This is a genomic window from Herbidospora cretacea (assembly GCF_001570605.1).
Taxonomy (GTDB): Bacteria; Actinomycetota; Actinomycetes; order Streptosporangiales; family Streptosporangiaceae; genus Herbidospora; species Herbidospora cretacea.
Genome location: NZ_BBXG01000029.1, coordinates 1 through 55,748 on the forward strand (window position 1 = coordinate 1; position 55,748 = coordinate 55,748).

Consider the following 55,748-nt stretch of genomic DNA (forward strand, 5'->3'; position numbering starts at 1 on the left):
GATCCGGTCCAGCCAGATGGCCGTGGAGGTGTTGGCCACCGCGGAACCACCAGGCTCGGAGGCCGCGCTGGCCGACCAGTCGGGGTTCACATAGCCGGTGGCACCCGCGTAGGGGTTGTCGACTCGGCCCGGGTTGACGATGTCGTCGTCGCCCTCGGTGGCGGTGACGGTGACGCTGGTCAGGCCGGAGGAGGCGACGGTGATCGGCCGGGTGCCGTTGGTCTGGTCGCTGTCCTGCGCGGCGGCCAGGGTGACGGTCTGCGGGGTCTGCCAGTTCGACGTGGTGAAGGTCAGGCTGGCGCCCGAGGAGACGGTGATGTTGGTGTCACCGGAGCCGGCCGTGTTGGTCACGGTCACGTTGCCGCTGGGCGCGGCCTGGAGGCGCACCGTGTAGGTGGCGGTGCCGCCCTCGGGGACGGTCACGGCGGTCGAGGAGACGACCAGCGCCTGGGTCTGCGTCACGTCGTCGTCGGCCTCGGTCGCGGTGACGTTGACGCTGGTCAGACCGCTGGAGGCGACCGTGAAGGTGCGCGAGCCGTTGGTCGTGTCGCTGTCCTGCGCGGCGGCGAGGGTGACGTTCTGCGGAGTGTTCCAGTTGCTGCTGGTGAAGGTGAGGCTGGTGCCGGACGTCGCGGTCAGGTTGGTGTCACCCGAACCGGCGGTCGTGGTCACGGTCACGTTGGAGCTGGGCTGCGACTGGAGCCGCACCGAGTAGGTGGCGGTGCCGCCCTCGGGGACGCTCACGCTGGTCGGCGAGACCACGAGGGCCTGCTGCGACGGGCTGGGCGAAGGCGACGGGCTCGGGCCGCCGTTGCAGACGGTCCCGTTCAGCGAGAACGAGGTCGGGTTGGTGTTGGTGCCGCTGACCTGGCCGTTGAAGCCGATCTGCACCGACTGGCCGGTGCCCAGGCTGCCCGCCCAGGAGGGCGCGACCACGGTCACGTTCTGGCCCGACTGCGTCCAGGTGCCGTTCCAGCCCTGCTGAACCGTCTGGCTCCCCGGCCACGTGTACGTGAGCCGCCACGGGTTCACCGCGTCGCCGAGGTTGTTGATCGTGATGTTGGCGCCGAAACCGCTGCCGTTGTCCCACTGTTTGGCGTAAGTGACCTGGCAGGCCACGGCGGCGCCGGCAGGCGCCTGCATGACGGCGAGCCCGGTGACGGCGAGCAGCATCGCGGCCGCCACCATCAGCGCTCTGCGCCAGGAACTCAATCGGGGTCCCATAGCTTTCTCTTCTCCTCGGCGTACTCGATTGGGAGCGCTCCCAACATGAGTTCGTTTCGCCGAGGTGTACAGGATGTTTCCGTTTTCAACGAGATGTCGCAGGACGCCTATGAAAGATTCAGAGTGCGTGCGGCCAGCCGGTGGAGGTGCTGCCGGAACCGGGCCAGCACCTCGGGGTTCTCCGGTCCCATCCGGTCGCCGGCCTCGTCGAGCACGCCGCCCTGCACGAACCCGTGCACACACCAGATCAGCGTCCAGACGCAGTACTCCATGTCGGCCGTGTCGTCGATGTACCCGGCGTCCGCGGCCTGTTCCAGGACGGACGTCGTCATGGTGATCAAGGGCTGGGAGTACTGCCGCTCCAGGCCGGTGAGGTCGGCCGCGTCGTACAGCCACCGGTGGATCCACAGCGCCGGGAACTCCGGGTGGGCGACGCAGAAGTCGATATAGCGGTCGACGATCTCGTGCACGGCGTCCGCCACCGAGATCTGGTCGGCCGTCATCATCTCGTTGATGACGCCTTCGAGCTCCTCGGTCTCGATGCGGGCGGCCCGCTCGATGACGGCGAGATAGAGGTCCCGCTTGGACCCCCCGAAACCCTCCTCGGCCGGGTCGATCCCGGTCGAGTCGGCGATCTGCTTCAAGGTCGTGGCGTCGTATCCGAGTGCGGCGAACAGCCGTGTGGCCCCCTGCAGCAGGCTTTCCATCCAGGGCTCCCGATCCCTAGTTCCTTACCTTTTCCAAGTCCAGCACCCAGCCGGTCACGGGAGAGCAAACGGCGCGCTTGACCACGGAATCCCCTTATTTATGGGCGTTTCATGCCTTTCTGAGATGTTTTACTGTCTTAGGTTTGCCATGTCATGGTTTGGTGGCTAGTGTCGGTTTCGTTGCCAAGTGCTGACCATCCCACAACAGAGCGCTTGACCATCACGTCCGGTCGCCGGCCCCCAGGGCCCGCCGGACACCGCCACCCCTGCTGACACGCGTGGCCGTCCTGTCGTCGTACGGAAGATCTCCCTTTTTCATGTTCGCCATCACCGGCATCCTGAAGAAAACGACCGTGACCACCGTCCTCGCCACCGCCGGCATCGCCGTCGCCGGCCTGGGCGCGACCGGCGCCGCCAGCACCCTGGCCGCCCCCCCGCACGCGAACCCCGTCCGCATCCACACCAAGCCGGCCGCCATCGTGAAGCCGCTGGAGAAGCCGCTCGTGAAGGAGCCCTCCTTCGTCAAGCCGGCCGTGTTCACCGGCACGACCACCGCCTCCTACTTCTGGGACGACGCCTCCGGCCGGGCCGGCGACACCGGACTGCCCGCCAGCGGCAAGCCGATGCAGAAGGGCATGGCCGCCTCCCCCAGCTGGCCCCTCGGGACCGAGGGCTACGTGGTCTACAAGGGCCAGAAGAAGCCGTTCTTCGTCGGCGACCGCGGACCGGGCGTACCGTCGTCGAAGGGCGTCATGCTCGACCTCGACGGGCAGACCTTCGCCGAGCTGACCGGCGGCTCCTTCGACATGACCACCCTGGCCGTGAAGGGCAACGGCGGCGCCGGCCACATCCCGATCGAATACCACATCACCAAGTGGGGCGACGGCACGGGCCTCAAGGCCGCGCCGGTTCCGTTCTCCCTCGGCGCGTGGCGGCACTGAGAGGTAACGATGTGCGTTTCGGGCGGGGGAGCTGCTAAAGTTTTCCTCGCGGGCGCCGCTAGCTCAGTTGGTTAGAGCAGCTGACTCTTAATCAGCGGGTCCGGGGTTCGAGTCCCTGGCGGCGCACCAAGCGAAACCCAGATCACTTAGTGGTCTGGGTTTTTCGTTTTTCCTAAAGGCGTTCAAACACCAGACAGACCGCGGTCCGACGGTGCAGAATCCGCCTGTGATCATGTCATTGGGCGACGATCTAGACAGCCGGGTCAGAGGCGCCGCCATGGCATGGCTCCGCCGACGCTCCACGCCGGAGAATCCTGTCGTCAGTCGAGCGGAACTCCTCGGTTTCCAGTTCGAGGGACGCACCTTCCCGCTGGTCGACAACCAACTGGGCATCCGCAAGCCCCAGGGGTTCAGCGCCGCACTCTCGATCCTGACGACCTACCGGTCGGACGGTCGTAGCGCACCCTACGAAGACGCCGTCGGAGACGACGGCTTACTGCGCTACAAGTTCCAGGGGAACCCGAGCCACTACACCAACGAGGGGCTGCGGCAGGCGCATCTTCAGGGCGTGCCACTCATGTGGTTCGTCGGTGTGCAGGCCGGCCTCTATCTGCCGTTCTTTCCGGTATGGATCACCGCGGTCGAAGAAGCGGCGAAGCAGGTAGCGGTGGCGCTGGAGGAAGCCCAGCGGATGATGCCGGTGGAGGGCCCCGTCAGCCCGCTCGAACGCCGCTATGCGGAACGCGTCACCCAGCAGAGGCTGCACCAGCCGGTTTTCCGGCAGCGTGTCATTCAGGCCTATGAGACGAGCTGTGCGATGTGCCGTCTCCGGCACCGATCGCTTCTGGACGCGGCCCATATTCTCCCCGATCGCCACAGCCTTGGCATCGCGGCGGTCTCAAACGGGCTCGCTCTCTGCAAGATCCATCACGCGGCGTTCGATCAGAACATCCTGGGGATCCGGCCTGACTTCGTGATCGAGGTCCGCTCGGACATCCTTGAAGAGATCGATGGGCCGATGCTCAAGCACGGCCTCCAGGACATGCATGATCAGCCCATTTCGCTGCCGCGGCACCGAGCGGATCGGCCTCATCGAAATCTGATCGAAGAGCGGTACGAGATGTTCCGCAGCGCTGGTTGACCGCGGCCGAAGGCGATGGTTCTGCCGTTGCGGACCTTGCCGGCCTTATAGGTCACCGTTTCGACGACCGCGTCCTCCGGGTCGACGAGCGTGATCGTGTCGCCGTCGTCGCCGAGCCACGAGTCGAACTGGTCGAGGTCCGGGAAGCCTGCCGCGAAGTAGGGCGCCAGCCGCCGGAACAGCTTGGGCCAGATCACCGTCGTGTCGAGGGCGCCGGCCGTGATCGTGGCGGGGCGGCCCGGGCGGGCGGAGATGCCTCGGCGGTTCAGGGCGGGGGAGGTCCCCGAGGGCCTGGGGAGCGCTTCGATCAGGGCGGGGGTGTCGGGCAGGAACTTGACGGTGTCACCGTCGGGCTCGGGGACCTGGCGCGGGAGATCGGATAATCACCAAATTGCCGTGCAAAAGTTTGTATGTCATCGCCTGTCACCCCGTGGCGAGAATGGATTCAGATCCAGCCTGCTTCCGTGGCTATGCGTATCGCGTCCACGCGATTCCTCGCGTTGAGTTTGGTGACGATTTTGGTCAGGTAGTTTCGTACCGTCCCGACCGAAACGTGCATTTGCGCGGCGATCTCGGGGGGCTCCGCTCCCCCGGCGGCCAGGCGCAGCACCTGGATCTCCCGGCCGGACAGGGGGATCTCGCCGACGTCCCACGCGGTCAGCGCCAGCTGCGGGTCGATGATCCTGCGGCCGGCCGCCACTTCCCGTACGGCCTGGGCCAGCCGCTCCGACGGGGTGTCCTTCAGCAGGAAGCCCGACACCGACACCGACAGGGCCCGCCGCAACGTGCCGGGGCGGCCCAGGCCCGTCAGGATCAGGGTCCGGCACGACGGGAGTTTGGCGTGGAGCTCCTCGGCGGCCGACAGTCCGTCGATGACGGGGAGGTCGACGTCGATCACGGCGACGTCGGGGCGGTGCTCCAGGGCCGCCGGCACGATGTCCGCGCCGCTGCCGACCTGGGCCACCACGGTGAGGTCGGGTTCGATCTCCAGGAGGGCGGCCAGAGCGCCCCGGACGATGCGAACGTCCTCGGCGAGGAGGATCCGTAACGTGAGCACGCCATTCCCCCGGCCGGTTTCAAGGTCAAAATGAATCTTGTACCGACGTGGCGGAATTAGGCAATGCCGGACATTCTTGACAGAGCGTCATTATGGGATGTCGACCTTTAACAGGAACGTGCCGGAATCTCGTACGCATTTCAACGAACCGCCGATGGAGTTGAGGCGTTCGGCCAGGTCATCCAGGGCGGTGCCGGGCTCTCCGGGGGGCGGCAGCGCGGGGACGCCGTCGTTCCGGACCGTCAAAGTCACGTCGGCGGTCACCACGATCTCGCAGCACGTCGCGGCGCTGTGCCGCAGGACGTTCGTGACGGCCTCGCGGAGCACGACCGCCAGCACGGCGTCGACCTCCTCGGGGACCTCCCCGGCGCTCGCGTGGACGCGGACCCCGGCCGCCGCCAGGGTCGCGCGGGCGGTGTCGAGTTCGGCGGCGAACGACATGTGGCGGTAGCCGCTGGCCACCGACCTGACCTCGCCGACGGCGCGGCGGGCGACGTCCAGGACCTCGGCGAGTTCGGCCCGGGCGCGGTCGGCCGAGCCGGGCAGCAGGCGGTAGGCGCGTTCGCTCTTGACCGTCATGGCGGCCAGGTCCTGGCCGAGCAGGTCCTGGAGTTCGCGGGCCACCCGCAGGCGTTCCCGGGTGACCGCGCCCCGGGCCAGTTCGTCGCGGGCCTGGTCGACCTGGGCGACGAGGCCGCACAGTGAGCTGATGCCGTACACGACCAGGCCGGTCAGCAGGGTCGAGAGGGTGAGGTAGGCGGTCCACTCCCCCGGGTCGCCGTGGAACACCGACAGGGCGGCCACGCTGACGCCGACGGCGGCGTAGCAGCTCCAGCGCCACGCTCCGGACAGGACGATCAACGTGGTGCCGGCCAGGAACCCGCCCATCGAGCCCCACGGAGCGCCGATCCACAGCAGCGGCAGATACGTCGCCACCACCTGGACCGGCAGCGCCGCGCCCCGGAGGAAGCCCAGGATCAGCGCGATCTGCACGCCCACCAGAACGGCCACGCAGAGCGCGAACTCCAGCAGGCCGAGCGAGTCGACGCTCTGGGCCAGCACGTTCACCACCATCAGCAGGCCGTAGCCGAGCAGCACGACGATCGCGATCGTGCGGGCCACCCGCAGGTGCCACGGCTGGCCGGTGATCTGGGCGACCGTCCGCGTCACCGGGTCGTCGACCGGCGGCGGCGCGGGAGGGGCGAGGGGGACCTCGGCGGTGAAGGTGAAGCGGTCGCCGTCCAGGACGGTGGTGCTTGTGCCGCCGGCCGCCTCGACGCGGGCCGACAGGTTGTCCAGGCCCACCCCCGCGTCGGGGACCGGCGCCGGCGCGTCGGCGCCGTCGTTGACCACCCGCAGCACGATGTGCTCGCCCGCCAGGTCGGTCTCGACCCGGCAGTGCCGCGCCTTGCTGTGCCGCAGCACGTTGGTGATCGCCTCGCGCAGCACGATGGCCAGGACCGTGTCGACCTCCTCGGGCAGCGGGCAGGGCGACAGGCTGATCTCGACGGCCATGTCCGCGGCGATCAGCATCGACTCGGCCGACCGCACCTCGGCCGCCAGCGACATCGGCCTGCTGCCGCCCGCGACGACCCGGACGTCGCCGAGCGCCTGGCTCGACAGCGTGAGCACGTCGCGCAGCTCCCGCCGGGCGCGCTCGGCCGAGCCGGGCAGCAGCCGGTAGGCCAGCTCGCTCTTCAGCGTGAGCGCCGAGACGTTGTAGCCGAGCAGGTCGTGGACGTCCCGGGCCACCCGCAGCCGTTCCTGCGCGACCGCGAGGGCGGCCAGTTCGCCCCGGGCGGCGTGCACGGTCAGCGCGAGCGAGGCCAGGGAGCTGAGGCCGTAGACCATCAGGCCGGTCAGGGCGGTGAAGTAGGTGCCGTAGACGACGTCGAGCGGGGCCATCCCCTTCCACGTCAGGGCGATCAGGACGGTGGCGGGGACGGCGGCGTACAGGGCCCAGCGCAGCGGACCCGCGACGGCCAGCAGCATCGAACCGGCCAGGAACCCGGCGGACGACCCGGCCTGCGGCCCGGCCCACAGGAACGGCGCGAACGTGACGACGGCCTGGGCCGACAGGGTGAGCGCCTTCGGCCGCGAGGACCACAGCAGGACGTCCCGGGTCGAGTGGACGAGCTGGAGCCCGAACGCGGTCAGCAGACAGACGACGAACGCGCCGAGCGGCCAGCCGCGCAGCCCCTCGTCCCAGACGAAGATCAGGGCGTTGAAGGTGTACGCGGACAGCACGGCGGCGATGACGGCACGCGCCATCAGCCCGGGTCGCATTCCTAACGACACCACAGGGTCTCCACTTACCGGGAAATTTCGGCTTATGCGAGAAGGGCGGCGGCGAGCATCGGCCAGTCCGCGTCGTTGACGGGATACTCGTCCTCGGCGAAGCCGCTCCCGGCGTGGCCGACGGCGTAGCCGCAGACGCTCGACTCGGTCCGCCAGTCGAGCCCGAACACGTGCGCCGCGGCGTCGATGTCGGGGCCGTCGATCCGGCTGCCGGACAGGCCCATGGCCGTACCGGCCAGCGACAGCGTCTGCACCAGCGCGCCCGCGTCGGTGAGCACGAGGGAGTAGCCGAGGCCGTTGTACTTCCACGACAGCCGCCGGAACCGCGCGGTGATCATCAGCAGCACCGGCGGGCGGGAGGCGAGGTTGGCCGAGACGAGCAGTTCGTCCGGGTCGCCGTCGAGCGGGGTCAGCCGGTGGCCGTAGGGGTCGTAGTGGTAGACCCCCCGCTCCAGGCCGGCGCACCGGTCGACGACGGCGTAGAGCTCCAGTTCGTGGCAGTCGCCGCTGGTCGGCGAGGGGCGGTCGCTCGTGGTGGTGGTCGCCTCCGTCGACGGCGAGCCCCTCAGCGAGCGGACCCGCGCGGTCCGGTAGAGCAGCGTGCCCAGGTCCTCGACCGTGATCGGCCGCGCGGCGAAGGTCTGGGCCGGCCGGTGGGCCTCGACGACGGCCGAGAAGGGCGGGTCGCCGGCCAGGTCGGGCCACGACGGCCGGGGCAGCGGGATGCCGGGGCCGGTCTCCTTCACCACCGGCTCGACGCTGCCGTGCTCGCCGAGCGGATAGGTCACCCCGAAGTCCTGGTCGTGGCGGCCCAGCGTGGAGCGGGTGTGGAACATCAGGTCGATCGGCGTCCACGTCGTCAGCGCGGGGTCGTTGTCCTCGTCGAACTCGATCCGCTGGAACGGGTCGCCGGTCGCGGCCTGCACGACCATCCCGGCCGCCATCAGGAAGGCGATCACCGACCGGGTCTCGTGACCGACCGAGGCCGGGACGGTCGGGCGCATCAGCGTGCCGAGATGGCCGATCGCGTCGGCGCGGTGCAGGATCACCCGATGCTGCGACAGCGGGGACTCCAGCAGGTAGTTGGTGCCGTCGGTGGTGAGGACGGCGAAGCGCGACAGCCGCACCGGATGGACCAGGGGCCCCTCCGGCAGGTGGAAGCCGGCCTGCGGGGTGAGCGGCACGACGGAGACCAGCGGCTGCTCCCGGTCCACGCCGAACGACCGCACGACCAGATGGGCCAGCCGGTCGAGCAGCGCCTTCAGCGCCTGGCGGTCGGCGGACGACCTGATGACGTTGCCGAGCGAGATCGGCCCCAGGCTCATCCGGCGCAGCGCCTCGACGACGGGCGGCGCGGGCATCGGGAAGACGGTGTCCTCCCAGCGGGAGTGCACGACGACCACGCCCTCGTCCGGGTCGGGCTCGACGAAGACGTCCTCACGGAACGACCACAACGGGAACGGGGGGAGCGTGTCGTGCATGTCGGCTCCTCTCACGTGAACTCTCACATGAACAGGGCGACCGGATTCAGGTCGTCGTAAGCGGTCGGCCGGTCGAGCCGCCCCAGCTTCACCGGGACGTCGAACAGCCGGCCCGGCGCGAACCGCGGCCAGAAGTGCCGCAGCCCCGGGACGACGACCTTGACCACGGGCACCCCGATGTCGGGACGGGTCTGGTCGAGGATGAGCGGATCGTGTTTCCGGATGAGGTCGACGTCGGCTTTCAGGTCGTTGTCGCCCGTGTACGAACCGGGCGCGGCCACCCCGTCGGGAAGCAGGCAGGGATGACTCAGGGTGGAGACGCGGCCCCACCATGGGCGCATGTCGATGTCGGTGGCGGCGGGCAGGAGCTGGCCGAGCTCGGTGAGCGCGCGGCGGGCGGCGGTCTCCGGATCGAGGTGGGCGCCGAAGCCGAGCATGACCTCGTGGCCGTCCTTGGTCGACACGGCGGCCATGGCCGGGATGCCCAGGTCGGTCGTCAGGTCGAGGACCCACAGGTCACGGCCGAGCGTCGCGTAGTCGTCGCGCAGCCGGTCGGTCCACGGGTCGTCGAGGACGACCTCGGGCTGACGCGTCCGGTTGTACCACCAGATCCCGACCGCGTCCCGTTCGACCAGCTCGAAGAAGCCCTGGAGGAGGGCGTCCTCGACGGAGCTCCCGGCGGCGTTGCCGTTGGAGTCGGCCTGCCCGCCCTCGGAGAAGTAGAGCAGGTCGGTGGGCAGATAGCGCTTCTCGCCGTCGAGGGTGTAGAGCGGGGTCCATTCGGTGGCGCGGGTCTCGTCGAAGGGCGCGCGCTGGCGCGGGTCGAAGAGCAGCACCGCGTCGGGGTGCACGGCCTGCGCGCCGAGCCCCCGGTAGGAGTCGTGGACGACGGGTTCCTCGCCGAGGCGCGAGCCGCAGTAGCGCTCGACGGCCTCGCACAGCGCGCCCACCCGGGCTTCGAGCGGGGTGCCGCCCTTGCCGCCGCTGTTGGCCCGCAGGCCGCTGACCGGCAGGGCCAGGTTGCGGCCGGACAGATAGGCGTTGAGGAAGGCGGGCGCGCGCGGGTCGCGGCGGATCTCGTCGGTGACGCCGGTGACCGGGTCGGTCAGGTGGACGTACCGATCCCACGTCTCCTGGAGTCCCGCCGACCGGTGGGCCTGCACTTTGGGCCTGGACGTGATCCGCACCGGCCCGCCCCGGACGTCCGGTGTCCCGCACTCCGGGCACTGCGGCCGTCGCGTCACGGGGTGGTGCGCCGCTTCGAGGGTGAGCGGGTCGAACGTCCACAGCGTGTCGAGCGGCCGTCCGGCCAGCCAGCCCGCGATCCTCGTGGCCGCGATCTGGGCCCCGACCGACCGCGTCTGCGGCAGCGAGGCGGGCGGCGCGAGCGTCAGCGGAGCCTGCCGCCGGAGCCTCAGCCGGGTGGCGAGACACTCCCAGCAGGCCGACTCCCCCGGCCGGAACCCCGGCCCGATCCACAGATCGGGCCCGTCGACGGCCACCGGGAGCCAGGGCCGCCCGTCGGCGAGACGGGCGGCGTTCACCGAGGCCAGCGCGGGGTCGAGATAGTCGTCGCAGACGACCACCACGGGCCCGTCACCGCCGGTGCGCAGCCCCAGTTCCTTCAACGCCCGTTCGACCAGGGCGGAGTCGCCGAGCGAGACCACCTCGACCTCGCCGTCGGGCAGACCGAGCCCGGCCAGGTCCCAGTAGGCCCGCACCTCGGGAGCCACGTCGACGTCGGGCTGCGGCGCCACCAGGTCGGCCTCGGACAGTCTCCCGAGCAGCCGGCCGAGGTCGGCCGCGCCGAGCCCGGTCTGTTCGTGCAGGTCGGCCAGGTCGTGGCTGCCGTCGAGGAGAGGGGCGACCGTCTCGATGTGGTCGCCGCGCAGCGCGACCGTGGCCCGCGCCGAGGTCAGGTAGACCCCGTCACCGGGCACGGTCACCGCCCGCCAGTGTCGCTTGAACCCGACTTTCATCCGGACTCCCTGCAAGCCGATATTCCCGATAACCCTGCGCGTTCGAACGACTTCGCGATAAAACGAAGAACATGGCACAGACGGTGAAGCGCGCTTACAAGTACCGCTTCTATCCGACTTCCGAGCAGGCGGAGGAACTCTCCCGTACGTTCGGTTGTGTGCGCCTGGTCTACAACAAAGCACTTGAGGAACGCACCCGCGCCTACGCCGAAGGGCGCAAGATCGGTTACGAGCAGTCGCTGCGGCATCTCCAGACGGCCTATGCGAATTTCTTCGCCGGACGTGCAAGGCATCCCGTGGCCAAATCCAGGAAGCGGTCCCGCCGCTCTGCGGAATACACACGCTCGGCGTTCACGTGGCTGAACGGTGAACTGAAACTCGCCAAGATGCGCAAGCCACTCGCCATTGTCTGGTCGCGACCACTGCCGGAAGGCGCTCAGCCCTCCACCGTTCATGTGTCGCAGGACACGGCGGGCCGCTGGTTCGTGTCGATCCTCGTCGAAGAGCGTATTCGCTCGCTCGATCCGGCCGGAACCGCCGTCGGCGTCGATGTGGGAATCACCGACCTGGTCACGCTCTCGACGGGCGAGAAGATCGCGAACCCTCGACACGCACAGGCCATGCGGCGAAAGCTGACGAGGGCTCATCGGACGCTGACCCGGAAGAAAATTGGATCGCGTAATCGGGCAAAAGCCCGGCTTACGCTCGCCAAGACGTATGCCCGGATGACTGACCGTCGCCGGGATTTCCTGCACAAGCTCTCCACGCGTCTCGTCCGTGAGAACCAAACGGTCGTGATCGAAGACTTGAGTGTTCGGTCCATGCTCAGAAATCGCACACTGTCTCGAGCCATCTCGGATGCCTCTTGGCGCGAACTCCGGGCCATGTTGGAGTACAAGACCCACTGGTACGGGCGCGAACTTCTCGTCGTGAGCCAATGGTTTCCCTCCTCCAAGATGTGTTCGAACTGTGGAGCACTCCGAGAGACCTTGCCGTTGAAGGTCCGTACCTGGGTGTGCGACTGCGGTGTCACCCACGACCGGGACGTCAACGCGGCCCGGAACATCCTCGCCGCCGGGCTGGCGGAGAGGTCAAACGCCCGTGGAGCCGACGTAAGACCTCAGGGCGCAAGCCTCTCGGGCAGCCGGTGATGAAGCAGGAATCTCGTGGTTTCAGCCGTGAGAAAGGTCAACCGCAATACGTCCATTTCGCCGACAGGAGCGACGGCTGGGTCAGGTCGGCGATGCGCAGCGGGTCACCGCCCGCCGACAGCGGGGGCGCGTCGCCGGCGTCGAGGTCGATGCCGAACTGGGCCAGGGTGCCGGCCGGGTCGTCTTCGTAGCGGGCCGCCAGGGCGGGTTCGGTCCACGCCCGCATCACCAGTTCGGCGAACCGCCAGTCTTCGGTGTGAGTGATAGTGGCCATGGCTCGATTCTCCGCGCGACCTCCCCCACGCCGACACTCATCGATTCACGAGACGGGTGTGAGATTTTCACGTCGGGAACGTGAAACGGCGTACAGACGGCCGGATGTAAGCGCTTCTAGGCTGGGCCGCGTGAAAAGCATTCGAATCCGCCGCCCCGTGAGGCCGCGGCCCGGAACGAACCGGGAGATCGACACGCGCACGCCGTCCGGCGTCCATCTGCCTTATTAAGGGAAATGGCATGTATCACGATCTGCAAATCAATCGGCTGAGGGCTTTGGTGACCGTGGTCGAGCTCGGCGGGTTCCGCAAGGCGGCCGAGGCGCTGCATGTGACCCAGCCGGCGGTGAGCCAGCAGATCCGTCAGCTCGGCGGTCTCGTCAAGGGGCCCATTTTCACCTCGACCGGCCGCGTCCTGGAGCTCAGCACCGAGGGTGAGGAACTTCTCGGGTACGCCCGCCGCATCGTCGCCCTCAACGACGAGGCCGTGGGCCGGTTCGTCCCGCCGTCGGGCACCGCCCGCCTGACGATCGGGGTGGTCAACCAGCTCGCCGAGGCGCTCCCGGAGATCCTCCGCCTGCTCAACCGGGGCCTGCCCCACGTGCAGGTCGGCGTGCAGACGGGACTGAGCGAGTCGCTGGAGAACCAGGTGGCCTCGGGCCAGCTCGACCTGGCCCTGCTCCTCCAGTCGGAGCCGGTCACCGCGCCCGCCCACCAGCTGGGCGAGATGCGCATGGACTGGTTCGGCCGCCCCGCCCACGGCGAGGGCGCCGCGCTGCCGCTGACCCTCTTCACCGAGCCGTGCACGCTGCGCCGCCGCATCGTCGACGCGCTCGACGAGTCAGAGGTGCCGTGGCGGGTGGCCTACGAGGGCCCCGAACTCGTCGGGCTGCGCGCCGCCGCGAAGGCCGGTCTGGGGGTCGCCTGCCTGGTGGCCAACGGCGACGAGCTGTGGGGGCTGCCCCGAGCGGCCCGCCTCGCGCTGCCCACCGCCCCCGGCCCGCTCCCGGTGACGGTCGCGCTGTCGGCCAACGCGACGAACTCGGAGTACGTGCCGATCGCGGAGAGGGCCTTCCAGCAGGCGCTGCGCGATTATCCCTTCGCCTGACTCTCACTGATGTGGACGGCGTGACCCCCAGCGCGTTCGCCTAGCTCGTGCACCGGCCGAACATCTGCACGTACGTCGCGGCCGGGGTGGCCGACACCGACGGGTCGGCGCTGCCGAGGGCCGCCTTCGCGTACATCTCGGTGTAGCCGGGCGTGAGGATCGTGTCGCGGTGGCGCTGGCTGCCCATCCACCACGTGACAGCGGCCCGGGGCGTGACCGACGCCCGGCCCCAGCCCTGGTAGGCGTTCTCGCCGACGGCCCAGGAGGAGCCGCGCCGGCAGTACCCGGCCGCCTTGGCCCTGTCAGCCGGGTCGGTCCCGGTCTCCGGGTTGATGTGGACGTCACAGCGCGACGGGTTGTACTTGTCCGGCGTACAGTTCCCGACCTGCGCGACCGTCCCCCACCAGCGGATCCGGACGGCGGCGGCGACCTCCTTCGAGGCGGCGCTGGAGAGCGCGACGGTCGTGCCGCGCAGGGCGATGTAGCGCTTGACCGGCTGCAGTCCCCGGCTGGTCCGCTCGGCGTTGACCAGGCACAGGACCGACTTCTCGATCCGGCTCCCCTGCATGTGGTTGTCGTAGCGCCCCCGGGCCGTGTCAGGGAAGGCGGACGCGGGCTGGAAAACGAAATCGATGTCGGCGCAGGTCGCGGCGCCCGCCAGGGGCGCGGCCGCCAGCGCGGGAGAGGCGGGGACGGTGACGGCGGCGGCCACGAGAGCGGCCGCCCCGAGGAGCGCGAGGTGTCTCATGCGCTCATGGTGCGGCGGGGCGCTTGCCGGGGGCTTGAGTACGCCTTTACTCATTTCGCGAAGTGGCCCGCCGGCGAGTGGCCCGCCGCGTTTCCGCAGTTCACAGCCTTGGCGACGGCACTGCGGGAGACCTGGTCGCCGCGCTTCAAGCCTGGTGCAAGGAGGCGGGCCAATCGTGCCCATGACTCCCATTTTCCCAGGAGGAACCCGGTGTCCCCGTTCAAGAAGGCCGCCCTCATGGCCGCCGTGACCACCTCGGCACTCGCCCTCGCCGCCCCCGCGCACGCCGACGAACCCGGCGAACTGACCGCCCGCCTGACCATCACCGGAAGCGGCAGCGAGTGCCGCGTCCTGACGGTCGGCAAGGTCGGGATGACCAACGCCCAGGCGCAGTACCTCGTCGACAACGGCGCGACCGCCCGCGTCGAGGTCTGGGCCGACGACCCGATCTACGACAACCGCGTCTACAAGGGACCGGCGGCGGCCCTCAGCGCGGTGTCGGACAAGAACGGCGGCGGCCTGTTCATCGTCTCCGACCTGCGCCTGTCCTGCGTCAACTACCTCGACGAGGACGACAAGCCGCCCTTCGACTACGGCGACGAGATCTACACGAAGATCGTCTTCCAGGGCCCGGGCTACCCCCGCATGACGAAGAAGTCCAACGTCATCCACCGCAACTTCGGCTTCGCCGAACCGTGACGGCCGCCTGGTGACCTCGGCGTCAGCCGACGGCTGAGCGCCAGGTCTGGCCCGAAGGCGAGCGCATCCCGCGACCGGGCGGGGTCTTTGGTGTGGCCTGGCGGTCGGACACTGTCGATGGCCGACCTCATCTGACCTGCGCAGCCGCCCGTGCTCCGGTGAGGGGCGATCGTGCTGTCAGGCGGAGATCGGCGGGGTTCTCCGCCTGGCCGGGGCGGCCGTGCTGCTGCGGATCATCAGTTCGGTGCCCAGTTCGACGCGGCGCTGCGGGAGCGTCTCGCCCTCGGCCATGGAGATCAGCATGGTGGCCGCCATGACGCCCATCTCCGTCAGCGGCTGCCGGACCGTGGTCAGCGGCGGCGTGGCCCAGCGCCAGGCGGGCATGTCGTCGAAGCCGATGACGCTGAGGTCGTCGGGGATGCGCAGGCCCCTCGCGTAGGCCGCGTGGTAGACGCCGACCGCCTGGCCGTCGTTGGAGGCGAAGATCGCGGTGGGCGGCTCGGGCAGGTCCATCAGGCGGTGGGTGTGGGTGAGGCCGTCTTCGATCTGGAAGTCGCCGGGGCAGATCAGGTCGGGGTCGACCGGGACGCCCGCGGCGTCGAGGGCGGCGCGGTAGCCGTCCAGGCGGGCGCGGCCGGCCAGCGCCCAGTCGGGGCCGGTGATCATCGCGATGCGGCGGTGGCCGAGTTCCAGCAGGTGGCGGGTGGCTTCGAGGCCGCCGCTCCAGTTGGTGGCGCCGACCGACGGTACGGCCCGGCCGGGGTCGCCCGCCGGGTCGAGGACGACCAGCGGGATCTCCCGGGCGGCGAGCCGGGCGCGCTGCTCCTCCGTGGGGCCCGAGAAGACCGTGATGACTCCGGCCGAACGGCGGCTGAGCACGCTTTCGAGCCAGCCCTGGCCGGGGACGTGCCGCCCGCCGAGCTCGGAGATCACCAGGCCCTGGCGGGCCTCGCGGGTGACCTGCTGAACGCCCCGGATGACCTCTATCGGGTAGTCACCGGCGAGTTCGTGGAAGACGAGCTCGATGAGGCCCGCCGGTTTGATCCGCCGTCGCTGGCGGCGGAAGCCGTGTTCGTGGATGAGACCCTCGACCATGGCGCGGGTCTTCGGGCCGACGTCCGTCTGGCCGTTGACGACCTTGGAGACGGTGGCCATGGAGACCCCGGCCATCTCGGCGAGCTGAGAGAGGGTCAGCGGGGCCGGAGAGGCCGCGCCGGTGGGGGATTCCTCTGTCGGGGTCATATGCGGAGTTTAGCTACGTGGCTTTCGGTCGTATTCGCAGCAGATCACACCGCGCGCTTGCCGGAGCGGCCCGAACCCGCTTCTCGTAAATTAGTGCTCTTTTCCGCGAATTCTACGTGGTGACTTCTCTGAAACTTTCACTTAACGTCACGAGCGCTCCGCGATCTTCTTCTGTGCGAACGTCCAGGCAGGGAAACGTTCAGCGGACACCGGCCGGAGGCGGGCGGGATCCCGCCGCGTTGACGGTGGATCGCGCCGTCGGATGTACTCCCCGGCAGCAACCCACAGGAGCCAACACGACCGTACGGGATCTTGAATGTTAGCGATAACAGACCCCGGCCCGGCCGTCTCAACCTGGTCGAGGAGCACCACCGCAATGACTCCCCACGCGATCCTGACCATCGCGCGACGCACTCTCGTCGCCGGCGCGGCGCTCGTGCTCGCCGTCCCCCTCACCGCGTCCGCCGCGGCCGCCACGCTCGGCGCCGCCGCGGCCCAGACGAACCGCTACTTCGGCGCGGCCATCGCTGCCGGCCGGATGAACGACTCGACGTACATGACCATTCTGAACCGCGAGTTCAACCAGGTCACCGCCGAGAACGAGATGAAGTGGGACGCCACCGAGCCCTCCCGGGGCTCCTTCAACTACAACAACGCCAACCGCATCGTGAACCACGCGATCAGCCGAGGCATGATCATCCGTGGCCACGCCCTGCTCTGGCACCAGCAGATGCCCGGCTGGGCCCAGGGCCTGTCGGGCTCGACGCTGCGCAGCGCGATGATCAACCACGTCACCCAGGTCGCGACCTACTTCCGCGGCAAGATCCACTCTTGGGACGTCGTCAACGAGGCCTTCGCCGACGGCAACGGCGGCGGGCGGCGGCAGTCGAGCCTCCAGGCCACCGGCAACGACTGGATCGAGGCCGCCTTCCGCGCGGCCAGGGCCGCCGACCCCGGGGCCAAGCTCTGCTACAACGACTACAACACCGACGGAATCAACGCCAAGAGCACCGGCATCTACAACATGGTCCGCGACTTCAAGCAGCGCGGCGTGCCGATCGACTGCGTCGGTTTCCAGTCCCACCTGACCAACTCGGCGCCGAGCGACTACCAGGCCAACCTGCAGCGCTTCGCCGACCTCGGGGTGGACGTCCAGATCACCGAACTGGACATCTCCGGCTCCAACCAGGCCAACGCCTATGCCACCGTCACCCGCGCCTGCCTGGCCGTGGCCCGCTGCAACGGCATCACGGTCTGGGGCATCCGCGACAGCGACTCCTGGCGCACCGGCGCGAACCCGCTGCTCTTCGACTCGTCGGGCAACAAGAAGGCCGCGTACACCTCGGTCCTGAACGCCCTCAACGCGGCCACCCCCAGCCCGACCCCGACGCCCACGCCGACCCCGACCCCCACGCCGACTCCCACGCCGACCCCGACCCCGACTCCGACGCCGACCCCGAACCCTGGCGGTCCGTGCCGGGTGGCGTACTCGGTCAACCCGTGGAACACCGGCTACACGGCGGCGATCATCGTCACCAACACCGGGTCGTCGGCGCTCAACGGATGGGCACTCGCCTTCACCCTGCCCTCCGGCCAGACGATCACCGGCGGCTGGAACGCCGCCTACACCGGGTCGAGCGGCCAGATCACCGCCCGCAACCTGAGCTACAACAACGCCATCCCGGCCGGCGGCTCGGTGGAGTTCGGCTTCCAGGCCACCCACACCGGCAACACCGCCGCCCCCACGAGCTTCACCCTCAACGGCAGCACCTGCACCACGGCCTGACCGGCCCCCAGACCGGCCCGCCGCCCGTGATCGGGGCGGGCGGCGGGCCTTCCAGACAGCACGCGCCCCCAGGAGCTCCCTCCCGGGGGCGCGTGCTCCCACTTCACCTCGTAGTCACCCGTTCGGAACGACCACCGACTCCCACCGGCGGACCAGAAGCGCTGTGCGCCACTCCCGGCGGCTGGACCAGCTGACGAAGGCCGCAGCGCCCACAAGTTCGGGGCACCGGAAATCTCCAAGTGACGGACCGGCAGATGGAGACCGGGAAGCTCAGATGTCCAGCGCGCCACCGCTTCTCAGTGAAAGACCGGCAGACCAGAGAAGCAAAGCCTCCATGTAGGGGACCGGCGCCCACTCCCGGAATGAACCGGCTGACAAAGGCCAGGGACGGCCACCCGATCCGGGTGACGGGCCAGCGAGCAAATCCACCGGCTCACACATGTCAGGAGCGGCTACCGACTCCAGCAGCGAACCGGCAGCCGGAAACCACGAAGCCACCATGTGCGGAGCGCCACCCACTCCTGGCTGCGGTCCGGCCGACAAAGGCCACAAGCTCACACCATCAGGGGCACCGGCCCCCAGCAACAGACCGCCATCCAAAGCCCACACGGTCAGGACGCACCCGCTCTTAGTGACGCCCCCCGAGCAAAGGCCGCAGAAGTCACATGTTCGGAGCGGCCACCCACTCCCATCGGAAAGCAGGCAAAGGCCGCAAGCTCACACGTTCGGGAGCACCGACTGACTCCCAGCAACAGACCGCCAGGCAGAAGCCGCGAAGCCCACATCTTCAGCACAGCCACCCACTACCGGTGACTAACCACCAGGCAAAGGCCGCAGAGTTCACACGCGCAGAGCGGCGCCCGACTTTCGGTGGCTGATCCCGGGCGAGGCCGAAGCGCTCACACGCGGAGAGGCGCCCGACTCTCGGTGGCTGATCCCCGGGCGAGACGGCAGAGCTCACACGCGCGGAGCGGCGACCGACTCTCGGTGGCGGACCGGCATCGGGACGCGGTGGATTTCTCCCTGTCCTGTTTCCTCGCCCATCTGGGCGAACAGGACCTCCACCGCCTTGCGGCCCAGTTCGTAGTGGGGCAGGGCCACCGTCGTCAGCTTAGGGCGCATCCACGACGCTATCGGGTGGTCGTCGAAGGAGACCACGGACACGTCGCCCGGCACGTCGAGCCCCGCGTCGCTGAGTGCGTGGTAGGCGCCCAGGGCCAGCCGGTCGTTCAGGCAGATCAGGGCCTTGGGGCGGTGCTGTTCGAGCAGGTCGGCGGTGGCGGCTGAGCCCTCTTCGGGGAGCCAGTCGACGAACATCCGGCCGCCGGCGATCTTCACGCCCGCCTCGCCCAGGATCTCGCGGATGCCCACCAGGCGTTCCCGTGCCGCGACGCTGCGCGGGGGGACGTCGCCCAGTTCGGGGCCCACGCCGATCAGGTAGATGCCGTCGCGGTGGCCGGCGTCGAGGAGCACCCGGGCGGCCGCGCGGCCGGCCTCGACCTCGTCGGGGACGATCGAGGGCAGGTCGGAAGCGGTCTTGGGGAGGGCGTTCAGCAGGACGGCGGGGCCCACATCCTTGGGGACCTTGATCGTGCGGGTGTACATGGAGGCCAAGATCAGGCCGTCGACCTGGCGGTCCTGCATGGCGTGGAGCAGGCCGCGCTCCAGTTCGGGGTCGCCCTCGGTCTCACCGATGAAGAGCATCACGCCGCGTTCGCGGGCGGCTTCCAGGGCGCCTTTGATCATGTCGCCGGCGAGGCGGGAGGTCGCGACGGTGTCGGAGACGAAGCCGATCGTGCGGCTCGTGCCGGTGCGCAGGCCGACGGAGACCGCGTTCGGGCGGTAGCCCAACTCGTCCGCGGCACGCAGTACCCTCTGCTCGACGTCGTGGGATATGCGCAGCTCACGGCCTCTGCCCGTCATGACGAGCGAGGCGGTGGTGCGGGAAACTCCGGCCGCCTGGGCCAGGTCGGCCAAGGTGACCCGACGTCGACTCACGGGGGGAGACCTCCACATTCCAACCGCATTACGGGCCCTTGACACCGTCGGATACGCACGGTGAGACTATCGCATCGCTAATCCGATTTAGCAAAGGGAGACGCACATGTCTCATCGAGTTCACTCCCGCCGGAGCCGCGTGGCGATGGTGGTCATCCTGGGGGGAAGCCTGGCCGCCGCCTGCGCGGCGCCGGGCAGTGGCAACGCCCAGCCGACGGCCGCCGCGTCGTCGGCGCCGGCGCTGGCGTCCGCGCCGACCTGCGGCACCGAGCCCGTCACGATGAAGGGCTACTTCGAAACGGGTTTCCCGATCGCGAAGGCGCTGACCGACGAGTTCACCAAGCAGCACCCGAACGTCACCTTCGACATCCGCGAAGACCAGTTCGCGGTGATCACCCAGAACGCGCCGCGCGTGCTGGCCGACGACCCGCCGGACCTCATGCGCCTCCCGCAGGTCTCCGAGCTGGTCAAGAACAACCTGCTGAAGAACCTCGACGAGTACGCCAAGGTCTTCGGCTGGGACAAGTGGCCGCCCTCTCAGCTCCAGCAGATGCGGATGGCCCCCGGCGGCGCGGTGCGCGGCGAGGGCTCCCTCTACGCCATGGGCCTCAACTTCTCCATGACCGGCGTCTTCTACAACAAGAAGCTCGCCGCCCAGATCGGCATGACCACTCCCCCGGCGACCCTCGCCGACCTCGACGCCGCCATGGCCAAGGCGAAGGAGGCGGGCCTGGCCCCGATCGCGCAGTTCAACGGCGGCGCGACCGGCGGGCTGGCCTTCCCGCTCCAGGACCTGATGGCCTCCTACGGCCCGGCCGCCCCCATCAACGACTGGATCTTCCAGAAGCCCGGCGCGACCATCGACACGCCGTCCAACCTCCAGGCCACCCAGCACCTGGAGAAGTGGATCAAGGCGGGCTACTTCTGGAAGGACGTCAACGCCGTCGACTACGCCACCATGATGAGCCGCTTCATGAAGGGCGACGGCCTTTTCATGTTCAACGGCGACTGGGAGTCGGGCAACCTCGACAAGCAGATGCCCGGCGACGTGGGCTTCTTCCTGATGCCCCCGGCCCAGGCCGGCGGCAAGCAGGCGGCCATGTCGGCCCCGCTGACCTTCGGCGTCGGCGCGAACGCCAAGAACGCCGACTGCGCCGCCACGTTCCTCGACTGGGTCGCCACCGACACCCAGGCGCGCACGATCGGCGTCCAGGTCGGCGGCTCCCACCCGATGGGCCCGGCCGACGCGCCGATGCCGCCGATCGCGGCGGGCACCGTCACCGAGAGCACCCTGGCGGCGGGCGCGAAGATCGCCGAGGACAACGGGTCGATGGACTTCATCGCCAACGCCACCGGCGCGATCTACGCCAAGAGCTGGACCCCCAACCTGCAGAAGCTGGTCGGCGGGGAGCAGACCCCGGAGGGCCTGCTCAAGAGCGTGCAGGCCGACTACGTGTCCCAGGTCAAGGGAGGCTGACGTGAAGGCGGCCGTGAAACGGCGAAGCGGGTCGAGATGGGCCGGCTGGTTGTTCGTGCTGCCCGCGGCCGCGTTCTACGTCGTGTTCGTGATCCAGCCGCTGGCCATGACGGTGCAGTACTCCCTCTACTCGTGGGACGGCATCGGCGTGGCCACCTGGAACGGCGTCCAGAACTACCTGCGGGTCTTCACCGACCCCGACCTGTTCGCCGCGATCCTCAACGCGATCAAGCTGATCGTGTTCTTCAGCGCGGTCCCGGTCGTGCTCGGGCTGGCCATCGCGGCGACGATCCGGCGCATCGCCGCCAGCCGTCTCGCGCTGGTGGCCCGCACGGTCATCTTCCTGCCGCAGGTCATTCCGCTGGTCGCGGCCGGGATCACCTGGAGCTGGCTGCTGTCGTCGACCGGGCTGGTGAACCAGCTCCTGACGTACATAGGACTGGAGAAGATCACCCGCGCCTGGCTGGGCGAGTTCTCGACGGCGCTGCCGGCGGTCGGGGTGATCGGCGCCTGGGTGCTCCTGGGCCTGTGCACCCTCCTGCTGCTGGCCGGGATGAGCAAGATCGATCCGGCTCTGTACGAGGCCGCGCGCCTCGACGGGGCGGGCCCGCTGCGTGAGTTCGTCTCGATCACGCTGCCCAGCCTCCGCCAGGAGATCGGGGTCTGCGTCACCGTCACCGTCGTGGCCGCGCTGGCCAGCTTCGACATCGTCTACATCTCGACCCAGGGCGGCCCCGGCAACGCCAGCATGGTGCCCGGCCTGGAGATCTACTACTTGGCCTTCTCCGAACGCCAGGTCGGCGTCGCCTCGGCCCTCGCGGTGGTCCTCACCGTGCTGGTGATCGCGTGCGCGCTGCCGATCCAGTGGCTGACCAGGGACCGTTCATCATGAAAACCGCTCGTCGTGAGGCCTGGACGGGCCGGGTGCTGCTGATCGTGCTGATGGCGGCCACCCTGATGCCGTTCCTCAGCCTCTTCGTCACCGCGCTCCACCCGTCGGGCAGCTATCCGCTCGGCCTGGAGTGGCCCGACGACCCGCAGTGGGGCAACTTCGCCACCGCGTTCACCGCCGCCCGGATGACGGAGCTGCTGAAGTCGAGCGTGCTGATCGTGCTCGGGGTCGTGCCGATCTCGCTGGTCGTGGCCACCATGGCCGGGTTCGCCATCGGGCACCTGCGCATCCCGGGCCGCCGCGTCATCTTCGTGGCGTTCCTGCTCGGCCTGACGCTGCCGTTCGAGGGCATCATCACCCCGCTCTACTACCTGGTGCGGGACATGGGCGTGCTGAACACCCGGTGGGCGATCATCCTGCCGCTGATCGGGCTGTTCATGCCGTTCTCGGTGTTCTGGATGCGGGCCCACTTCGTGAACATGCCGGAGGAGCTGTCGGAGAGCGCCCGCATCGACGGCGCGGGCACCTGGCAGCTCTTCTGGAAGGTGCACGTGCCGCTGGCCGCCCCGGCGACCTCGTCGCTGGCGATCCTGCTGTTCCTGTGGACGTGGAACCAGTTCCTGCTGGCCATCGTGCTCGTGGACGACCCCCTCCAGCGCACCATGTCCGGAGCGCTGGGCGCCTTCCAGGGGCAGTGGGGCACCGACATCCCGCTGCTGTGCGCGGGTTCGCTGCTCATCCTGACCCCGACGCTCCTCGTCTTCCTGATCTTCCAGCGCCGTTTCGTGACCGCCCTGCTCCAGGGCTCCCTGAAGGGATGACAGTGACCACCACGACGCGGTGGACCCGGCGTCACCTCGATCTGATCACCGACGCCCCCGCGACGACCGCACCGCCCATCCTCGGCCCGGTGCCGCCCGCGCTGCCCGGCTACGACCTGTGGGACATGTGGCCGATCCAGGAGGAGGACGGCGCCACCGCCCTCTTCGACGGCCGCGAACTCTGGATGGGCCTGACCGCCCCCGCTCTCGGCCACCCCGAGGAGCGCCACGACGTCGCCCGCATCCGCCTGCTCGCCCTCGACGAGGGCAAGTGGGTGGACCTGGGCGACCAGTTCCCCGACGGCGCCTCGCCGGGCAGCCGCGAATGGTCCGGCACGGCGCTCCGGCGCGCCGACGGCACGGTCTCGGTCTTCTACACCGCGGCCGGGTTCCGCGGCGAGGAGCGGCCCACCTTCGTCCAGCGGGTGTTCGAGGCCCGGGAGGGGGTGCACCGGGAGATCGTCCGGTCCGGCGGCGAGTTCTTCCTCCCGGCCGACGAGCGCGAGGGAGGGCCGGGGAAGATCCGGGCCTTCCGCGACCCGGCGTGGTTCCGGGGACATCTGCTCGTCGCGGCCTCGGTCCCGTGGGGCGAGCGCCACATGGGCGCCATCGCGCTGACCGGGCCGGAGTCCGAGGGCTACCCGATGTACCCGCCGCTGCTGGTCGCCGACGGGATCAACCGCGAGATCGAGCGCCCGCACGTCGTTGCCCGCGACGGCCTGTTCTACCTGTTCTTCTGCACCCACCGCCAGTCGTTCGAACCGGCCGGCGCCGCCCCGACCGGCCTCTACGGCTTCGTCTCCGACCAGCTCACCGGCCCGTACGAACCCCTCAACGGCTCGGGCCTGGTCATCGGCAACCCGGCCGCCCAGCCCGACCAGGCGTACGCGTGGATGGTGCTCGACGACCTGCGCGCCGTGAGCTTCCTCGACTACCGGGGCCCGGTCGAGCGGGCCCACTTCGGCGGCACCGTGGCGCCGACGCTGCACCTGCGGCTCGACGGCGACCGCTCATGGATCGAGCCGGCCAGCTGAGGAAATCTATAGCGGCGGTGGTAGACATTCGCGTACCCGGGTATTAGCGTTTGTGACATCGCAAGGAACGAATCAGGAAGGGAGTGTTGACGCCATCGGGATCGCCCGTGCCGGCTGAGGATCGCCGCTCGGGTACCGCAGTTCCACAGACAGAAAGGTGGTCTACGGTCAAGCATTCGCGATCCGCGCATGATCGCCACACAGTAGGCGGATGCGCACAACAGTAGATCGGCCTGACGGCCGGTAGATGGTGTTGAACTCTTGAGGGCCCCGGTGCACACGGCACCGGGGCCCATGACGCGTGTTCAGGAAGGAATGTATGGACCAACGTCGCCCGGCTGCCGAAACAGCCGGATCGGCCGAAGACCGGTTCGACGATGACGACTACCCCGCCTACAGCATGGGCGCGGCCGCCGAGATGCTCGGGGTCACCCCGACATTCCTCCGGGCCCTGGGCGAGGCGCGTCTGATCGAACCGCGACGATCGGGCGGCGGCCACCGCCGCTACTCCCGCTACCAGCTGCGGCTGGCGGCGCGCGCCCGGGAACTCGTCGACCAGGGCACCCCCGTGGAAGCCGCCTGCCGGATCATCATCCTGGAGGACCAGCTCGCCGAGGCGCTGCGCGTCAACGCCGAATACGAGCGTCAGAGAGCCGCCGGAGACTGACCCGGAGAACCCCCCCGGTCAGGAGGCGGCGGTATGGGCCATGATCGCGCCGGCGATGTCGGGCAGGGGCAGGACCTGGCTGACGTCCTCCGTCTCGATGGCCGCGCCGGGCATCCCGAAGGATTCGGAACTCACCTCGTCCTGGGCGATGACCGTGCCGCCGCAGTGGACGACGGCGCGCACCCCCGCCTGGCCGTCCCGCCCCATGCCGGTGAGGATCACGGCCAGGGCGCGGGGACCGAAGGTCACCGCCAGGGTGGCCAGTAACAGATCCCCCGAAGGCCGCGCCGGGGGCGCGGCCCCGACGTCGATGAGCCCGACGCGCTCCCGCGAGGTGACGAGCAGATGCCGGCCCGGCGGCACGACGAGGGCGAGGCCGGGCCGCAGCACGCCGGAGTCGGTGGCGACCCGGACCGCCAGGCGGGTCCGCCGGGCCAGGATGTGGGTCAACCGGCCCGGCGCGTCGGGGCTCTGGTGCAGGGCGACGAGCACCGCCGCCGGGAGGTCGGCGGGCAGCGGCGCGAGCACGTGGGAGAGGGCGTCGAGCCCGCCCGCCGAGGCGAGGAGGGCGACCACGGAGAACTCCGGCGGACCCATCGGACGCTGTTCCGGAGAGGGGGTAGGAGCCATGTCCTGCCTGCGATTCCGGGGTCACGTCCCACCGGCCGCCGAGGACGAGACGTCCCGCGAACGCATCCGAAGTGCCTACGGCGGCTTTCCGAGCCTGCCACAGATCCCCCGGCCGCGGCGATCTTCATGGGCCGGATGACCGCGCATAGGCTCGGGACGTGACTCCGGACAAGGAACGCGACTTCGACGATCTCCTGGTGATGCTGAAGGAAATCCGGGGCTTCGACTTCAGCGGATACAAGCGGACCACCCTCGAACGCCGGATCGCCCGGCGGCTGGAGTTCCTCAAACTGCGGGACCACGCCGAATACCGCGACTACCTGGAACTGGAGCCCGAGGAGTTCAACGAGCTCTTCGACAGTCTCCTGATCAACGTCACCGGCTTCTTCCGCGATCCGGCGGCCTGGCAGTCGCTCCGGGCCAACGTGGTGCGCGGCCTCGTCGCCGGCAAGCCCGCCGACCAGGGCATCCGGATCTGGAGCGCGGGCTGCGCCACCGGCGAGGAGGCGTACACCCTCGCGATGATCCTCGCGGCCGAGATGGGCGACGAGGAGTTCACGAGGCGGGTGAAGATCTACGCCACCGACCTCGACGAGCAGGCGCTTCAGGTCGCCCGCGCCGCCGTCTACACCGAACGCCAGGTCGCCGGGGTTCCGGCCGAGTTCCTGGAGACCTGCTTCGAGCGGTCGGAGAGCGGCTACGGCTTCCGGCGCGACCTGCGCAGGCGGGTGATCTTCGGGCGCAACGACCTGACCCGCGACGCCCCGATCAGCCGGGTCGACCTCGTGTCGGCCCGGAACACCCTGATGTACTTCACGACCGAGACGCAGCTCAACGTCGTGCGGCGGTTCCACTTCGCGCTGTCCGACCCCGGTCACCTGTTCCTGGGCAGGGCCGAGATGCTGCTCAACCAGAGCGACACGTTCGAGCCCGTCGACCTGCGCATGCGGATCTTCCGGAAGAAGGGCGGCACGACCTCCTTCGCCGGCCTCGCGTCCCGATCGGCGCAGCCGGTGGCCGGCGGCCCGCGCCCGGCGGGCGAGCTCCACGTCGCCGCGCTGGCGTCCAGCCCGATCGCCCACATCGTTTTGGACACCGAGGGCCGGCTCGCCCTGCTCAACGCGCGGGCCGAGGCCCTGTTCAACCTGCATCCCCGCGACCTCGGGCGGCCCTTCCAGGACTTCGAGCTGTCCTACCGGCCCGTCGAGCTGCGTTCGGTGATCGAGCAGGCGCGGGCCGAGGTGCGCGCGGTGGAGCTGCGGGAGGTGCTCTGGCACCGTCCCGGGGAGCCCCAGCCGGGCGTGTTCGACATCGTGGTGCTGCCGCTGCGGGACGGCGCGGGCCGCCTGCTCGGCGTCGGCGTCAACTTCCACGAGGTCACCCGGTTCCGCCGGCTCCGCGACGACCTCCAGCGGGCCAACAGGGCGCTGGAGCCCGCCTACGAGGAGCTCCAGCAGATCAGCGACGCCCTCAAGGCCCGTGAGAGCGAGGCGTCAGAGGCTGCGCCGGGTCACCAGGCCTGACTCGTAGGCGATCACCACGAGCTGGGCGCGGTCGCGGGCGCGCAGCTTGGTCATGGCCCGGTTGACGTGGGTCTTGGCGGTCAGGACGCTGATCACCATGTGGGCGGCGATCTCCTCGTTCGACAGGCCCCGCGCGACCAGGGTGACGGCTTCGCGCTCCCGGTTGGTCAGCTCCTCCAGGGCCGCGCCCGCGTTGGGGTGGAGCGGCTGGGCGACGTAGCGGTTGATGAGCCTGCGGGTGATCGACGGCGCGAGCAGGGCGTCGCCGCGCGCGGCCACGCGGACGGCGTGCAGGAAGTCCTCCGGCACGATGTCCTTGACCAGGAACCCGGCCGCGCCCGCGCGCAGCGCGTCGAAGACGTGTTCGTCGAAGCCGTAGTTGGTGAGGATGACGACGTGGACGCCGGCCAGGGCCGGGTCGGCGGCGATGCGCCGGGTGGCCTCGATGCCGTCGAGGACCGGCATCTGGATGTCGATGAGCGCGATGTCGGGCAGGTGCTCCCTGGCCAGCGCGACGCCCTGGGCCCCGTCGGCGGCCTCGGCCACCACCTCGATGTCGTCTTCGAGGTCGAGCAGCGCGCGGAACCCGCTGCGCAGGAGCGGCTGGTCGTCGACCAGCAGGACGCGGATCACAGCGTCCGGTCCACGGGCAGTTCGGCCTCGACGGTGAAACCGCCCTCGCCGCGCGGCGCGGCGCGCAGTTCCCCGCCCAGGGCGGTGACCCGCTCGCGCATCCCGAGCAGGCCGACCCCGGGCACCGGCGTGCAGGCCGGGGTGGCCCGGCCGTCGTCGTCGACCCGGACGGCGAGGGCGCCCGGACGGTAGTCGATCCGGACCGACGCCGTCGCGGCGGCGGCGTGGCGGGCGACGTTGGTCAGGGACTCCTGGACGATCCGGTAGACCGTCCGGCCCACCGCGACGGGCACGTCGTGGCGGTCGCCCTCGATCGTCAGCGTCGCGTCGAGTCCGGTGGTGCGGGCGCGTTCGACCAGGTCGGCGACGTGGTCGAGGCCGCGCGGCGGGGCCGGGTCGTCGTCGCGCAGCGCCTCCAGGGTGGCCCGCAGCTCGCGGGTCGCCTCGCGGCCGGCCTCCTGGATCGCCAGCAGGGCGCCGGGCACCTGCTCGCCGCGCTTGCGGGCGACGTGGACGGCGACCTCGGCCTGCACCTTGATGATCGAGATCTGGTGGGTGAGCGAGTCGTGCAGCTCCCGGGCGATGCGCAGCCGCTCCTCGTCGGCGCGGCGGCGCGCGGTCTCCTCGCGGGTGCGCTCGGCCTCGTCGGCGCGGCGTTCGGCCTGCCGCAGCGCCTCGCCCGCCGCGCCGGCCGCGATCAGCCAGGCCAGCTCCAGGGCGCCCCGCGCCTGGGCGAACGCCTCGCCGGTGTCGTGGAGGCCGGAGGCCAGGGCCGCCAGCGGGAGGAGTGCCAGCATGGCCACGCCGGCCGCCACGGTGACCGCCCGGTGCCCGGCGCGGACGGCGGCGTACACCGCGAACAGGAACGCGACGGCGGGGACGTCGTGACCGGCCGCCTGGTAGCCCACGGCGCACAGACCGGTGACGGCCAGGACGGCGACCGGCGCGCGGCGGCGGGCGGCCAGCGCCAGTCCGCCTCCCGCCAGCAGGGCGTAGCCGACCAGGCCGGGCAGCGTGCCGGCATGGCCGCCGGACACGCCGGTGACCAGCAGCGTCGCCCCCACTCCGACGGCGATCGCCCAGTCGGCGATCCCCGCCCGGCTCACGCTCATGGGCGCACCCTAACCCGGATGCCCGCGCGGGCGACTCCTGCCCGGGGACGACCACCCGCTACCGCGGCCGCGGTACTCTCCCGGGTTTCCGCCGCGCCGGCGGCAGCGCGAAGTGCCCGCGTCCGCACGACGACCGGAGGCGGGCCCGGCGGGGACGATCGGAGCGTTCTGTCGTACGAGCGGAAGGAGCACCTCATGTCAGCGATCGCATACCTCGTCGACTACAACCTGACGTCCGGGCGGGCCTGGTCCCTGGTGGCCGCCGGAGTCGGGCTGGTCGGGGTGGTGGCCGGGGGGCTCGCGCTGGCCCGGGCCCGGCGGAGGGGGACCGTCGTCGCCCTGGGGGCGGGCCTGGCCGGGGCGGTCGTCGGGGGGCTGGTGGTGGCCGCCGCGGAAGGCGGGCCCGGCACCGGCTACGGCATCGTCGGCGGCTACCTGGCGGTGGTCGTGGGGCTGGTCGCGATGGCTCTCGGCGGCCTGGCCAGGGTCCGCACCCGTTAGGCGACCGAGATCATCCCGGCCGAGCGGGTCGCGCCGTCGGCGGGGTCGATCAGCAGGCAGGCGCCCGTGGTCCGGCTGTCGCCGTAGTCGTCGACGGCCAGGTCGGCGGCGGTGCGGACGACCACGTCGCCGATGTCGTTGATGCCGAGCGAGTCTCCCGGCCCGATCGACGAGACGACCGCCTGGACCGTCCGGGTGGTGTGCTTCACCAGGATCTTCTCGCCGACGCGCAGGTCCTTCTCGTGCAGGTGGCAGACGGTGGCGTGGAGTTCGCGGGTCGCCGGGGGCGCGGTGGCCGCCGGGGCGATCAGGCAGCCCCGGGAGACGTCGAGGTCGTCGGCCAGGCGGACCGCGATCGACTGGGGCGCCCAGGCCGTCGCGACGGGGTCGCCGAGCACGTCGATGCCGGTCACCGTGGTCGTGTGGCCGCCGGGCTGGACGGTGACCCGCTCGCCGACGCGCAGGATGCCGCCGGTGAGCTGGCCGGCGTAGGCGCGGCGGCCCCGGGTCTTGATGACGTACTGGACCGGAAGGCGGGCGGGGAGCGCGGTGAGGTCCTCGGAGACCTCGACCGTCTCCAGGAACTCCATGACGGTCGGGCCGGTGTGCCAGTCCATGTGGGCCGAGGGCACGACCACGTTGTCGCCGGTCAGCGCGGAGATCGGGATGGCGGTGACCTCGCCGGGGTAGTCGAGGTCACCGGCGATCCGGGCGAAGACCTCCTCCGACCAGCCGACCAGGTCCATCTTGTTGACGGCCAGCACCAGGTGGGGCACCCGCAGCAGCCCGGCGACGTCGGCGTGCCGCCGGGTCTGGTCGGTCACGCCGTGGCGGGCGTCCACCACCAGGACGACCAGCGAGGCCGTCGACGCGCCGGTCACCATGTTGCGGGTGTACTGCACGTGGCCCGGGGTGTCGGCCAGGATGAAGCGGCGGCGCGGGGTGGCGAAGTAGCGGTAGGCGACGTCGATGGTGATGCCCTGTTCCCGTTCGGCCCGCAGGCCGTCGGTCAGCAGGGCCAGGTCGCTGGGCGAGGCGATCTTCTCCAGTTGGTCGGACATGACCGACTTGGAGTCGTGCAGGAGACGTCCGACCAGAGTGGACTTGCCGTCGTCGACGGAGCCGGCGGTGGCCAGCCGGAGCAGCGTGGACATCAGAAATACCCTTCTCGTTTGCGGTCCTCCATGGCGGCCTCGGCCAGCCGGTCGTCGGCCCGGGTCGCGCCGCGCTCGGTGATCCGCGACGCCGCGATCTCCGCGATCACCTCCAGCGGGGTGCGGGCGGCCGACTCGACCGCGCCGGTGCAGGACATGTCGCCGACCGTCCGGTAGCGGACCGTCCGGCGGACCAGCCGTTCGTCGTGGCCGCCCCACGAACCGGGGCAGAGCCACATGCCGCGCCGGTCGAACACGTCGCGCTCGTGGGCGTAGTAGATCGGCGGCAAGGCGATGTCCTCGGCCGCGATGTACTGCCAGACGTCGAGTTCCGTCCAGTTGGACAGCGGGAAGACGCGCACGTGCTCGCCGGGCGTGTGGCGGCCGTTGTAGAGGTTCCACAGCTCGGGGCGCTGGCGGCGGGGGTCCCAGCCGCCGAACTCGTCGCGCAGCGAGAACACCCGCTCCTTGGCGCGGGCCTTCTCCTCGTCGCGCCGGCCGCCGCCGAAGACGGCGTCGTGGCCGCCCGACTCGATGGCGTCGAGCAGCGGCGTGGTCTGGAGCCCGTTCCGTTCCGGCACGTCCGGCAGCGCGCCCCGGTCGATGTAGTCCTGCACCGAGGCGACGTTCAGCCGCAGGCCCTCGGTGACCCGGTCGCGGAAGGCGATGACCTCGGGGAAGTTGTGGCCGGTGTCGACGTGCAGGAGGGGGAACGGCAGCGGCGCGGGGGTGAAGGCCTTCAGCGCCAGGTGCAGCATGACGATGGAGTCCTTGCCGCCCGAGAAGAGCAGCACGGGGCGTTCGAACTCGCCGGCGGTCTCGCGGATGATGTGGACGGCCTCGGCCTCCAGCGTCCGCAGGTGGGTGGTGGCGGCCATCTCCAGTGTCGGGGTCGGCATCAGGCGGCCCTCCTCATCGTCTGGGTCCCGGCGGCGATCCATTCGGCGACCGCCCGCGACAGGACCGCGCGGGCCCGCCGGTACTCGCCCGCCTCCAGGTGCTCGTGGGGGGTGTGGTCGAGCTTGGCGTCGCCGGGGCCGTAGGCCACCATCGGCACCCCCTGCCAGGTCGTGGCCAGGGTGTTCATGTCGCTGGACCCCTTCTTGGCGAGGAACCGGTTGACCACGCCCTCGGCCCGGAAGGCCCGCGAGAAGGCCTTGACCAGCGGGCTGGTCCGGGCGGTCAGGTGACCGGGGGTGGCCCGGAGCACCTCGACCTCGACGGGATGGGCGACCTCCCGCAGGTGGCGGACGAGGTCGTCGAGCGACATCGTCGAGGGGACGCGGACGTCCACGACCGCCTCCCCGCGCTGCACGTCGCCGCCGTTGACGGCGTGGATCCCCAGCACGGCCAGCAGGGCGTCGGGGCCCTCCTCGGCCAGGCTCGCCCGCAGCCGGGCGAGCACGTCGACCATCTGGTCGGCGGCCGTGGTGACGCCCTGACCGGCGGTGTGCCCGACGGGGTCGGCGACGCCGATCCGGACCTTCAGCAGGCCGTAGTAGCCGATGGTGAGCGCGCCCGCGCCCGACGGCTCCCCGATGATGACGGCGTCGGCCCGGTAGTGGTCGCGGACGAAGAACGCGCCCGCCGAGGTGATCTCCTCCTCGACCGCGCCGACCACCCTGACCTGGGTGTCCGGCGGGACGTCGAGGTCGTGCAGGGTCTCCAGGTAGGCGACCAGGCTGCCCTTGGCGTCGACGCAGCCACGCCCCGAGAGGGTGCCCCCGTCCCACCGGACCGGCCAGCGGTGGGGGACGGTGTCGAGGTGGCCGAGCATGAGGAGGCTGCGGCGGCCCGACCCCTTCCAGGCCACGAGGTTGCCGGCCTCGTCGACCTCGGCGTCGATGCCGCGTTCGTGGCACCATCCGGCCAGGTAGTCGGCCAGCTCGCGTTCGTCCCGCGACACCGAGGAGATCTCCACGGCGCGGGTGAGCAGGGTCAGGTCGTCGGCGGGCGGGTCGGCCCGCCAGAACCGGGTCCCGGCCTCCAGCGAGTGGGGCCCGGTGATGGCGACGTCGGCGGTCCCGTCGAGGGCGATCTCGGCCGCGCGGACCTTCTGCCGCATGCGGCCCCGGGCGAAGCGCAGGCCCTCGCCCCGGGCGACGTCGGGGATCCCCGACGTGTCGGCGGCGGGGTCGGCCAGCAGGCCCGGCGTGCCGGTGACCAGCCGCAGGTGGTCGGCGCCGAGCGCGTTGGCCAGCTCGGCGGCCAGCACGTCGGCGTCGACGTTCAGCGGCGGGCCTCCGTCCGCGGCGGCGGCCGGAGGGGCCACGCAGACGACGTCGAACGCGTCGAGCAGCTGGGCCAGGCACCCGGTCGCGACCTCGGACACGGTCCCGGCCCGGTGGTCCCTGACGATCACCGACCGGCCTCCCTCGACCGCTCGCAGCGGCGGGTTGGGCCGGGCCGTCACCAGCGAACCGGCGTGGGCGGTCGAGGTGAAGCAGGTCAGCCCGCGTGAGGTCAGCGCCTCGCGGACGCGGGGCAGGGTGACCCGCTCGTAGGCGGCCACGATGTGGTCCATCTCCTCGGGCGGGCAGTAGCGCGCCGTGGCGCCGTTCTTCAGGTCGAGGCTGCGGACCGGGCGTCCGATCGCCTCGTAGTGGGCCGCGATGCCGGCCGCGCCGCCCGCCACCAGGAGGATCTTCGCGCCGCGGCCGCGCAGGCGGGCCACTTCGTCGAAGACCGTCTCATGGGCGAGGCTCGCGCTGCCGATCTTGACAACGTAGAGGGCCGCCGTATGGGTGGTGGCGACCTCGCCGAGCACAGACACGAAATTCACACTCCTCTGGTGTTGCCGCCGTCGGCGACGAAGACCGTCCCGGTGACGTAGGAGGCCTGGTCGCTGACGAGGAAGGCGGCCAGGGCGCCGAAGTCGTCGACGTCCCCGATCCGGCCCAGCGGGATCCGCCGGGCGACCTGGGCCAGCTCGTCCTCGACGGCGTCGCCGAACTGCTCGTCCAGGATCGGGGTCCGATGGAAGCCGGGGGCCAGCACGTTCACCGTCACCCCGCTCGCTCCCAGCGCGCCGACCAGGCCCTTCATGTAGCCGAGCAGGCCCAGCCGGGCCACCGACGACAGGCCGCTCTCGGGGTGGGGCTGCTTGACCGACTCGGAGGCGATCATCAGCACCCTGCCCCAGCCGCCCTTCTTGAGGTGGGGCAGCGCGGCCAGGGTCAGCGCGATGTGCGGGATCAGGTTGGCGTCGAGGGCGGCGCGGTAGTCGGCCACGCCGAACGCGTCGACCGGGCCGAACGGCACGCCGCCCGAGTTGGTCACGATGATGTCGATGCCGCCCAGGGTGGCGGCGGTGTCGCGGACCCAGGCGGCGGCGGCGTTCTCGTCGCACAGGTCCACCGGGACGCTCAGCACGTCGCCGTCGCCCATCGCGCTCACCTCGACGTGGGCGCGGGCCAGCTTGCCGGGGTCGCGTCCGCAGATGGCGACGCTGGCCCCCTCGGCGGCCAGGGCCTTGGCGACGCCCAGGCCGAGGCCGCTGCTGGAGCAGGCCACCATGGCGACGCGCCCTTTGAGCCGCAGATCCATGACTTTCCCCTCAGGTCAGAATCGGATAGCCGTACCGGCCGAGCAGCGGGAGCGCGGGGCCGGTGGCGGCGGCGCGGGCGTGGGCCGGCAGGCCCGTGCGCCAGCGCTCGTCGGCGCGGATGCGCGCCGGACCGGCCGACAGCCGGTCGGGGTTGCCGGTGACCGTGTGGTTCACGCTCAGCACGACGTTGCCGTCCGCGTCGGCGGGCGGCTCGTCGTCGAGACCGGCGAAGGAGAGCACCCGGGCGAGCGTCCCGCGCGGGTCGCGGCACAGGTCCTCGTGGCGGACCCGCAGGTAGCGGTCGGGCGCGGCGTGGCCGGACAGTTCGGAGGCCAGGTTGAAGCCGGTCCAGAAGCCGCTGCTGCGCGCGGGGCTCATCGGGTCGATGTAGTCCTTGGCCTTCGCGTAGGAGAAGGCGGTCGCGCGCGGGTCGCGGACCATGTGCAGCACCTTCACGTCGAGGTCGGCGCGGCCCAGCAGGGCCGCCGCCTCGGCCGGGAACTTCGAGCCGTCGACGATGAGGCGCTCGCCGCCGTGCGCGGCGAGGGTCCGGTAGATCGCGGCGGTACGGCCGACCGCCTGCGCCACCCCCGGAGCCGTGGCGGTCCGGCCGGTCGACTCGGCGATCCGGTCGCGCGTGTGGCGGGTGCGGAGCAGCGCCCGCTGCTGGAGCGTCATCAGCCGCGCCTCGCCCAGCCGATCACCACCGGTGGAGGTGATCACCTTCGACCACAGGTCGCAGGCGGTGACGTCGGCGCCGCAGCCGCAGGTGGAGTTGGTGCCGGCCTTGAGGATGCCGTTCTGCCACAGGTAGTGCAGCTCGCCGACGTGCAGCACGCCGGGCAGCTCGCCTAGGACGTTGCCGAGCATGGTGCTGCCGCTGCGCAGCCAGCCGGTGATGTAGAGGACGCGCGGCTCACCCATGCCACTTCACCGCCATCAGGTGCTGCGGCAGGTGCACCGCCAGCCCGATCCGGGAGGTGGCCCTGACCGCGCCGGGAACCAGCTCGATCGAGGCGACGCCCGGCATGAGCAGCGTGCAGGCGGCCCGGAAGTCGCCCATGAGCAGGGTGTCCTTCGGCATCATGCGGGTCCGCGAGACGGTGATGCCGGAGTTCTGGAACCGGGCCAGCAGGTCGTCGCGGACCATCTTCCAGTACGTCTCGGGATGCGCCACCACGCCGTCGCAGGAGCCGCCGGTCTCCTCGATCTCCCCGGCGGCCCGGGTGACGGTGGTGGCCAGGTCGTCGTGGCTCTCCGCCGAGCGGCTGCCCGGCAGACCCAGCAGGCCGGTGATGGCCCCGTCGGCGGTGCCGTGCAGCAGGGACTCGTTCTCGACGACGGAGAGACGTACCAGAACGCGGTAGTCCACATAGGCGGCGAGCAGCGCGGGATCGGCGGCGACGCCGTCGGGGAGCGGGACCTCGACGGAGAGGTCGGTCAGCGGCGCTTTCATCAGCCGGGGCGCGAAAGCGGCCTCCGGGGTGGCGTCATAAGCGGTTCCGGCGCTCTCCAGCCGGCCTTTCGGCGGTTCGTGGACGTAGGCGACGGAATCGTCGGCGACGTCGGCCGTCTTCAGCAGGTGCCGGACGGTGTAGCGCGGCCGGGCCGCGAACAGCGGGAACGCGGCCGGAAGGTGCAGGTCGAACGGGACCGCGCGGGCCCCGGCGGCCACCTCGGCGGCGAACCGCTCCCCGGGCGACCCCAGAGCCGGGAGTTCTTGCAGGGCTGTCGCTCGCATGAGCCCTCCTAATGGGATATACGACTCCAGCCGAGCTTAATAATTCACCGAATACATTTCTTCCGTCCGGCGAGTAGGAGCGCTTATGCTCTGAGGACGACGTGTTTATATGGCCCCCGATAAGCGCGGGAATTCACTTCGATCGGCAACCCTTATTGGCGATTCACCGCCGATTCTGGTTACGGTTGAAATGCCGAAATTCCCCCGACGACAGAGGGACGAGCCATGCAGAACGTTGTGAACGCCCCCGAGTGTCCCGAGTGCGCGGCACAGGTCTCCATCGACGCCGACGCCCGGGTGAGCGAGATCGTCGAATGCCTCGACTGCCGCAGTGAACTGGAGATCGCCTCCGTCACGCCGCCGTCCCTGACGATCGCCCCCGAGGTCGAGGAGGACTGGGGAGAGTGATGAACTCCGACACCCGCCTCGCCGTGCTCGCGTCACGGGTGCGGTTCGAGGAGAAGCAGATCATGGCCGCGCTCGACCGGCGCGGCGTCTCGTTCGTCCACCTCGATCCCCGGTCGCTCGTCGTCAGCGACGACACGCGCCAGGACCTGACGGTGCTCAACCGCGAGATCGGGCACTACCGGGCCCTCTACGCCGCCAGTGCGCTGGAGTCGGCGGGGGCGGCGGTCCTCAACACCGCCGCCGCCACCCACGTCAGCGGCGACAAGTGGCTGACGACCTCGGCTCTCATGGCCAAGGGCCTGCCGACCCCCCGCACGGCCCTGGCCATGACGCCGGAGGCGGCCCACGACGCCCTCGACCAGATCGGCTACCCGGCCGTGGTGAAACCGCTGGTCGGCTCGTGGGGACGCCTGGTCACCGCGATCCCCGACCGGGCCACCGCCGTGGGGATCCTCGAACACGTCGCGGCGCTGCCCTCGCCCCAGCAGCACATCGTCTACGTGCAGGAACTCGTCGAGAAGGCCGACCGGGACATCCGGGTGCTGGTCGTCGGCGGGGAGGCGCTGGGCGCGACCTACCGGCGCGGCGACGAGTGGCGCACCAACGTCGCCCGCGGCGCCGTGTCCGTGAAGTGCGACCTGACCAACGTCCACGCGAAGCTCGCCGTGGCCGCCGCCGAGGCGGTGGGCGCCGAGATCGCTGGGGTCGACCTGCTGGAGGACGCCGACGGCCACCTGACGGTGCTGGAGGTCAACGACCGGGTCGAGTTCCGGGGCTTCCAGGACGCCCACGAGATCGACGTCGCCGACGTCATCGCCTCCTACGCGATCGCGAGGGCAGAGGCATGATCCGATGCGCCGTCGTGGGAGGCGCCGGCTACATCGGCGGCGAACTCCTGCGCATCCTCACCGGGCACCCCTCGGCCGAGCTGACGGCCGCCACCTCACGGCGGCTGCGCGGCCGGCTGATCGACGGGGCCCACCCCAACCTGCGTGGCCGCACCCGGCTGTCCTTCGTCTCCGAGGAGGAGCTCGACCAGGACGGCCCCTACGACGTGCTGTTCCTGGCCACGCCCCACCGCGAGACCATGCGGCGGATGCCCGAGTTCCTCGGGCTGGCCGCGACCGTGATCGACCTGTCCGGCGACTTCCGCCTGCACGACCCCAAGGTCTACGCCGACTATTACGGCGTCGACCACGTGGCCCCCGACCTGATCGGGACCTTCACCACGGGCGTGCCGGAGCTGCACCGCGAGGAGCTGCAGAAGTCGAGCCGCATCAGCGTGCCCGGGTGCATGGCCAACGCCGGCATCCTGGCGCTGACCCCGCTGGCCGAGGCCGGGCTCATCCACGGCGAGCTGTCCGTGGACGCCCGCACCGGGTCGAGCGGCGCCGGCGCGACCGCCGGGGCGGAGAACCTGCACGCCGAACGCAGCGGCGCCCTGCGCGTCTTCGCGCCCACCCGCCACCGCCACGAGGCGGAGATCTCCCAGGCCACCGGCCTGCCGGTCCGCATGCGGGCCACCGGGATCGAGGCGGTCCGCGGTGTGCAGCTCGTCTGCACGGCCCCGCTGACCGAGGGCACCGAGGAGCGCGCGATCCGGGCGGCCTACCGCGACCGGTACGCCGACGAGCACTTCGTGCGGGTCGTCGCCCACCGGCGCGGGCTGCACCGCTTCCCGGACGCCAAGATCCTCTCCGGCTCGAACTTCTGCGACGTCGGTTTCGCCCTCGACGCCGGGTCGACCACGGTCACCGTGATCGCGGCCCTGGACAACCTCGTCAAGGGCGGCGCCGGGAACGCCGTGCAGTGCATGAACATCCGCCACGGCCGTCCCGAACGCGAAGGCCTGGAGTTCGTGGGCCTGCACCCCAACTAGGAGTCTCGATGACCACCACCATCGGTGCCCCCCAGGACCTGGGCACGGCGGCCGGGACCGCCGCCCGGATCAGGGAGCACATCGTCAACCTGTGCGCCAGCCCCGAGGGCGGCCACCTGGGCGGCTCGATGTCGCTCGCGGAGATCCTCGCGACCCTCTACACGCGGGTGCTGCGGGTCGATCCGTCCCGGCCCGGGGCCGTCGAAAGGGACATCCTGCTGCTCAGCAAGGGGCACGGCGGCCTGGCGCTCTACGCGGCGCTGACCGAGGCCGGTTTCTTCCCGGCGACCCGGCTCAACGAGTACGCGCAGCCGGGCAGCGAGTTCATGGCCCACCCCCACGCCGAGATCCCCGGCGTCGAGATGCCCTCCGGGTCGCTCGGCCACGGGCTGGCGCTGGCGGTCGGGTTCGGGCTCGGGTTCCGGCTCGACGGCGCGGACCGGCGGTGCTTCGTCGTCATGGGTGACGGCGAGCTCCAGGAGGGCTCCGTCTGGGAGGCCGCCTCGGTGGCCGCCGCCCAGCGCCTCGACAGCGTCGTCGCGATCGTCGACCGCAACCGGCTCCAGATCACCGGCGGGACCGAGACGATCGACGCGCTCGAACCGCTGGCCGACCGGTGGTCGGCCTTCGGCTGGTCGGTACGCGAGGTCGACGGCCACTCGGTGGAGGAACTCGAGGCCGCGCTGACCGAGCCGCCGGTCCCCGGCCGCCCGACCGTCGTGATCGCCCGGACCGTGAAGGGCAAGGGCATCCCGTTCGTCGAGGACCAGCCGCGCAGCCACTACGCCAAGCTCGGCGAACGGCAGCACGCCAAGGCCCTCGCCGCGCTCCGGAGAGGAGCCGTGTCATGAGCCCCTCCTCCCGTGAGGTCTACCGGGACGCCGTCCTGGACCTGCTCCCCCGCGACGACCGGCTGGTCTGCCTCGACTCCGACACCGGCCTGTTCGACGCCGCGAAGTTCCCCGAGCGCTACGTCAACCTCGGCATCGCCGAGCACACGCTGATGGGCGCGGCGGCCGGGCTGGCCAAGTCGGGCCGGATCCCGCTGGTCAACACGATGGCGGCGTTCGCGTCGTCGCGCGCCAACGAGGCCGTGAAGATCGACATCGCCCTCAACAACCTGCCGGTGCGGATCGCCGGGACCCACTCGGGCGTGTCCGCCGGGCACCTCGGGCCGACCCACCACGCGCTGGAGGACCTGGCCGTGATGCGGGCGCTGCCCAACATGACCGTGGTCGTGCCGGCCGACGGCCCGCAGACCGGGACCCTGTTCCGGCAGTCGCTGGGCGTCAACGGCCCCGTCTACCTGCGGCTCGGCCGCAACGCGACCCCGGAGATCCCCGACGCGCCGCCGGTCAGGCTCGGCCTGGCGCAGGTGCTCAGGGATGGCGCCGACGTGACGCTGGCGGCCTGCGGGCCCTACCCGGTGATCGCCGCCCTCGACGCCGCCGACCTCTTGGAGCAGGAGGGCGTCCGCGCGTCGGTGCTCAACGTCCACACCGTCAAGCCCCTGGACGTCGCCACGATCGCCGCCCACGCCCGGCGCTCCGGCGTGGTGGTCACCGTCGAGGAACACTGGCGCAACGCCGGGTTCGGGTCGGCCGTGGCCGAGTCGCTGGCGGAGATCACCCCCAGCCTGGTGCTCCGGGTTGCGATGCCGGACGCGTTCGTCCCCGTCGCCGGCGGGCAGCGGTATCTCGCCGAGCGCGGCGGCGTCACCGCCGCCTCGGTCGCGGCCAGGGCACGAGCGGCTCTTGGGAGGGATCCGCGATGACCGTCATGGACGACCTGCGCGGACACCCGCGCGGCAAGCTCGCCCTGGTCTGCTACCAGGACGGCACGGCCGTCGAACTGACCTACGGCGACCTGCTCGACCGAGTCGACCGCATGGCCACCCTGCTGCACCGCCTCGGTGTGGCCAAGGGCCAGGTCGTGACGCTCCAGCTGCCCAACTCGTGGCAGCTCGCGGCGCTGATCCTGGCGTGCTACCGGATCGGGGCGATCCCCGGCCCGGTCGTGCCGATCATGCGGCGGCGTGAGGTCCAGTTCATGCTGAACCTGACCGAGAGCCCCGTCTACATCGCGCGCCGCGAGTTCCGCGGCTTCTCGTACAAGGACATGATCGCCTCCGTGGACGCGCCGAAGCTGCGTCACACCCTGTTCGCCGAGGAGCTGTCCCTGCCGGAGAGCGACCTCGACGGCGTCACCGAGTCGGGCCCCGGCGACCCCGCCCAGGTGGCCTTCACCTCCGGGACGACCGGGGAGCCGAAGGGCGTCGTGCACAGCCACGACACCCTCCACGCGATGAACCGGGCCCAGGCCGACGTGCTCCACCTGACCGCCGACGTCGTCACGGCCATGGGGTCGCCGACGACGCACCAGGCCGGGTTCACCTGGAACCTGATCATGCCGCTGCTGCTCGGCGGCACCGCGGTCCACGTCGAGTCGTGGGACGCCGACCGGATGCTCGACATCCTCCAGGAGCGCCGGGTGACCTTCTTCATGGGCGCCCCGACCTTCCTGTCCGACCTCATCGAGACCCAGTCCGCCCGGCCGCGCGATCTGAGCGCCCTGGCGACGTTCGCGACCGGCAGCGCGCCCATCGCGCCCTACCTGGTCGAACGCGCCCGCGACGTGCTCGGCTGCCGCCTCTACGCCCTGTGGGGGATGACCGAGAACGGCTGCGTCACCATCACCCGTCCCGAGGACCCGCCGATGCGGGCCGCCGAGAGCGACGGCACGGTCGTGCCCGGCATGGAGGTGCGGATCGCCGAGGGCGGCCGGCTCCAGGTCAGGGGCGCGTCCCAGTGCCTGGGCTACTTCCGGCGCGAGCACGTCTACCAGGCGTGCCTCACCGACGATGGCTGGTTCGACACCGGCGACCTGGCCCGCGACGACGGGCACGGCGGCATCCGGATCACCGGCCGCGTGAAGGACGTCATCATGCGCGGCGCGGAGAACATCCCCGTCGTCGAGGTCGAGAACGCGCTGCTCCGGCACGACGCGGTCCGCGACGTCGCGGTGGTCGGCTACCCCGATCCCCGGCTCGGCGAGCGGGCCTGCGCGGTGATGGTGGCCTCCCCCGCTCCGAGCCTCGACGACCTGCGGGTGCACCTGGCCGGGCTCGGGATGGCCAAGCAGTACTGGCCGGAACGGCTGGAGATCGTCGGTTCCCTGCCGCGCACGCCGTCCGGGAAGATCCAGAAGTTCGCGCTGCGGGAGGGGCTGCGATGAACACCGACTTCACACCCCAGCAGGAGACGCTGGCCAAACGGGTCCGCGAGTTCGCCGCCGACCGCGTCGCGCCCTTCCGGGCCGAGAGCGACCGGCGGGCCGAATACCGTCCGGGCCTGCTGGCCGACATGGCGGCCGAGGGGCTGTTCTCCTTACGCGTCCCCGAGGAGTTCGGCGGCCAGGGCCTCGACGCGGTCAGCGCCGGCATCGTGCTGGAGGAGCTAGCGGCGGCCGACCTGTCGGTCTGCTACCCGGTGCTCAACGCGGCGCTGGTCGGCGGCGTGCTGGCCGCCAACGGGACCCCGGCCCAGCTGGCCCGGTGGCTGCCGGGCATCGCCGCCGGGACGTCCGTCGTCGCCCTCGGCCTGACCGAGGCCGGCCACGGGACCGACGCGGCGGCCATCGAGACCGCCGGGGAGCACTTCCCCGACGGCTGGCGGCTGACCGGCGAGAAGACCTCCATCATGGCCACCGCCTACGCCACCCACGCCCTGCTGTTCGCCCGCACGGGCGGCCCGGGGGCGCGCGGGATCAGCGCCTTCTACACCCCCCTCCACGGCGTCCGCCGGGAGCTCCACTCCGACCTGGGCTGCCGGGCGGGCGGGCGCGGCCGGTTCACCCTCGACGGCCTGCACGTCGCCAACGACGACCTCGTCGGACGGCCGGGCGCGGGATTCGTCGAGGTCATGCGCGGCTTCGGGGTGTCCCGGGCGCTGATCTCCCTGATGGCCATCGCCGTCGGCCAGGCCGCGCTGGACGAGGCGATGGCCTACGCCGGACGGCGGGAGGCCTTCGGCCGGCCGATCGGGAAGTTCCAGTCGGTCGCGTTCCCCCTGGTCGAACACGCCACGATGCTGCACGCCGCGCGCCTGGTCTCCTACGAGGCCCTGGCCGCCGCCGACGCGGGGCGCGACCCGCGCCTGCCCGCGAACATGGCGAAGTGGTGGGCCCCCAAGGCCGCCATGGAGGCGGTCCACCAGTCGCTCCTCACGATGGGCCACGTCGGCTGGTCGGAGGACGGCCCGGTGGCCCAGCGCCTCCGCGACGTCATCGGCCTGCAACTGGCCGACGGCACCGCCGCCGCGACCAAACTGGTCGTCGCCCGCCATCTGCTGGGACGGGAGGCGGCACCGTGAGGGGCGACGTCGAACCCTCAGCGCGCCGGCCGGTCGGCCGTGCCCCGGCGGTAGGTGCGCATCTTCGCGCGGGTGCCGCAGACGGCCATCGAGCACCAGCGGCTGCCCCGGTTCCGGGACCGGTCGTAGAAGGCCCACTCGCACCGCTGCTCGCGGCAGGTCTTCAGCCGGGACCACGAACCGTCGGCCACGGCCGAGGCGACCGCGCCGAGGACCGTCGCGAAGACGCCGCGCAGATCCTGCTGGGCCGGGCGCAGGCCGAGGGTCTCGCCCGACAGCACCAGCGGGCAGTCACGGGCGACGTGGCCGATCGTCAGCCGCGCCTCCCGGTCGGGGGCCGAGCCGTTGTTCTCGCGGAGCACGGCGCGCAGCGCCTCCCGCAGGGTGACGGCGTCGCGCCGGTCGAGCTCGCCTACAGCGGCCGAGAGGCCGTGGCGGGCGAGCCAGCGCTCCACCCCTTCGGCCGTGGCGAACTCGTCGGGCCCGAACTCCACATTGACGCTGTTCACGAACGACTGGACCAGCGCCAGCGGGCCCGGCGCGGTCTCCCTGTCTCCCGGCTGACCTTTCACGCTTACCAGTAAACGGATTTCACTGGTAACAAACAAGTAAGAGGAGGAAAGACCATGTCCCAGGAGAACCGCAAGCCGGCCCTGGCACTGCTGTGCATGGCCCAGTTCGTGCTGGTCCTGGACTTCGCGATCGTCAACGTCGCATTGCCCTCCATCCAGCGGGACCTCGGCTTCACCGACAGCGCCCTGCAGTGGGTCGTCGGCGCGTACGCGCTGTTCTTCGGCGGGTTCCTGCTGGTCGGCGGGCGGCTCGGCGACATCGTGGGACGCAAGAGGATGTTCGTCGGCGGCCTGGCCGTCTTCACCGCCGCGTCCCTGGCGGGCGGGGTCGCGACCGAGCCCATCGTGCTCATCGTGGCCCGCGCGCTCCAGGGCCTCTCGGCGGCGATGGTGTCGCCGGCCGTGCTGGCGCTGATCGCGGGCGGCTACCCCGAAGGCAAGGAACGCGCGAAGGCCATGGGCATCTTCGGCGCGGTCGCCTCGGCCGGGTTCACCGGCGGGGTCCTCTTCGGCGGCGTGCTGACCGAGCTGTTCGGCTGGCGGGCGGTCATGTTCGTGAACGTCCCCGTCGGCGTCGCGCTGGTGCTCCGGGCGGTCAGGCGCCTGGACGCCGACCACGTCGCCCACCGCACCCAGCGGATCGACGTCCCCGGCGCCATCCTGGTCACGGCCGGCATGTGCGCGCTGACCTACGCCCTCACCACCGCCACCGACCACGGCTGGTCGGCCCCCGGCGTCGTCTACCCGCTGATCGGGGCGGCGGTGCTGCTGGCCGCGTTCTTCGTGCTCCAGACCCGCTCGGCCAACCCGCTGGTGCCGCTGTCGATCTTCAAGATCCGCGGCGTGGTCGCCGGTGACTCCATCGCGTTCCTGTCGGGCGGCGTCATGTCGATCTCGACCTACTTCCTGACCCTCTACATGCAGCACGGCCTCGGCTACTCCGCCATCCAGACGGGCCTGGCGTTCTTCCCGCAGGCCGTCGTGACCGTGCTGGCCGCGAAGTTCGTGGCCGACCTGACCGGCCGCGTCGGGCCCCGGCCGGTGCTCATCGGCGGCGCGGCCTGTCTGACCGCCGGTTCGGCCTGGCTGCTCACCGTCCCCGTGAACGGGAGCTACTGGCTGCACGTGCTGCCCGGCGGCGTCCTGATCGGGCTCGGCGTGACGGTCATGATGATCTCCACCGCGGTGGCCGCCACGACCGGGGTCGACGGGCCGCGCATGGGCCTGGCCAGCGGTCTGTACAACTCGCTGCGCCAGCTCGGGGTGGGCCTGCTGCTGGCCATCGCCGTGACGGCGGCGGTGCCGACCACCGACCCGCAGAACATCGGCAGCTACCACGTCGCGTTCGGGATCAGCACGGTCCTGTCGGTGCTGATCGCGCTGATCGCGGCGGCCGTCCTGCGCCCTCGCGAGGCCGCGACGCCGGTCGCCGAGAAGGAGAGGGTCGACGCCTGAGAAAAGCGCCGAAAAGGCCGGTCCCCGATAAGGGGTCCGGCCTTTTTTCTTCATAAACAGCGCTAATCGAGACGCCATTGTTTGCCCGTAGTTACCGCCATAGCGTGGAAAGCGGTAACAGCGAAAGGACGGACATGGCGAACACACTGATCGCCGGCGGCGGGATCGGCGGCCTGGCGGCCGCGCTCTCGATCGCCCGAGCAGGCACCAATGATCCGCACCGCGTGACCGTGCTCGAACGCGGTGACCGGTTCGCCGAGCTCGGCGCCGGGATCCAGCTCGCGCCCAACGCGTTCCGCGCCCTCGACCTGCTGGGCGTCGGCGACCGGGTGCGCGAGCGCGCGGTCTTCATCGACGAACTGCGCCTCATGGACGGCACCACCGGCCGCCGCGTCACCGGCCTCCCCTTGACGGGGACCTACCGGGAGCGCTTCGGCAACCCCTACGCGGTCGTCCACCGGGGCGACCTCTACCAGCCGCTCCTGGACGCCTGCCGCGCCGACGGCCGGATCGAGCTCCTGCCGGGCCACGCGGTCACCGGCTACACGCAGACCGCGGACAAGGTCGTCGTGACGAGCCGGATCGCCGGCAAGGTGACCGCCGACGGCCGGACCACCGGCTCAGGCACCGTGACCCGCTTCGAGGCCGACTACCTGATCGGCGCCGACGGGATCCGCTCCGCGGTCCGGGCGCAGCTGGTCGGCGACGGGCGGCCCCGGGTCTCCGGCCACACGATCCACCGCTCGGTCATCCCGATGGAGCGGGTCCCCGAGGAGCTGCGGTGGAACGTCGTCACCCTGTGGGCCGGGCCCAAGTGGCACTTCGTGCACTATCCGATCGGCGGCGGCGCGTTCCTCAACCTGGCCGCCACCGTCGACGACGGAGCCACCCGGGAGGTCGCGGGTGAGCCGGTCGCGCGGGAGGTCGTGCGGAACCGGTTTCCCGGTCTGAGCGACACGGCCAGAGCTCTGCTCGCCCTCGGCGACGAGTGGCGGACCTGGGTCCTGTGCGACCGCGACCCCGTCTCGGCCTGGACCGACGGCCGGGTGGCCCTGCTGGGCGACGCGGCGCACCCGATGCTCCAGTACGCCGCCCAGGGCGCCTGCACCGCCCTTGAGGACGCGGTCGTGCTCGGCGACGTCTTCCCCGACCTCGACGCCTACGCCGCCCTGCGGCGGGAGCGCACCGCGGACGCGACGCGCGCCGCCCGGTGGCTGGGCGACCGGATCTACCACCCGGCCGGCGAGGCCGCCCGGGAGCGCAACGGCATGCTGGCCGCGCTGTCCGAGACGGACCTGCACGACCACGTGGCCTGGTTACACGCCTACAACCCCCGCACAGAAAGGATCCCGAGCGATGCGGTTCGATGACATATGGGTCGCCGGAACCGGCGGCACGCTCGGCGAAAGGGTCCCGGTCGAACGGGCCGTCGCCTCCGGCGACTACTCGGCCGAGGCCGCGAGGAGCACCGGGCAGGTCTCGGTCTCGATGTCGCGGCAGGCCCCGCCCGAGATGGCGGTCGCGGCCGGACGCCGCGCGGTCAAGACGGCCGAGGACACCGGCGCCCACGTCGGCCCGGACACCTTCCACCTGCACAGTCACAGCCACTTCCAGGGCGTCGACATGTGGCCGGCCGCCTGCTGGATCGCCGGGGAGCTCCTCGGCACCGATCTGCGCGGCATGCCGATGTCGGTCCAGGCGGCCTCCAACGGCTCGCTCGCCAGCCTGGAGATCGCGGCGAACACGCTCACCGCCCGGCCCGAGCTGCCCTCGGCGCTGATCACCGTCGCCGACCGGTTCGCGCCGCCCGCCGACCGGTGGTACCTGTCCCCCGGCATGGTGTTCGGGGACGGCGCGGCGGCGGCCGTGCTGACCAGGAACAGCGGCCTGCTCCGGCTCCGCAGCCTGGTGTCGGAGACCGACGCCGCGCTCGAGGGCCTGTCGCGGGGGGACGAACCGTTCCGCTCCGCGCCCCAGCCGGGAGCGGACATGCGCGGCCGGACCCGGGCGTTCCTCGCCCACAGCGGCCTGTCGCTGAAGGACGTGCGCCGGCGCTCGGCCGAGCGCACCCACAGCGTGGTCACCCGGGCGTGCGACGAGGCGGGCGTCCCGCTTGAGGACCTCGACTGGTTCGTCACGCCCTTCGTCGGGCGGGCCCTGCACCAGGACAGCTTCCTGCGGCCCTTCGACGGCTTCACGCCGCGCAACACCCTGCTGGAGCTCGGCCTGGCGACCGGGCACCTCGGCCCGGCCGACGGCCTCTACGCCCTGCACCACCTGGTCCGCGACGACCTGATCGCGCCGGGGGCCTCGGTGCTGGTGCTCGGCACCGGCATGGGCTTCACCTTCTCCGCCGCAGTGCTCACCAGGGAGGACACGACATGCGCACGGTGAACCCCCGCATCGCCGCGGTCGAGCCGCTGCTCACCCCGGCCGAACTGCGCGCCACCATCCCGGTGGGCGACCTCGCCGCCGAGACCCTGCTCCGGGGCCGCGAGGAGATCGCCCGGATCCTCGACGGCACCGACGACCGGCTGCTCGTCGTCACGGGCCCGTGCTCGGTGCACGACCCGGTCTCCTGCCTCGCCTACGCCGAGCGCCTGGCCCACCTGGCCGAGGAGGTCTCCGACACCCTGCTGCTCGTCATGCGGGTGTACGTGGAGAAGCCCCGCACCCGCCTCGGCTGGAAGGGCCTGGTCAGCGACCCGCACCTGAACGGCTCCCACGACGTCAACGAGGGCCTGCGCCTCTCGCGCGAGCTGCTGACGAAGGTGCTGGAGCTCGGCCTGCCCACCGGGTGCGAGTTCCTCGACCCGACCGTGGCCCGGTATCTGTCCGACGTGGTCTGCTGGGGCGCGATCGGCGCCCGGACCGTGCAGAGCCAGACGCACCGCGCGCTGACCAGCGGCCTGGCGATGCCGGTCGGCATGAAGAACACCACGACCGGCGCGGTCGGCGACGCCATCGACGCGATCGTCTGCGCCGCCCAGGGCCACGTGTTCCCCGGCATCGACGACGACGGCCTGGCCGCCGTCATCGAGACCAGCGGCAACCCCGACTGTCACATCGTGCTGCGCGGCGGCGCGGCCGGGCCGAACTACGGGCCGCTGGACGTCGCCCGGACCCTCGACGCCCTCGGCGGCGCGGGGCTGCCGCAGCGGCTGGTGATCGACGCCAGCCACGGCAACAGCGGCAAGGACCACGAACGCCAGCCCGTCGTCGTCGCCGACGTCGCCCGCCGCATCGCGGCCGGTGAGGGCGGCATCGCCGGCCTGATGGTGGAGAGCTTCCTGGCCTCAGGCCGGCAGGAGCTCGTGCTGGGCGAACCCGAGCGGCTGACCTTCGGCCAGAGCGTGACCGACGCCTGCGTCGGCTGGGACCGCACGACCCGCATGGTCGCCCAGCTCGCCGACGCCGTCGCCGCCGGCCGCGCCTCCACTGTGGCTGCCTGAAAGCGAGACGCGGACGGCCGAAGGCCGGCCGTGGCTCGCGCTGTGAACCTGCCCAATAGACAGGACTTGATCATGGAAACCGCACTGCCCCTGGCCCGTCCCGGCGGGGACCCGGCCGTCACGCACGAACGCGCCGTCGAGACGCCGGGCCGCGCCCTGGTGGCCCTGCTGCACCGCTACACCGGCGAGACCGAGATCGCGGGCACGCACGTCACCGGCGACATGACCGTCGGCGAGATCGACGCCACCCTGCCGATCACCATCGGCCCGCTGTCCTTCGACGGGACCACGCTCCGCATGGACGGCGCGGAGTTCGACGCCGACGCGGCCGACCAGTACGCCACCCACCTGAGCCGCTGCACCGACCCCAACACGCGGGTCCGCGACATCGAGATCCTCACCCCCGAGGAGACCGGGCGCATGCTGGTGGCCTGGAACCAGACCGGCGAGCCGGTGCCCGCCCCCTACTTCCACGAGCGCGTCGCCGAGATCGCCGAGGCCACCCCGCACGCCCAGGCGATCGTCTGGCCGGGCGGCACGATGACCTTCCGCGAGCTCGACGCCGACGCCAACCGGCTGGCCCACCGGCTGAGGAAGCTGGGCGTCCACCGCGGCGACCGCGTCGGGACCTGCTTCCCGCGCGGCCCGGAGAGCCTGATCGCCCAGCTCGCCTGCTTCAAGGCCGGGGCCGCCGCGATCCTGCTCGACCCCGACTTCCCCGCCGACCGCGTCCAGTTCATGATCGTGGACGGCGAGGCGAAGCTCACCCTGACCATGAACGCCCACCGTGAGGTCGTCACCGGCCACGTCGTCACCCTCGACGGCGACGACTGGTGGCTGGAGCCGCCGACTCCGGTCACCTCGGCCGTCGGCCCCGACGACCTGATCCACATCTGCTACACCAGCGGCTCCACCGGCAAGCCGAAGGCCGTCATGGTCCGCCACGGCGCGGCCCGCAACCTGATCCACTCCATGCGGACGATCTGCGGCGTCACCCCCGCCTCGCGCGGGACGTGGTTGGCCGCGCCCGGCTACGGCATGGTCGAGGTCGAGTGCTTCTCCGTGCTGGCGGCGGGCGCGCCGGTCCACATCCCCGAACCGGCGGTCGTCACCTCGCCCGAGTGGCTGCGCGACTGGCTCGTGAAGAGCCGGATCACCCACACGCTGCTCATGAAGGCGATGTGCGAACGGCTCTGGGGCCTGGAGTGGCCGTCCGACACCGTTCTGGAGAACATCCGCATCTGCGGCGAGCGGGTCCAGTCGTGGCCCCTCGGCCTCCCCTTCCACGTCTTCAACCTGTACGGCTCCGCCGAGGCCACCGTCGTCGCGACCTGCGACATCACCGACCTGGGGCAGGAGCTCGGCGAACGCGAGCGGGCCAGGAGACTCCCGCCCATCGGCCGGCCCACGCCCAACGTGCGGACCTACGTCCTGGACGAGCGCCTGAAGCCCGTCCCGCCGGGCGTCGTCGGCGAGCTGTGCGTCGCGGGCGAGAGCCTGTCGTCCGGCTACCTCAACCGGCCCGAGGCCACCGCCGAGAAGTGGGTCGAGCACGAGCTCGGCACCCTCTACCGGACCGGTGACCTGGCCCGTTTCTGGACCGACGGCAGCATCGAGATCGTCGGCCGGACCGACAACCAGGTGAAGGTGCGCGGCAACCGGGTGCACCTCGGCGAGATCGAGGTGGCCATCGCGGCCCAGCCCGGCGTGCGGCAGGCGGCCGTCCTGGCCAAGAAGGACGCCGACGGGGACACCCGCCTGGTCGCCTACGTCGAGGGCGACCCCTCGATCCGGGACGTGCGGCGGACCCTGGCGAAACTGCTCCCCTCGTTCATGGTCCCCTCGGCCTACGTCGTCGGGCAGTTCCCGCTCACGACCAACGGGAAGATCGACCGCAACGCGCTGCCCGAGCCGCCCAAGGAGCGCCCCGACGTCGACAGCCCCTACCAGGAGCCGCGCACCGACGTCGAGCACACGCTGCGCGACCTGTGGGCGACCACGCTCGACCTCGACGGCATCGGCGTGCGCGACAACTTCTTCGACCTCGGCGGCGACTCGATGCGGGCCGCCGCGCTGACCGACCGGATCAGGGCGCGGTTCTCCGTGGACGCCGACATCGACGACCTCTTCGACGACCCGACGATCGAGCGCATGGCCGTGGCCATCGCCACGAAATGAGGACGGCATGCATTACTTCGAGACCCAGGTCCCCCTCACCGAGGACGCGGTCGAGGTCGCGGCCCGGCTCGCCGACTCGGGGCTGTTCGCCGACCACGTCGTCTACGAGAACGGCGGCGTCTGGTCCTACGCGGGCGGCGCCCGCGCCGAACTGACCCTCGACCGCGAGGGGGCGCTGCTCCGGCACGAGAACCGCGACGACGTCTTCGAGCCGTGGAACGGCGACCCGCTGCACCAGGTCGCCGGGCTGCTGGAGACGGTGTCGATCCCCGAATGGCGGGCCTACGGGTGGGCGGCGTTCGAGCTGTCCTACACCGAGGAGCACGTCGGCGACGGACGGCTGCTGCACCTGGTGGTCCCTCAGGCGGAGGCGCGCGTCTCCGCCGGCCACGCCCGGCTGCGCGCCGCCGACACCGCGACGCTCACCGCGCTGCTCGCCGCCGTCCAGGCCCCGTCCGCGCCGAAGAACCTCACGCCCACCCCCCTGGACGTCTGGGGCACCGGCGAGGACGCCTACCGCGAGGCCGTGAAGCTGGCCGTCGAGTCGATCAACGCCGGCGAGCTGCACAAGGTCATCCTGTCCCGCGTGGTCGAGGTCCCCGACGAGGTCGACCTGACCGCCACCTACCTGGCCGGGCGCAAGGGCAACAACCCGGCCCGCTCGTTCCTGCTCGACCTGGGCGGCCTGGCCGCGACCGGGTTCAGCCCCGAGATCGTCGTGCAGGTCTCCGAGGACGGGCACGTCGTGTCGCAGCCGCTCGCCGGGACCCGCGCGCTCACCCCCGACCAGGCGGTGAACGCGTCCCTGCGGGCCGACCTCTACGGCTCCGCCAAGGAGGTCTACGAGCACGCCATCTCCGTCAAGGTCGGCACCGACGAGCTGGTCGACGTGTGCGAGCCCGACTCGGTCGAGGTGCCGGAGTTCATGGCGATCCGCGAGCGCGGCAGCGTCCAGCACCTGGCCTCCCGCGTCTCCGGGCGGCTGTCCCAGGGGATGCGGGCCTGGGACGCCTTCGGCGCCGTCTTCCCGGCCGTCACCGCGTCGGGCGTGCCGAAGAAGGCCGCCTACGAGGCGATCCGGGCGCACGAGCCGGAGGCCCGCGGCCTCTACAGCGGCGCGGTCATGACCGTCGACCACACCGGCGCGATGGACGCCGCCCTGGTCCTGCGGTCGGCCTACCGCCGCGACGGCCGGACCTGGCTGCGCGCCGGGGCCGGGATCGTCGGCCAGTCGACCCCCGAGCGCGAGTTCGAGGAGACGTGCGAGAAGCTCGAAAGCGTCGCGCGTTACCTGGTGAGGAGCGCGGCATGAGATTCGAGAACCTCTACCTGTCCGGCATCGGCTCCCATCTGCCCGAGATGGTCCCCGCGCCCGACGACGGCTCCGGCATGGTCAGCGTCATGGTCGCGGGCGGCACCCCCGCCGTCGACATGGCCGCCGACGCCGGAAACATCGCTGTCAAACGCTCTGGGCACGAGCCTGAGGACTTCGTCGCCCTGCTGCACAGCGGCAGCTACCACCAGGGCCCCGACGGCTGGTCCGCGCCCCACTACGTGCTGCGGAACACCGTCGACCGCCCGATCACCGCGCTCGAAGTGCGGCAGGGCTGCCTCGGCATGCTGTCCGGCCTGCGCATCGCCGCCGGCCTGCTCGACGAGCCCGACGACGCCGTGCTGCTGACCACCGGTGACAACTACGGCACCCCGCTGGTCGACCGGTGGAAGGCGTCGCGGATGTTCCTGCTGGCCGACGGCGGCGCGGCTGTCGTCGCGTCGCGGCGGGGCGGGTTCGCGAAGGTCCTGGCCGCCGGGGCGGTGTCGCACCCCGAGATGGAGGAGCTCCACCGGGGCGGCGAGACGCTGTTCCCGCCCGACCTGTCACGCGGGCTCAACTTCGAGGACCGCGTCGCCTGGTGGCGGGACCAGTGGGCCGCCGGGATCACCCCGCCCATGGGCCACCTGGGCGAACTCGTGAGCGAGGTCGCCTTCAGGACGCTGGAGGAGGCCGGCAGCTCGATCGACCGCGTGAAGCGGGTCTGCCACGTCGGCTTCACCGAGGGCCCGCTGACCGACATCTACCTCGACCCGCTCGGCGTCGACGCCGCCAAGGGCACCTGGGAGTTCACCCGGACCACCGGCCACGCCGGCGCCGCCGACCCGTTCATCGGCCTGGAGTGGCTCTGGACGCGCGGCGACGTCGAACCCGGCGACCACGTGCTGCTCATCGGCACCGCGCCCGGCATGGAGTCGGGCTGCGCGGTCGTCGAGATCACCGAAAGGAGCCTGTGATGCTGCCCGGTTGCACGCCGTGGCCGGAGGACCTGGCCGCCCACTACCGGTCCCAGCACGTCTGGCAGGGCGTCGCCCTCGGCGACCTCCCGGCGGAGTGGGCGCGCGAACACGGCGACAGGACCGCCCTGGTCTGGCGCGACGAGCGCATCTTGTACCGGGACCTGGCGATCAGGGTGGCCCGGACGGCCGCCGGGTTCGCCCGGCACGGCATCGAGCCCGGTGACCGGGTGGTGCTCCAGCTGCCGAACACGCCCGACTTCGTGATCGTCGCCTTCGCGATGTTCAAGGCCGGGGTGAAGGCGGTCTTCTCGCTCGCCTCCCACCGGTCGAACGAGGTCGGCCACCTGTCCGACGTGTCCGGGGCCGTCGGGTACGTCGGCCCCAACCACGACATCGCCCACGCGCTGCGGATCAAGCACGTCCTCTCGCCCGGGGACCTCGACGGCGCCCCGGTCGCCCACCCCGCCGCCGACCCGTCGGACGTCGCGTTCTTCCTGCTCTCCGGCGGGACGACCGCGCTGCCGAAGCTGATCCCGCGCACCCACGACGACTACGCCTACCAGACCAGGACCGTCGCCGACCTGTGCCAGGTGACCTCGGACGACGTCTACCTGGCCGCCCTCCCGGTCGAGTTCAACTTCACCTGGGGCTGCCCCGGCGTCGTCGGCACCCTGCACCGGGGCGGCACGGTCGTGCTGGCCGACGACCCCGGCGCCGACGACTGCTTCGCCCTGATCGCCCGGGAGAAGGTCACCGTCACCTCCGTCGTGCCGACGGTCGCGCACCTGTGGCTGGAGGCCCGCGAGTACCTCGACGACGACCTGTCGACGCTGCGGCTGGTGCAGATCGGCGGCGCCCGGCTCCAGCCGGAACTCGCCGCCCGGATCGAGCCCGAGCTCGGCTGCCGCCTCCAGCAGGTGTTCGGCATGGCCGAGGGGCTGCTGTCGATGTCCCGCCTCGACGACCCCGCCGAACGGGTGGTCGCGACCCAGGGACGGCCGGTCAGCCCGTTCGACGAGATCCAGATCGTCGACGGCGAACTGCTGGCGCGCGGCCCCTACACCCTGCGCGGCTACTACAACGCGCCCGAGCACAACGCGACGGCGTTCACCCCCGACGGCTTCTACAAGACCGGCGACCTGGCCTCGGTCACCCCCGACGGCGACCTGGTCATCGAGGGCCGGATCAAGGACGTCGTCATCCGGGGCGGCGACAAGATCGCCGCCGGTGAGGTGGAGGGCCACCTGCTGGCCCACCCCGACGTCGACCGGGCCGCGGTCGTGCCGGTGCCCGACGAGCTGCTCGGCGAGCGCATCTACGCGTTCCTGGTCAGCCGCCACGACCGGCCGACGCTGCCCGAGCTCAAGCGGGCGCTGCACGAACGCGGCCTGGCCGCCTTCAAGCTGCCCGACCGGGTCGAGTTCGTGGACGCCTTCCCGCTCACCCCCCTCGGCAAGGTCGACAAGAAGACCCTGGCCGCCGCGGCGGCCGACCCGCTGACGGCCCGCGATTGGAAGGAGCGGTCATGACCGTCAAGGAGGAACTCCGCACCACCGTCGCCGGCATCGTCGGCGCCGACCCGGCGACCGTGGCCGACGACGACAACCTCGTCTTCCTCGGCCTCGGCTCGCTGGAGATGATGCGCCTGGTCACCAAGTGGCGGCGGTCCGGTCTGAAGGTCGAGTTCCGCGACCTCGCCGCCACGCCGACCATCTCGGCCTGGGCCGTCAGGCTGGAGGAGGCGAGGGCATGAGCCGCCTGCTGATCAAGGGCGGGACCGTTCACACCGCCGACGCCGCCCATCGGATGGTCTCCGACGTGCTGATCGAAGACGGTCTGATCGTCGGCTTCTCGCCCGACGCGCCCGACGCCGAGGTGATCGACGCCACGGGCACGCTGGTGCTGCCCGGCTTCGTGAACCCCCACTGGCACGAGATGTTCGCGCTGCGCTACCCGTTCAAGGGCGCGCTGCGGCCCCCGTCCGACCGCGACGACAAACCGGCCTTCATGGCGCACGGCGGCGACATCCCAGCCATCTCGATGGCGTTCGACCGCTTCTACGGCCTCGTCGACGCCCTCACCGACGACGAGGCGCTGGCCGTCGCGCGGTATTCGCTGTGGACCCAGCTCCGCTCCGGCGTGACCACCCTCGGCGACGTCGGCTCGGTCAACAAGCCCGCCGCGCTGGCCCAGGCCGCGCGCGAGTTCGGCATGCGGCTGTCGGTGTCGGCCTGGGCCGGCGACACCGCCTGCGGCCGGCGCACCCGCGACACCGACGAGGTCCTCGCGCGGGTCGCCGCGCTCATGGATCTCCAGGACGCGTTCGTGCGGGTCAGGCCCACCGCCGTGTACGGCACCAACATGACCGACGAGCTCGGCTCCGGCCTGCGGGACCTGTGCGCCCGGCACGACCTGCCGTTCGCCGCCCACGTCGGCGCGCTGCGCAACGAGACCGAGGCCATGCGCGCCTGGTTCGGCACTTCTCCGGTACGCCGGTTCGCCGACCTCGGGCTGCTCGACGAGCGGTTCACGGCGGTGCACTGCGCGTTCGCCGATCCGGAGGAGAGGGACCTGCTGGTCCGGGCGGGGGCGCACATCACCCACTCCCCCGCCAAATACGGGCCCGCCGGCGAGTCGACGCTGACCGAGACCCGGCAGATCCCGGCGCTGCGGGCGGCCGGGCTGGACGTGTCGCTGTCGACCGACGGCGCCTCGACGCCCGTGCCGGGGATGGCGGAGAACATGACGGCGGCCTGGCAGGCGTACACGGAGATGGCCGCCGACCCGACCGCCCTGCTGCCCAGCGACGCCCTGGCCATGGCCACCCGGATCGCCGCCCGCGGCCTCGGGTTCGCCGACGTCGGGTCGCTGGAGGTCGGCAAGCGCGCCGACCTGGTGCTGATCCGCGCCGACGACTGGCGCTACCTGCTCAACCCCCGTCCGCTGGAGGCGTTCCTGACCCTCGGCGGGTCGGCCGACGTCGAGACGGTGATCGTGAACGGCCAGGTCGTCAAGGCCGACGAGAGCGCGCTGCGGGAGGACTACCTGGAGGCGCTCCGGTCGTTCTCGGTGCGCTGCCTGGGGGTGGAGCTGCCATGATCGCCCTCGTCACCGGCGCGGCCGGCGGGATCGGCGCGGCGGTCTCCCGGCGGCTGACCGACGACGGCTTCACGGTCGTCGGCATGGACCTCCCCGACGTCGACGTGACCTCCTCCGAGCAGGTCGAGGCGTTCGTCGACCGGGTCGAGGCGGTTAGAGGACCGGTCGCCGCGCTGGTCAACGCGGCCGGGATCCTGCGGACCGGCCGCGCCGTGGAGCTGTCCGACGGCGACTGGGCCGCCACGCTGGCGGTCAACAGCTCGGGCGTCTTCCACGTGTCCCGGGCGGTCGCCCGGCGCATGATCCCCCGGCGCGCGGGGGCGATCGTGACGGTCGCCTCCAACGCCTCCCGCACCGCACGGCAGAACATGGCCGCCTACGCCGCCTCCAAGGCCGCCGCGACCGCGTTCACCAAGTGCCTCGGCCTGGAACTGGCCGAACACGGCATCCGGTGCAACGTCGTCGCGCCCGGCTCCACG

52 protein-coding genes and 1 tRNA gene (1 of these 53 running past the window's edge) are annotated in these 55,748 nt (G+C 71.3%); 32 read left to right on the top strand and 21 right to left on the bottom strand.

Annotation, left to right across the window (positions count from 1 at the left end; genetic code table 11):
• A partial coding sequence (locus tag AW270_RS41965) for a cellulose binding domain-containing protein (protein WP_174549918.1) occupies window positions 1-1,224 on the bottom strand: 1,224 nt, incomplete at its 3' end.
• Between the two features lie 107 nt (window positions 1,225-1,331).
• Window positions 1,332-1,931, bottom strand: a complete 600-nt coding sequence (locus AW270_RS35435; RefSeq protein ID WP_061300519.1) for a TetR/AcrR family transcriptional regulator — start codon at window positions 1,929-1,931, stop codon at window positions 1,332-1,334.
• Window positions 1,932-2,284: 353 nt separating this feature from the next.
• Between AW270_RS35435 and AW270_RS37145 the strand changes: the two genes are divergently transcribed.
• The 3 genes from AW270_RS37145 to AW270_RS35450 all read left to right on the top strand — a co-directional run bounded on the left by AW270_RS37145 (window position 2,285) and on the right by AW270_RS35450 (window position 4,013).
• Entirely contained in the window at window positions 2,285-2,872 is a 588-nt protein-coding gene (locus tag AW270_RS37145) for a hypothetical protein (RefSeq protein WP_245675017.1), read from the top strand.
• Between the two features lie 52 nt (window positions 2,873-2,924).
• Window positions 2,925-3,001 (top strand) — tRNA-Lys (locus AW270_RS35445).
• Between the two features lie 103 nt (window positions 3,002-3,104).
• Window positions 3,105-4,013, top strand: a complete 909-nt coding sequence (locus AW270_RS35450) for an HNH endonuclease (RefSeq protein WP_061300596.1) — start codon at window positions 3,105-3,107, stop codon at window positions 4,011-4,013.
• Here AW270_RS35450 and AW270_RS35455 read toward each other — a convergent pair.
• The 5 genes from AW270_RS35455 to AW270_RS35475 all read right to left on the bottom strand — a co-directional run bounded on the left by AW270_RS35455 (window position 3,962) and on the right by AW270_RS35475 (window position 10,828).
• Entirely contained in the window at window positions 3,962-4,210 is a 249-nt protein-coding gene (locus tag AW270_RS35455; RefSeq protein WP_061300521.1) for a hypothetical protein, read from the bottom strand. The genes AW270_RS35450 and AW270_RS35455 overlap by 52 nt on opposite strands.
• 248 nt (window positions 4,211-4,458) lie before the next feature.
• Window positions 4,459-5,070: a response regulator transcription factor gene (locus AW270_RS35460; protein WP_061300522.1), complete on the bottom strand. Its 612-nt coding sequence runs from the start codon at window positions 5,068-5,070 to the stop codon at window positions 4,459-4,461.
• A gap of 90 nt (window positions 5,071-5,160) precedes the next feature.
• Window positions 5,161-7,341 carry a sensor histidine kinase gene (locus AW270_RS35465; RefSeq protein ID WP_061300523.1) on the bottom strand — a complete coding sequence of 727 codons (2,181 nt, stop codon included), beginning with the start codon at window positions 7,339-7,341 and terminating at the stop codon, window positions 5,161-5,163.
• A 59-nt stretch (window positions 7,342-7,400) separates the two neighbouring features.
• Complete coding sequence (locus AW270_RS35470) at window positions 7,401-8,849, bottom strand: SagB family peptide dehydrogenase (RefSeq protein ID WP_061300524.1); 1,449 nt, start codon at window positions 8,847-8,849, stop codon at window positions 7,401-7,403.
• 23 nt (window positions 8,850-8,872) lie between these two features.
• Window positions 8,873-10,828 carry a TOMM precursor leader peptide-binding protein gene (locus AW270_RS35475; RefSeq protein WP_061300525.1) on the bottom strand — a complete coding sequence of 652 codons (1,956 nt, stop codon included), beginning with the start codon at window positions 10,826-10,828 and terminating at the stop codon, window positions 8,873-8,875.
• Between the two features lie 71 nt (window positions 10,829-10,899).
• On the opposite strand from AW270_RS35475, the gene AW270_RS35480 reads away from it, so the two are divergent.
• Entirely contained in the window at window positions 10,900-11,979 is a 1,080-nt protein-coding gene (locus AW270_RS35480) for an RNA-guided endonuclease InsQ/TnpB family protein (protein ID WP_061300526.1), read from the top strand.
• Window positions 11,980-12,016: 37 nt separating this feature from the next.
• On the opposite strand, the gene AW270_RS35485 is transcribed toward AW270_RS35480, so the two are convergent.
• Entirely contained in the window at window positions 12,017-12,253 is a 237-nt protein-coding gene (locus AW270_RS35485) for a hypothetical protein (protein WP_061300527.1), read from the bottom strand.
• A gap of 239 nt (window positions 12,254-12,492) precedes the next feature.
• On the opposite strand from AW270_RS35485, the gene AW270_RS35490 reads away from it, so the two are divergent.
• Window positions 12,493-13,359 (top strand): LysR substrate-binding domain-containing protein, encoded by an 867-nt coding sequence (locus tag AW270_RS35490; protein WP_061300528.1) that lies wholly within the window; start codon window positions 12,493-12,495, stop codon window positions 13,357-13,359.
• A 40-nt stretch (window positions 13,360-13,399) separates the two neighbouring features.
• Here the strand turns inward: AW270_RS35490 and AW270_RS35495 are convergent, their stop codons facing one another.
• Window positions 13,400-14,107: a CAP domain-containing protein gene (locus tag AW270_RS35495; RefSeq protein WP_061300529.1), complete on the bottom strand. Its 708-nt coding sequence runs from the start codon at window positions 14,105-14,107 to the stop codon at window positions 13,400-13,402.
• A 210-nt stretch (window positions 14,108-14,317) separates the two neighbouring features.
• On the opposite strand from AW270_RS35495, the gene AW270_RS35500 reads away from it, so the two are divergent.
• Window positions 14,318-14,806, top strand: a complete 489-nt coding sequence (locus AW270_RS35500) for a hypothetical protein (RefSeq protein ID WP_061300530.1) — start codon at window positions 14,318-14,320, stop codon at window positions 14,804-14,806.
• 177 nt (window positions 14,807-14,983) lie between these two features.
• On the opposite strand, the gene AW270_RS35505 is transcribed toward AW270_RS35500, so the two are convergent.
• Window positions 14,984-16,048, bottom strand: coding sequence for a LacI family DNA-binding transcriptional regulator (locus AW270_RS35505; protein ID WP_061300531.1), 1,065 nt, complete (start codon window positions 16,046-16,048; stop codon window positions 14,984-14,986).
• 376 nt (window positions 16,049-16,424) lie between these two features.
• On the opposite strand from AW270_RS35505, the gene AW270_RS35510 reads away from it, so the two are divergent.
• Entirely contained in the window at window positions 16,425-17,834 is a 1,410-nt protein-coding gene (locus tag AW270_RS35510) for a glycoside hydrolase family 10 protein (RefSeq protein ID WP_061300532.1), read from the top strand.
• 957 nt (window positions 17,835-18,791) lie between these two features.
• Here the strand turns inward: AW270_RS35510 and AW270_RS35515 are convergent.
• Window positions 18,792-19,832, bottom strand: a complete 1,041-nt coding sequence (locus AW270_RS35515; RefSeq protein ID WP_218009430.1) for a LacI family DNA-binding transcriptional regulator — start codon at window positions 19,830-19,832, stop codon at window positions 18,792-18,794.
• Between the two features lie 106 nt (window positions 19,833-19,938).
• Here AW270_RS35515 and AW270_RS35520 point away from each other — a divergent pair, with 106 nt between their 5' ends.
• From AW270_RS35520 to AW270_RS35540, 5 genes are all read left to right on the top strand, one after another.
• On the top strand, window positions 19,939-21,309 hold the full coding sequence (locus tag AW270_RS35520) for an ABC transporter substrate-binding protein (RefSeq protein WP_061300534.1): 1,371 nt from the start codon (window positions 19,939-19,941) through the stop codon (window positions 21,307-21,309).
• Window position 21,310: 1 nt separating this feature from the next.
• Window positions 21,311-22,201: a carbohydrate ABC transporter permease gene (locus tag AW270_RS35525; protein WP_061300535.1), complete on the top strand. Its 891-nt coding sequence runs from the start codon at window positions 21,311-21,313 to the stop codon at window positions 22,199-22,201.
• Window positions 22,198-23,022, top strand: a complete 825-nt coding sequence (locus AW270_RS35530) for a carbohydrate ABC transporter permease (protein WP_061300536.1) — start codon at window positions 22,198-22,200, stop codon at window positions 23,020-23,022. Before AW270_RS35525 ends, AW270_RS35530 begins: the two co-directional genes overlap by 4 nt.
• 2 nt (window positions 23,023-23,024) lie before the next feature.
• Window positions 23,025-24,056, top strand: coding sequence for a glycoside hydrolase family 68 protein (locus AW270_RS35535; protein ID WP_061300537.1), 1,032 nt, complete (start codon window positions 23,025-23,027; stop codon window positions 24,054-24,056).
• Window positions 24,057-24,375: 319 nt separating this feature from the next.
• Entirely contained in the window at window positions 24,376-24,723 is a 348-nt protein-coding gene (locus AW270_RS35540) for a helix-turn-helix domain-containing protein (protein ID WP_061300538.1), read from the top strand.
• Window positions 24,724-24,741: 18 nt separating this feature from the next.
• Here the strand turns inward: AW270_RS35540 and AW270_RS35545 are convergent, their stop codons facing one another.
• Window positions 24,742-25,320, bottom strand: a complete 579-nt coding sequence (locus AW270_RS35545; protein WP_061300539.1) for a chemotaxis protein CheB — start codon at window positions 25,318-25,320, stop codon at window positions 24,742-24,744.
• A gap of 191 nt (window positions 25,321-25,511) precedes the next feature.
• Between AW270_RS35545 and AW270_RS35550 the strand changes: the two genes are divergently transcribed.
• Window positions 25,512-26,876 carry a CheR family methyltransferase gene (locus AW270_RS35550; protein ID WP_061300540.1) on the top strand — a complete coding sequence of 455 codons (1,365 nt, stop codon included), beginning with the start codon at window positions 25,512-25,514 and terminating at the stop codon, window positions 26,874-26,876.
• Here the strand turns inward: AW270_RS35550 and AW270_RS35555 are convergent.
• Both AW270_RS35555 and AW270_RS35560 read right to left on the bottom strand, forming a co-directional pair.
• Window positions 26,847-27,509 carry a response regulator gene (locus AW270_RS35555; RefSeq protein ID WP_061300541.1) on the bottom strand — a complete coding sequence of 221 codons (663 nt, stop codon included), beginning with the start codon at window positions 27,507-27,509 and terminating at the stop codon, window positions 26,847-26,849. The genes AW270_RS35550 and AW270_RS35555 overlap by 30 nt on opposite strands.
• A complete protein-coding gene (locus tag AW270_RS35560) occupies window positions 27,506-28,621 on the bottom strand; it encodes a sensor histidine kinase (protein ID WP_061300542.1) in 1,116 nt (371 codons plus the stop codon). Before AW270_RS35560 ends, AW270_RS35555 begins: the two co-directional genes overlap by 4 nt.
• 195 nt (window positions 28,622-28,816) lie before the next feature.
• Between AW270_RS35560 and AW270_RS37150 the strand changes: the two genes are divergently transcribed.
• Window positions 28,817-29,122 (top strand): DUF6223 family protein, encoded by a 306-nt coding sequence (locus tag AW270_RS37150; RefSeq protein WP_063819460.1) that lies wholly within the window; start codon window positions 28,817-28,819, stop codon window positions 29,120-29,122.
• Here AW270_RS37150 and AW270_RS35565 read toward each other — a convergent pair.
• The 6 genes from AW270_RS35565 to AW270_RS35590 are packed head-to-tail and all read right to left on the bottom strand — an operon-like array spanning window position 29,119 to window position 35,564.
• Window positions 29,119-30,276, bottom strand: coding sequence for a sulfate adenylyltransferase subunit 1 (locus AW270_RS35565; RefSeq protein ID WP_063819461.1), 1,158 nt, complete (start codon window positions 30,274-30,276; stop codon window positions 29,119-29,121). The genes AW270_RS37150 and AW270_RS35565 overlap by 4 nt on opposite strands.
• The gene (gene cysD, locus AW270_RS35570) at window positions 30,276-31,175 is read right to left on the bottom strand and encodes a sulfate adenylyltransferase subunit CysD (RefSeq protein WP_061300543.1); all 900 of its coding nucleotides are present in this window, start codon (window positions 31,173-31,175) and stop codon (window positions 30,276-30,278) included. The genes AW270_RS35565 and cysD overlap by 1 nt, the downstream gene beginning before the upstream one ends.
• Window positions 31,175-33,049, bottom strand: a complete 1,875-nt coding sequence (locus AW270_RS35575) for a M20/M25/M40 family metallo-hydrolase (RefSeq protein ID WP_245675018.1) — start codon at window positions 33,047-33,049, stop codon at window positions 31,175-31,177. The genes cysD and AW270_RS35575 overlap by 1 nt, the downstream gene beginning before the upstream one ends.
• Window positions 33,050-33,054: 5 nt before the next feature.
• A complete protein-coding gene (locus AW270_RS35580) occupies window positions 33,055-33,822 on the bottom strand; it encodes an SDR family NAD(P)-dependent oxidoreductase (protein ID WP_061300545.1) in 768 nt (255 codons plus the stop codon).
• Window positions 33,823-33,832: 10 nt separating this feature from the next.
• Window positions 33,833-34,747, bottom strand: coding sequence for a sulfotransferase family protein (locus AW270_RS35585; protein ID WP_061300546.1), 915 nt, complete (start codon window positions 34,745-34,747; stop codon window positions 33,833-33,835).
• Window positions 34,740-35,564 carry a family 3 encapsulin nanocompartment shell protein gene (locus AW270_RS35590; RefSeq protein ID WP_218009431.1) on the bottom strand — a complete coding sequence of 275 codons (825 nt, stop codon included), beginning with the start codon at window positions 35,562-35,564 and terminating at the stop codon, window positions 34,740-34,742. Before AW270_RS35590 ends, AW270_RS35585 begins: the two co-directional genes overlap by 8 nt.
• 225 nt (window positions 35,565-35,789) lie before the next feature.
• On the opposite strand from AW270_RS35590, the gene AW270_RS35595 reads away from it, so the two are divergent.
• The 7 genes from AW270_RS35595 to AW270_RS35625 are packed head-to-tail and all read left to right on the top strand — an operon-like array spanning window position 35,790 to window position 42,221.
• Window positions 35,790-35,972 (top strand): hypothetical protein, encoded by a 183-nt coding sequence (locus AW270_RS35595; RefSeq protein WP_061300547.1) that lies wholly within the window; start codon window positions 35,790-35,792, stop codon window positions 35,970-35,972.
• Complete coding sequence (locus AW270_RS35600; protein ID WP_061300548.1) at window positions 35,972-36,820, top strand: RimK family alpha-L-glutamate ligase; 849 nt, start codon at window positions 35,972-35,974, stop codon at window positions 36,818-36,820. The genes AW270_RS35595 and AW270_RS35600 overlap by 1 nt, the downstream gene beginning before the upstream one ends.
• Entirely contained in the window at window positions 36,817-37,851 is a 1,035-nt protein-coding gene (argC, locus tag AW270_RS35605) for an N-acetyl-gamma-glutamyl-phosphate reductase (protein WP_061300549.1), read from the top strand. Before AW270_RS35600 ends, argC begins: the two co-directional genes overlap by 4 nt.
• Window positions 37,852-37,859: 8 nt before the next feature.
• Window positions 37,860-38,702 carry a transketolase gene (locus AW270_RS35610; protein ID WP_082802103.1) on the top strand — a complete coding sequence of 281 codons (843 nt, stop codon included), beginning with the start codon at window positions 37,860-37,862 and terminating at the stop codon, window positions 38,700-38,702.
• Window positions 38,699-39,625, top strand: coding sequence for a transketolase family protein (locus AW270_RS35615; protein WP_061300550.1), 927 nt, complete (start codon window positions 38,699-38,701; stop codon window positions 39,623-39,625). Before AW270_RS35610 ends, AW270_RS35615 begins: the two co-directional genes overlap by 4 nt.
• Complete coding sequence (locus tag AW270_RS35620; RefSeq protein WP_061300551.1) at window positions 39,622-41,085, top strand: AMP-binding protein; 1,464 nt, start codon at window positions 39,622-39,624, stop codon at window positions 41,083-41,085. The genes AW270_RS35615 and AW270_RS35620 overlap by 4 nt, the downstream gene beginning before the upstream one ends.
• The gene (locus AW270_RS35625) at window positions 41,082-42,221 is read left to right on the top strand and encodes an acyl-CoA dehydrogenase family protein (protein ID WP_061300552.1); all 1,140 of its coding nucleotides are present in this window, start codon (window positions 41,082-41,084) and stop codon (window positions 42,219-42,221) included. The genes AW270_RS35620 and AW270_RS35625 overlap by 4 nt, the downstream gene beginning before the upstream one ends.
• A gap of 17 nt (window positions 42,222-42,238) precedes the next feature.
• Here AW270_RS35625 and AW270_RS35630 read toward each other — a convergent pair whose 3' ends face one another.
• Entirely contained in the window at window positions 42,239-42,793 is a 555-nt protein-coding gene (locus AW270_RS35630) for a CGNR zinc finger domain-containing protein (protein WP_063819462.1), read from the bottom strand.
• A gap of 54 nt (window positions 42,794-42,847) precedes the next feature.
• On the opposite strand from AW270_RS35630, the gene AW270_RS35635 reads away from it, so the two are divergent.
• The 11 genes from AW270_RS35635 to AW270_RS35685 form a co-directional block, all read left to right on the top strand.
• Window positions 42,848-44,248, top strand: coding sequence for an MFS transporter (locus tag AW270_RS35635; RefSeq protein ID WP_061300553.1), 1,401 nt, complete (start codon window positions 42,848-42,850; stop codon window positions 44,246-44,248).
• A gap of 134 nt (window positions 44,249-44,382) precedes the next feature.
• Window positions 44,383-45,618: an FAD-dependent monooxygenase gene (locus AW270_RS35640; protein WP_061300554.1), complete on the top strand. Its 1,236-nt coding sequence runs from the start codon at window positions 44,383-44,385 to the stop codon at window positions 45,616-45,618.
• Window positions 45,605-46,642, top strand: a complete 1,038-nt coding sequence (locus AW270_RS35645) for a ketoacyl-ACP synthase III family protein (protein WP_061300555.1) — start codon at window positions 45,605-45,607, stop codon at window positions 46,640-46,642. Before AW270_RS35640 ends, AW270_RS35645 begins: the two co-directional genes overlap by 14 nt.
• Entirely contained in the window at window positions 46,630-47,700 is a 1,071-nt protein-coding gene (locus AW270_RS35650) for a 3-deoxy-7-phosphoheptulonate synthase (RefSeq protein WP_061300556.1), read from the top strand. Before AW270_RS35645 ends, AW270_RS35650 begins: the two co-directional genes overlap by 13 nt.
• Before the next feature lie 72 nt (window positions 47,701-47,772).
• Complete coding sequence (locus tag AW270_RS35655) at window positions 47,773-49,878, top strand: non-ribosomal peptide synthetase (protein ID WP_061300557.1); 2,106 nt, start codon at window positions 47,773-47,775, stop codon at window positions 49,876-49,878.
• Window positions 49,879-49,885: 7 nt separating this feature from the next.
• Complete coding sequence (locus AW270_RS35660; RefSeq protein WP_061300558.1) at window positions 49,886-51,190, top strand: salicylate synthase; 1,305 nt, start codon at window positions 49,886-49,888, stop codon at window positions 51,188-51,190.
• Entirely contained in the window at window positions 51,187-52,167 is a 981-nt protein-coding gene (locus tag AW270_RS35665; RefSeq protein ID WP_061300559.1) for a ketoacyl-ACP synthase III family protein, read from the top strand. The genes AW270_RS35660 and AW270_RS35665 overlap by 4 nt, the downstream gene beginning before the upstream one ends.
• Window positions 52,167-53,699: a (2,3-dihydroxybenzoyl)adenylate synthase gene (locus AW270_RS35670; RefSeq protein ID WP_174549919.1), complete on the top strand. Its 1,533-nt coding sequence runs from the start codon at window positions 52,167-52,169 to the stop codon at window positions 53,697-53,699. Before AW270_RS35665 ends, AW270_RS35670 begins: the two co-directional genes overlap by 1 nt.
• Window positions 53,696-53,923 carry a phosphopantetheine-binding protein gene (locus AW270_RS35675; RefSeq protein ID WP_061300561.1) on the top strand — a complete coding sequence of 76 codons (228 nt, stop codon included), beginning with the start codon at window positions 53,696-53,698 and terminating at the stop codon, window positions 53,921-53,923. The genes AW270_RS35670 and AW270_RS35675 overlap by 4 nt, the downstream gene beginning before the upstream one ends.
• Window positions 53,920-55,269 carry an amidohydrolase family protein gene (locus AW270_RS35680; RefSeq protein WP_061300562.1) on the top strand — a complete coding sequence of 450 codons (1,350 nt, stop codon included), beginning with the start codon at window positions 53,920-53,922 and terminating at the stop codon, window positions 55,267-55,269. The genes AW270_RS35675 and AW270_RS35680 overlap by 4 nt, the downstream gene beginning before the upstream one ends.
• Window positions 55,266-55,748: the 5' portion of an SDR family oxidoreductase gene (locus tag AW270_RS35685; RefSeq protein ID WP_061300563.1), read on the top strand. The gene runs 216 nt beyond the window's last position; the window shows 483 of its 699 coding nt (coding positions 1-483); its start codon is at window positions 55,266-55,268; the stop codon falls past the right edge of the window. The genes AW270_RS35680 and AW270_RS35685 overlap by 4 nt, the downstream gene beginning before the upstream one ends.

Excerpts from the sequence above, each read along its gene's own strand:
- AW270_RS35435 (WP_061300519.1), bottom strand. The coding sequence starts at position 1,931 with ATGGAAAGCCTGCTGCAGGGGGCCACACGGCTGTTCGCCGCACTCGGA.
- AW270_RS35450 (WP_061300596.1), top strand. The coding sequence starts at position 3,105 with ATGTCATTGGGCGACGATCTAGACAGCCGGGTCAGAGGCGCCGCCATG.
- AW270_RS35465 (WP_061300523.1), bottom strand. The coding sequence starts at position 7,341 with ATGGCGCGTGCCGTCATCGCCGCCGTGCTGTCCGCGTACACCTTCAAC.
- AW270_RS35470 (WP_061300524.1), bottom strand. The coding sequence starts at position 8,849 with ATGCACGACACGCTCCCCCCGTTCCCGTTGTGGTCGTTCCGTGAGGAC.
- AW270_RS35475 (WP_061300525.1), bottom strand. The coding sequence starts at position 10,828 with ATGAAAGTCGGGTTCAAGCGACACTGGCGGGCGGTGACCGTGCCCGGT.
- AW270_RS35480 (WP_061300526.1), top strand. The coding sequence starts at position 10,900 with ATGGCACAGACGGTGAAGCGCGCTTACAAGTACCGCTTCTATCCGACT.
- AW270_RS35485 (WP_061300527.1), bottom strand. The coding sequence starts at position 12,253 with ATGGCCACTATCACTCACACCGAAGACTGGCGGTTCGCCGAACTGGTG.
- AW270_RS35490 (WP_061300528.1), top strand. The coding sequence starts at position 12,493 with ATGTATCACGATCTGCAAATCAATCGGCTGAGGGCTTTGGTGACCGTG.
- AW270_RS35495 (WP_061300529.1), bottom strand. The coding sequence starts at position 14,107 with ATGAGACACCTCGCGCTCCTCGGGGCGGCCGCTCTCGTGGCCGCCGCC.
- AW270_RS35505 (WP_061300531.1), bottom strand. The coding sequence starts at position 16,048 with ATGACCCCGACAGAGGAATCCCCCACCGGCGCGGCCTCTCCGGCCCCG.
- AW270_RS35510 (WP_061300532.1), top strand. The coding sequence starts at position 16,425 with ATGACTCCCCACGCGATCCTGACCATCGCGCGACGCACTCTCGTCGCC.
- AW270_RS35520 (WP_061300534.1), top strand. The coding sequence starts at position 19,939 with ATGTCTCATCGAGTTCACTCCCGCCGGAGCCGCGTGGCGATGGTGGTC.
- AW270_RS35530 (WP_061300536.1), top strand. The coding sequence starts at position 22,198 with ATGAAAACCGCTCGTCGTGAGGCCTGGACGGGCCGGGTGCTGCTGATC.
- AW270_RS35540 (WP_061300538.1), top strand. The coding sequence starts at position 24,376 with ATGGACCAACGTCGCCCGGCTGCCGAAACAGCCGGATCGGCCGAAGAC.
- AW270_RS35545 (WP_061300539.1), bottom strand. The coding sequence starts at position 25,320 with ATGGGTCCGCCGGAGTTCTCCGTGGTCGCCCTCCTCGCCTCGGCGGGC.
- AW270_RS35560 (WP_061300542.1), bottom strand. The coding sequence starts at position 28,621 with ATGAGCGTGAGCCGGGCGGGGATCGCCGACTGGGCGATCGCCGTCGGA.
- AW270_RS37150 (WP_063819460.1), top strand. The coding sequence starts at position 28,817 with ATGTCAGCGATCGCATACCTCGTCGACTACAACCTGACGTCCGGGCGG.
- AW270_RS35565 (WP_063819461.1), bottom strand. The coding sequence starts at position 30,276 with ATGTCCACGCTGCTCCGGCTGGCCACCGCCGGCTCCGTCGACGACGGC.
- cysD (WP_061300543.1), bottom strand. The coding sequence starts at position 31,175 with ATGCCGACCCCGACACTGGAGATGGCCGCCACCACCCACCTGCGGACG.
- AW270_RS35580 (WP_061300545.1), bottom strand. The coding sequence starts at position 33,822 with ATGGATCTGCGGCTCAAAGGGCGCGTCGCCATGGTGGCCTGCTCCAGC.
- AW270_RS35585 (WP_061300546.1), bottom strand. The coding sequence starts at position 34,747 with ATGGGTGAGCCGCGCGTCCTCTACATCACCGGCTGGCTGCGCAGCGGC.
- AW270_RS35590 (WP_218009431.1), bottom strand. The coding sequence starts at position 35,564 with ATGCGAGCGACAGCCCTGCAAGAACTCCCGGCTCTGGGGTCGCCCGGG.
- AW270_RS35595 (WP_061300547.1), top strand. The coding sequence starts at position 35,790 with ATGCAGAACGTTGTGAACGCCCCCGAGTGTCCCGAGTGCGCGGCACAG.
- AW270_RS35600 (WP_061300548.1), top strand. The coding sequence starts at position 35,972 with ATGAACTCCGACACCCGCCTCGCCGTGCTCGCGTCACGGGTGCGGTTC.
- argC (WP_061300549.1), top strand. The coding sequence starts at position 36,817 with ATGATCCGATGCGCCGTCGTGGGAGGCGCCGGCTACATCGGCGGCGAA.
- AW270_RS35610 (WP_082802103.1), top strand. The coding sequence starts at position 37,860 with ATGACCACCACCATCGGTGCCCCCCAGGACCTGGGCACGGCGGCCGGG.
- AW270_RS35615 (WP_061300550.1), top strand. The coding sequence starts at position 38,699 with ATGAGCCCCTCCTCCCGTGAGGTCTACCGGGACGCCGTCCTGGACCTG.
- AW270_RS35620 (WP_061300551.1), top strand. The coding sequence starts at position 39,622 with ATGACCGTCATGGACGACCTGCGCGGACACCCGCGCGGCAAGCTCGCC.
- AW270_RS35625 (WP_061300552.1), top strand. The coding sequence starts at position 41,082 with ATGAACACCGACTTCACACCCCAGCAGGAGACGCTGGCCAAACGGGTC.
- AW270_RS35635 (WP_061300553.1), top strand. The coding sequence starts at position 42,848 with ATGTCCCAGGAGAACCGCAAGCCGGCCCTGGCACTGCTGTGCATGGCC.
- AW270_RS35640 (WP_061300554.1), top strand. The coding sequence starts at position 44,383 with ATGGCGAACACACTGATCGCCGGCGGCGGGATCGGCGGCCTGGCGGCC.
- AW270_RS35645 (WP_061300555.1), top strand. The coding sequence starts at position 45,605 with ATGCGGTTCGATGACATATGGGTCGCCGGAACCGGCGGCACGCTCGGC.
- AW270_RS35650 (WP_061300556.1), top strand. The coding sequence starts at position 46,630 with ATGCGCACGGTGAACCCCCGCATCGCCGCGGTCGAGCCGCTGCTCACC.
- AW270_RS35655 (WP_061300557.1), top strand. The coding sequence starts at position 47,773 with ATGGAAACCGCACTGCCCCTGGCCCGTCCCGGCGGGGACCCGGCCGTC.
- AW270_RS35660 (WP_061300558.1), top strand. The coding sequence starts at position 49,886 with ATGCATTACTTCGAGACCCAGGTCCCCCTCACCGAGGACGCGGTCGAG.
- AW270_RS35665 (WP_061300559.1), top strand. The coding sequence starts at position 51,187 with ATGAGATTCGAGAACCTCTACCTGTCCGGCATCGGCTCCCATCTGCCC.
- AW270_RS35670 (WP_174549919.1), top strand. The coding sequence starts at position 52,167 with ATGCTGCCCGGTTGCACGCCGTGGCCGGAGGACCTGGCCGCCCACTAC.
- AW270_RS35675 (WP_061300561.1), top strand. The coding sequence starts at position 53,696 with ATGACCGTCAAGGAGGAACTCCGCACCACCGTCGCCGGCATCGTCGGC.
- AW270_RS35680 (WP_061300562.1), top strand. The coding sequence starts at position 53,920 with ATGAGCCGCCTGCTGATCAAGGGCGGGACCGTTCACACCGCCGACGCC.